52 protein-coding genes, 1 tRNA gene and 3 pseudogenes (1 of these 56 only partly in view) are annotated in these 55526 nt (G+C 71.6%); 31 read left to right on the top strand and 25 right to left on the bottom strand.

Annotated elements, in window-relative coordinates; translation table 11 throughout:
* A protein-coding gene (locus tag ACFWVP_RS23385) for a ThuA domain-containing protein (RefSeq protein ID WP_384499388.1) crosses the window boundary here: on the bottom strand, nt 1-1568 show its 5' portion. The gene continues 1498 nt to the left of window position 1, outside the view; 1568 of the gene's 3066 nt are visible here — the first part of the coding sequence; the start codon lies at nt 1566-1568; its stop codon lies beyond the left edge, outside the window.
* Nucleotides 1569-1768: 200 nt separating this feature from the next.
* Between ACFWVP_RS23385 and ACFWVP_RS23380 the strand changes: the two genes are divergently transcribed.
* A complete protein-coding gene (locus ACFWVP_RS23380) occupies nt 1769-2143 on the top strand; it encodes an MmcQ/YjbR family DNA-binding protein (protein WP_384499387.1) in 375 nt (124 codons plus the stop codon).
* 58 nt (nt 2144-2201) lie between these two features.
* Here ACFWVP_RS23380 and ACFWVP_RS23375 read toward each other — a convergent pair whose 3' ends face one another.
* Together ACFWVP_RS23375 and ACFWVP_RS23370 are read right to left on the bottom strand one after the other, a co-directional pair.
* Nucleotides 2202-3101 carry a transketolase family protein gene (locus tag ACFWVP_RS23375; protein WP_384499385.1) on the bottom strand — a complete coding sequence of 300 codons (900 nt, stop codon included), beginning with the start codon at nt 3099-3101 and terminating at the stop codon, nt 2202-2204.
* Between the two features lie 52 nt (nt 3102-3153).
* Nucleotides 3154-3855 carry a transketolase gene (locus ACFWVP_RS23370; protein WP_384499384.1) on the bottom strand — a complete coding sequence of 234 codons (702 nt, stop codon included), beginning with the start codon at nt 3853-3855 and terminating at the stop codon, nt 3154-3156.
* Nucleotides 3856-3979: 124 nt separating this feature from the next.
* Between ACFWVP_RS23370 and ACFWVP_RS23365 the strand changes: the two genes are divergently transcribed.
* Nucleotides 3980-4053, top strand: a tRNA-Pro gene (locus ACFWVP_RS23365).
* 366 nt (nt 4054-4419) lie between these two features.
* Here ACFWVP_RS23365 and ACFWVP_RS23360 read toward each other — a convergent pair.
* A pseudogene (locus ACFWVP_RS23360) lies at nt 4420-4885 on the bottom strand (transposase family protein); the annotation flags it as partial.
* A 912-nt stretch (nt 4886-5797) separates the two neighbouring features.
* Between ACFWVP_RS23360 and ACFWVP_RS23355 the strand changes: the two are divergent.
* The 9 genes from ACFWVP_RS23355 (at nt 5798) to ACFWVP_RS23315 (ending at nt 13646) form a co-directional block, all read left to right on the top strand.
* Nucleotides 5798-5986, top strand: coding sequence for a hypothetical protein (locus tag ACFWVP_RS23355; RefSeq protein WP_383795977.1), 189 nt, complete (start codon nt 5798-5800; stop codon nt 5984-5986).
* Entirely contained in the window at nt 5983-6195 is a 213-nt protein-coding gene (locus ACFWVP_RS23350) for a hypothetical protein (RefSeq protein ID WP_384499382.1), read from the top strand. Before ACFWVP_RS23355 ends, ACFWVP_RS23350 begins: the two co-directional genes overlap by 4 nt.
* Before the next feature lie 62 nt (nt 6196-6257).
* Nucleotides 6258-6440, top strand: coding sequence for a hypothetical protein (locus tag ACFWVP_RS23345; RefSeq protein ID WP_384499380.1), 183 nt, complete (start codon nt 6258-6260; stop codon nt 6438-6440).
* 52 nt (nt 6441-6492) lie between these two features.
* A complete protein-coding gene (locus tag ACFWVP_RS23340) occupies nt 6493-6711 on the top strand; it encodes a hypothetical protein (protein WP_384499378.1) in 219 nt (72 codons plus the stop codon).
* Nucleotides 6712-6871: 160 nt separating this feature from the next.
* A complete protein-coding gene (locus tag ACFWVP_RS23335; protein WP_384499376.1) occupies nt 6872-8785 on the top strand; it encodes an alpha/beta fold hydrolase in 1914 nt (637 codons plus the stop codon).
* Nucleotides 8782-9390 carry a hypothetical protein gene (locus ACFWVP_RS23330; RefSeq protein ID WP_384499374.1) on the top strand — a complete coding sequence of 203 codons (609 nt, stop codon included), beginning with the start codon at nt 8782-8784 and terminating at the stop codon, nt 9388-9390. Before ACFWVP_RS23335 ends, ACFWVP_RS23330 begins: the two co-directional genes overlap by 4 nt.
* Complete coding sequence (locus ACFWVP_RS23325; RefSeq protein WP_384499372.1) at nt 9387-10196, top strand: class I SAM-dependent methyltransferase; 810 nt, start codon at nt 9387-9389, stop codon at nt 10194-10196. Before ACFWVP_RS23330 ends, ACFWVP_RS23325 begins: the two co-directional genes overlap by 4 nt.
* On the top strand, nt 10193-12049 hold the full coding sequence (locus ACFWVP_RS23320; RefSeq protein ID WP_384499370.1) for an ABC transporter ATP-binding protein: 1857 nt from the start codon (nt 10193-10195) through the stop codon (nt 12047-12049). The genes ACFWVP_RS23325 and ACFWVP_RS23320 overlap by 4 nt, the downstream gene beginning before the upstream one ends.
* A gap of 106 nt (nt 12050-12155) precedes the next feature.
* On the top strand, nt 12156-13646 hold the full coding sequence (locus ACFWVP_RS23315; protein ID WP_384499368.1) for a phytoene desaturase family protein: 1491 nt from the start codon (nt 12156-12158) through the stop codon (nt 13644-13646).
* A gap of 154 nt (nt 13647-13800) precedes the next feature.
* Here ACFWVP_RS23315 and ACFWVP_RS23310 read toward each other — a convergent pair whose 3' ends face one another.
* On the bottom strand, nt 13801-14802 hold the full coding sequence (locus ACFWVP_RS23310) for a helix-turn-helix transcriptional regulator (RefSeq protein WP_384499367.1): 1002 nt from the start codon (nt 14800-14802) through the stop codon (nt 13801-13803).
* A 161-nt stretch (nt 14803-14963) separates the two neighbouring features.
* Between ACFWVP_RS23310 and ACFWVP_RS23305 the strand changes: the two genes are divergently transcribed.
* The 3 genes from ACFWVP_RS23305 to ACFWVP_RS23295 all read left to right on the top strand — a co-directional run bounded on the left by ACFWVP_RS23305 (nt 14964) and on the right by ACFWVP_RS23295 (nt 18263).
* Entirely contained in the window at nt 14964-16844 is a 1881-nt protein-coding gene (locus ACFWVP_RS23305; protein WP_384499365.1) for a hypothetical protein, read from the top strand.
* 457 nt (nt 16845-17301) lie between these two features.
* On the top strand, nt 17302-17655 hold the full coding sequence (locus ACFWVP_RS23300) for a hypothetical protein (RefSeq protein WP_384499363.1): 354 nt from the start codon (nt 17302-17304) through the stop codon (nt 17653-17655).
* Between the two features lie 110 nt (nt 17656-17765).
* Nucleotides 17766-18263, top strand: coding sequence for a hypothetical protein (locus tag ACFWVP_RS23295; RefSeq protein ID WP_384499362.1), 498 nt, complete (start codon nt 17766-17768; stop codon nt 18261-18263).
* On the opposite strand, the gene ACFWVP_RS23290 is transcribed toward ACFWVP_RS23295, so the two are convergent.
* From ACFWVP_RS23290 to ACFWVP_RS23275, 4 genes are all read right to left on the bottom strand, one after another.
* Nucleotides 18203-18772: a rhodanese-like domain-containing protein gene (locus ACFWVP_RS23290; RefSeq protein WP_384499360.1), complete on the bottom strand. Its 570-nt coding sequence runs from the start codon at nt 18770-18772 to the stop codon at nt 18203-18205. The two genes, ACFWVP_RS23295 and ACFWVP_RS23290, sit on opposite strands and share 61 nt — an antisense overlap.
* Before the next feature lie 37 nt (nt 18773-18809).
* Nucleotides 18810-19553: a sulfite exporter TauE/SafE family protein gene (locus ACFWVP_RS23285; RefSeq protein ID WP_384499358.1), complete on the bottom strand. Its 744-nt coding sequence runs from the start codon at nt 19551-19553 to the stop codon at nt 18810-18812.
* Nucleotides 19550-19855 (bottom strand): rhodanese-like domain-containing protein, encoded by a 306-nt coding sequence (locus ACFWVP_RS23280; protein ID WP_384499356.1) that lies wholly within the window; start codon nt 19853-19855, stop codon nt 19550-19552. The genes ACFWVP_RS23285 and ACFWVP_RS23280 overlap by 4 nt, the downstream gene beginning before the upstream one ends.
* A 101-nt stretch (nt 19856-19956) precedes the next feature.
* Nucleotides 19957-21327, bottom strand: coding sequence for a rhodanese-like domain-containing protein (locus tag ACFWVP_RS23275; protein WP_384499354.1), 1371 nt, complete (start codon nt 21325-21327; stop codon nt 19957-19959).
* A 119-nt stretch (nt 21328-21446) separates the two neighbouring features.
* Here ACFWVP_RS23275 and ACFWVP_RS23270 point away from each other — a divergent pair, with 119 nt between their 5' ends.
* From ACFWVP_RS23270 to ACFWVP_RS23260, 3 genes are all read left to right on the top strand, one after another.
* A complete protein-coding gene (locus ACFWVP_RS23270; protein WP_384499352.1) occupies nt 21447-21848 on the top strand; it encodes a DUF302 domain-containing protein in 402 nt (133 codons plus the stop codon).
* Nucleotides 21845-22165, top strand: coding sequence for a metal-sensitive transcriptional regulator (locus ACFWVP_RS23265; protein WP_384499350.1), 321 nt, complete (start codon nt 21845-21847; stop codon nt 22163-22165). Before ACFWVP_RS23270 ends, ACFWVP_RS23265 begins: the two co-directional genes overlap by 4 nt.
* 1128 nt (nt 22166-23293) lie before the next feature.
* Complete coding sequence (locus ACFWVP_RS23260) at nt 23294-24385, top strand: glutamate--cysteine ligase (RefSeq protein ID WP_384499402.1); 1092 nt, start codon at nt 23294-23296, stop codon at nt 24383-24385.
* Between the two features lie 622 nt (nt 24386-25007).
* On the opposite strand, the gene ACFWVP_RS23255 is transcribed toward ACFWVP_RS23260, so the two are convergent.
* On the bottom strand, nt 25008-25397 hold the full coding sequence (locus ACFWVP_RS23255) for a hypothetical protein (protein WP_384499400.1): 390 nt from the start codon (nt 25395-25397) through the stop codon (nt 25008-25010).
* Nucleotides 25398-25490: 93 nt separating this feature from the next.
* Here ACFWVP_RS23255 and ACFWVP_RS23250 point away from each other — a divergent pair, with 93 nt between their 5' ends.
* The 3 genes and pseudogenes from ACFWVP_RS23250 (at nt 25491) to ACFWVP_RS23240 (ending at nt 28396) form a co-directional block, all read left to right on the top strand.
* The gene (locus ACFWVP_RS23250; RefSeq protein WP_384499348.1) at nt 25491-25877 is read left to right on the top strand and encodes a VOC family protein; all 387 of its coding nucleotides are present in this window, start codon (nt 25491-25493) and stop codon (nt 25875-25877) included.
* A 222-nt stretch (nt 25878-26099) separates the two neighbouring features.
* Nucleotides 26100-26508 (top strand): annotated as a pseudogene (locus ACFWVP_RS23245) (transcriptional regulator); the annotation flags it as partial.
* Nucleotides 26509-26950: 442 nt separating this feature from the next.
* Complete coding sequence (locus ACFWVP_RS23240; protein ID WP_384499346.1) at nt 26951-28396, top strand: glyceraldehyde-3-phosphate dehydrogenase; 1446 nt, start codon at nt 26951-26953, stop codon at nt 28394-28396.
* A gap of 113 nt (nt 28397-28509) precedes the next feature.
* Here the strand turns inward: ACFWVP_RS23240 and ACFWVP_RS23235 are convergent, their stop codons facing one another.
* The 3 genes from ACFWVP_RS23235 to ACFWVP_RS23225 form a co-directional block, all read right to left on the bottom strand.
* On the bottom strand, nt 28510-29400 hold the full coding sequence (locus ACFWVP_RS23235; RefSeq protein WP_384499344.1) for a DUF2510 domain-containing protein: 891 nt from the start codon (nt 29398-29400) through the stop codon (nt 28510-28512).
* A gap of 126 nt (nt 29401-29526) precedes the next feature.
* The gene (locus ACFWVP_RS23230) at nt 29527-30219 is read right to left on the bottom strand and encodes a response regulator (RefSeq protein WP_384499342.1); all 693 of its coding nucleotides are present in this window, start codon (nt 30217-30219) and stop codon (nt 29527-29529) included.
* Entirely contained in the window at nt 30219-31172 is a 954-nt protein-coding gene (locus ACFWVP_RS23225; RefSeq protein WP_384499340.1) for a HAMP domain-containing sensor histidine kinase, read from the bottom strand. The genes ACFWVP_RS23230 and ACFWVP_RS23225 overlap by 1 nt, the downstream gene beginning before the upstream one ends.
* Nucleotides 31173-31386: 214 nt before the next feature.
* Here ACFWVP_RS23225 and ACFWVP_RS23220 point away from each other — a divergent pair, with 214 nt between their 5' ends.
* From ACFWVP_RS23220 to ACFWVP_RS23210, 3 genes and pseudogenes are all read left to right on the top strand, one after another.
* Entirely contained in the window at nt 31387-31680 is a 294-nt protein-coding gene (locus ACFWVP_RS23220) for a hypothetical protein (protein WP_384499339.1), read from the top strand.
* 136 nt (nt 31681-31816) lie between these two features.
* Nucleotides 31817-32539 (top strand): FadR/GntR family transcriptional regulator, encoded by a 723-nt coding sequence (locus ACFWVP_RS23215; RefSeq protein WP_384499337.1) that lies wholly within the window; start codon nt 31817-31819, stop codon nt 32537-32539.
* A 97-nt stretch (nt 32540-32636) separates the two neighbouring features.
* A pseudogene (locus tag ACFWVP_RS23210) lies at nt 32637-33350 on the top strand (helix-turn-helix domain-containing protein); the annotation flags it as partial.
* A gap of 36 nt (nt 33351-33386) precedes the next feature.
* Here ACFWVP_RS23210 and ACFWVP_RS23205 read toward each other — a convergent pair.
* Nucleotides 33387-33812, bottom strand: coding sequence for a MerR family transcriptional regulator (locus tag ACFWVP_RS23205; protein WP_384499399.1), 426 nt, complete (start codon nt 33810-33812; stop codon nt 33387-33389).
* Nucleotides 33813-33871: 59 nt separating this feature from the next.
* On the opposite strand from ACFWVP_RS23205, the gene ACFWVP_RS23200 reads away from it, so the two are divergent.
* The 4 genes from ACFWVP_RS23200 to ACFWVP_RS23185 all read left to right on the top strand — a co-directional run bounded on the left by ACFWVP_RS23200 (nt 33872) and on the right by ACFWVP_RS23185 (nt 38070).
* A complete protein-coding gene (locus ACFWVP_RS23200) occupies nt 33872-34780 on the top strand; it encodes an NAD(P)-dependent oxidoreductase (protein ID WP_384499336.1) in 909 nt (302 codons plus the stop codon).
* 310 nt (nt 34781-35090) lie between these two features.
* Complete coding sequence (locus tag ACFWVP_RS23195) at nt 35091-35858, top strand: (Fe-S)-binding protein (RefSeq protein WP_384499334.1); 768 nt, start codon at nt 35091-35093, stop codon at nt 35856-35858.
* On the top strand, nt 35855-37438 hold the full coding sequence (locus tag ACFWVP_RS23190; RefSeq protein ID WP_384499332.1) for a lactate utilization protein B: 1584 nt from the start codon (nt 35855-35857) through the stop codon (nt 37436-37438). Before ACFWVP_RS23195 ends, ACFWVP_RS23190 begins: the two co-directional genes overlap by 4 nt.
* Nucleotides 37435-38070 carry a lactate utilization protein C gene (locus tag ACFWVP_RS23185; RefSeq protein ID WP_384499330.1) on the top strand — a complete coding sequence of 212 codons (636 nt, stop codon included), beginning with the start codon at nt 37435-37437 and terminating at the stop codon, nt 38068-38070. The genes ACFWVP_RS23190 and ACFWVP_RS23185 overlap by 4 nt, the downstream gene beginning before the upstream one ends.
* 35 nt (nt 38071-38105) lie before the next feature.
* Here the strand turns inward: ACFWVP_RS23185 and ACFWVP_RS23180 are convergent, their stop codons facing one another.
* The 6 genes from ACFWVP_RS23180 to ACFWVP_RS23155 form a co-directional block, all read right to left on the bottom strand.
* A complete protein-coding gene (locus ACFWVP_RS23180) occupies nt 38106-39998 on the bottom strand; it encodes a DUF2264 domain-containing protein (RefSeq protein ID WP_384499328.1) in 1893 nt (630 codons plus the stop codon).
* Nucleotides 39995-41020: a hydroxyacid dehydrogenase gene (locus ACFWVP_RS23175; RefSeq protein WP_384499326.1), complete on the bottom strand. Its 1026-nt coding sequence runs from the start codon at nt 41018-41020 to the stop codon at nt 39995-39997. Before ACFWVP_RS23175 ends, ACFWVP_RS23180 begins: the two co-directional genes overlap by 4 nt.
* 62 nt (nt 41021-41082) lie before the next feature.
* A complete protein-coding gene (locus ACFWVP_RS23170; RefSeq protein WP_384499324.1) occupies nt 41083-41958 on the bottom strand; it encodes a carbohydrate ABC transporter permease in 876 nt (291 codons plus the stop codon).
* On the bottom strand, nt 41955-42956 hold the full coding sequence (locus ACFWVP_RS23165; protein ID WP_384499323.1) for a carbohydrate ABC transporter permease: 1002 nt from the start codon (nt 42954-42956) through the stop codon (nt 41955-41957). The genes ACFWVP_RS23170 and ACFWVP_RS23165 overlap by 4 nt, the downstream gene beginning before the upstream one ends.
* Before the next feature lie 42 nt (nt 42957-42998).
* On the bottom strand, nt 42999-44384 hold the full coding sequence (locus ACFWVP_RS23160) for an ABC transporter substrate-binding protein (protein WP_384499322.1): 1386 nt from the start codon (nt 44382-44384) through the stop codon (nt 42999-43001).
* A gap of 102 nt (nt 44385-44486) precedes the next feature.
* Entirely contained in the window at nt 44487-45623 is a 1137-nt protein-coding gene (locus ACFWVP_RS23155; RefSeq protein WP_384499320.1) for a substrate-binding domain-containing protein, read from the bottom strand.
* Nucleotides 45624-45772: 149 nt separating this feature from the next.
* On the opposite strand from ACFWVP_RS23155, the gene ACFWVP_RS23150 reads away from it, so the two are divergent.
* Entirely contained in the window at nt 45773-46603 is an 831-nt protein-coding gene (locus tag ACFWVP_RS23150) for a sulfite exporter TauE/SafE family protein (RefSeq protein WP_384499318.1), read from the top strand.
* 22 nt (nt 46604-46625) lie between these two features.
* On the opposite strand, the gene ACFWVP_RS23145 is transcribed toward ACFWVP_RS23150, so the two are convergent.
* Together ACFWVP_RS23145 and ACFWVP_RS23140 are read right to left on the bottom strand one after the other, a co-directional pair.
* A complete protein-coding gene (locus ACFWVP_RS23145) occupies nt 46626-48155 on the bottom strand; it encodes an amino acid permease (protein WP_384499316.1) in 1530 nt (509 codons plus the stop codon).
* 59 nt (nt 48156-48214) lie between these two features.
* Nucleotides 48215-49222, bottom strand: coding sequence for a hypothetical protein (locus ACFWVP_RS23140; RefSeq protein WP_384499314.1), 1008 nt, complete (start codon nt 49220-49222; stop codon nt 48215-48217).
* 369 nt (nt 49223-49591) lie between these two features.
* Between ACFWVP_RS23140 and ACFWVP_RS23135 the strand changes: the two genes are divergently transcribed.
* Genes ACFWVP_RS23135 through ACFWVP_RS23125 form a run of 3 tightly spaced genes read left to right on the top strand, consistent with a single transcriptional unit; the run spans nt 49592 to nt 53711 of the window.
* A complete protein-coding gene (locus ACFWVP_RS23135) occupies nt 49592-51025 on the top strand; it encodes an FGGY family carbohydrate kinase (protein ID WP_384499312.1) in 1434 nt (477 codons plus the stop codon).
* Nucleotides 51022-52452 carry an FAD-dependent oxidoreductase gene (locus ACFWVP_RS23130; protein WP_384499310.1) on the top strand — a complete coding sequence of 477 codons (1431 nt, stop codon included), beginning with the start codon at nt 51022-51024 and terminating at the stop codon, nt 52450-52452. The genes ACFWVP_RS23135 and ACFWVP_RS23130 overlap by 4 nt, the downstream gene beginning before the upstream one ends.
* Complete coding sequence (locus tag ACFWVP_RS23125) at nt 52449-53711, top strand: NAD(P)/FAD-dependent oxidoreductase (protein ID WP_384499309.1); 1263 nt, start codon at nt 52449-52451, stop codon at nt 53709-53711. The genes ACFWVP_RS23130 and ACFWVP_RS23125 overlap by 4 nt, the downstream gene beginning before the upstream one ends.
* An 18-nt stretch (nt 53712-53729) precedes the next feature.
* Here the strand turns inward: ACFWVP_RS23125 and ACFWVP_RS23120 are convergent, their stop codons facing one another.
* The 3 genes from ACFWVP_RS23120 to ACFWVP_RS23110 form a co-directional block, all read right to left on the bottom strand.
* Nucleotides 53730-54308, bottom strand: coding sequence for a hypothetical protein (locus ACFWVP_RS23120; RefSeq protein ID WP_384499308.1), 579 nt, complete (start codon nt 54306-54308; stop codon nt 53730-53732).
* A gap of 62 nt (nt 54309-54370) precedes the next feature.
* The gene (locus ACFWVP_RS23115) at nt 54371-54793 is read right to left on the bottom strand and encodes a DUF350 domain-containing protein (protein ID WP_380198163.1); all 423 of its coding nucleotides are present in this window, start codon (nt 54791-54793) and stop codon (nt 54371-54373) included.
* Between the two features lie 81 nt (nt 54794-54874).
* Nucleotides 54875-55426: a DUF309 domain-containing protein gene (locus ACFWVP_RS23110; RefSeq protein WP_384499306.1), complete on the bottom strand. Its 552-nt coding sequence runs from the start codon at nt 55424-55426 to the stop codon at nt 54875-54877.
* Nucleotides 55427-55526: the final 100 nt, after the last annotated feature.

The raw sequence follows: 55526 nt of genomic DNA, 5'->3' as shown, positions 1-55526 counted from the left end.
CCGCCGGCGCAGTACGGCCGGCCGGCCACGCCCGCCTCGGTGATCCGCCGATACCCGACGGTGCCGTCCGGGCCCTGGTCCGCGACCAGTAGTGCGCCGCTGCGTGGGTCCGCGGCGATGCGGTACGGATGACGCAGACCCGACGCGAGGATTTCCGGTCGGGTGTCCGCCGTGCCGGGCGCGTGGAGGTTCCCCTCCGGCACGGTGTACGTGCCGTCGTCCTGGGGGACGATCCGCAGGATCTTGCCCCGCAGATCGTTCGGATCGTCCGCGACCGTGAGATCCGCCGCAGCGGGCGTCGCCGTATAGAGAACTCCCTGTGCGTCGAAGGCGAGTGAAGCGGACAGGGGATGGCCCTCCCTGGAATTCTCATTTCCCGCACCGGCCGGAACGGTCAGAAGCTGTTTCTCGGAAGCGGGTTCGACCGTGTTTCCGGAAACCGTGAACCGTGAGAGGAGCAGCCGTTTTCCGGCCTTCTCGGAACGCAGTACATAAAGTCGGCCGTTCCGCGCGAAACCGGGGTCGAGAGCGAGTCCGACCAGTCCGCCCGACCGGTCGGCCGTCTCCGGCGCGTACGCGAAGTCGATCGCCGTGGACACCCTCATCGACCGCTGGTCGATGACCTTCACCTTCCCGGTGCGCTCGGCGAAGAACACCCGGAGGTCCGGGGCGACGGCCAGGTCGACGGGATCGGCGAGACCGTCCGTCGCGAGCGCCGTGCGCCGGAAGGAACCCGTGCGGGTGGCCGAGCAGTCGCCCGGCTTCGCGCCCGCGGCCCATTCGATACCGCCCAGCAGATGGTCGAGGAACCCCTCCTCCCGGAAGGATCGCGTCGCATGACCACCCGCGGTGAACCAGGAGCGCCCGCCGTCGTAGTTCTGGCACCAGGACCACGGACGGTCCCGGCCCTCGTCGAGACCGGTGAGGCCGTCACGCGCCTTGATCCGCGCGAGGATGTGCGCGTCGGGGGCCGGGTCGGCACGCCGGTCGTACCACTCCTCCGCACGCTCCCAGAGGTCCGGAAGGCCGCTGGTGGAGGGATGCGCGTGGTCGAGCACGTGGATCCGGCCGGTCCGCACCGGCGTGCTCCGGTCGAGGACCGCGCCCGTCAGGCCCGCGTACCAGTCCCAGTCGCTCCCGGCGCCGGCCGCCGCGTGCAGCCCGACCCAGCCGCCGCCCGCCCGGATGTACGACCGCAGAGCGGCGCGCTCATCGGTTTCCAGCAGTCGGCCCCCACCTGGGGTGGGCTCGGTGTTGTTGAAGACGACCGCCTGGAAACGTGCGAGATCGGCGTCGTTGAAGACCGCGGAACTGCTCGTGGCCTCGACATCGAATCCGTTCTCCGCACCCAACTCCCTGACCGCCTGGATTCCGGCGGCAACAGGACCGTGTGAGGCGTTCGTGGATTTCGAATACACCAGCACGCGGAAAGGCGCCGCATGGGTTCTCCGGTGAGTGGTGGCCAGCACGGATCCTAGGATCAGCGCCAGAATTGCGATGAGCGCGATCAAGGGCGGGGGGAATACCTGGGACGCGGGGCCGCTGCGTAAAGGGGGGCAACTGCTCATCGGGCGCTCCCTGGGCGGGTGATGCCGACTGTGGGGGGTAGAAAGCGCTTTCTGGGGAGTGCGTTGTCCAGCGTAGGTTCACTGCTTCGCCGGGGTCAATGGGGCGGCGGCGCCCGCTGTGGCATCCGCTGACTGTCGGTACGGGTCGCTACGGTCGAATCGACCGAAGCACGTGGGGCCGACCCGACCGGAGACCGCGGATGACCTCCCTCACCGCCGACGACGTCCGCGCGATCGCGCTGTCCCTGCCCGACACGACGGAGAAGCTCGCCGGGGGGCAGCCCACCTTCCGGGTCGGCGGGAAGATCTTCGCCTCGCTCGCCGACGACGACACGACCATGGGCGTCAAGTGTTCCGTCGACGAGCGGGCGGAGCTCATCGCGTCCGAGCCGGAGAAATTCTTCGTGCGCGAGGGCCACGGCGACAACTACGCCTGGCTGCGGGTGCGGATCGCCGCCCTGGAGGACGCGGCCGAACTGACCGCGGTCCTCACCGACTCCTGGCGGCAGGCCGCCCCGCGCGGACTCGTCGCCGCGCACCCCGAGCTGAGCCCGCCGCGGGCCGAGGGCGGCTGACAGGGCGGCGGCGCGCATCGGGCCGGGGCGCGGCGTCCGGCGGCGAGGGTGCCGGAGGTCAGAGGTGCAGGAAGCCGGTGATCCGCTGCCGCAGGCCCTGCGCGTCCAGACCGTGTGCCACGAGGTGCTCCTCCAGCTGCCCGTAGCGGCGCAGTTCCGCGCGGCCCACGCCGATCCCCATCACCCGGTGCGGCCGGTCCGCGAGCGCGTCGTTGGCCGCCGCCGTCGACGTTCCCGCCAGATACGGCTCGACGACCACCACGTCCGCCGACGGGCCCGCACCAGCCGCACGGCGCAGCCCCGCCGCGTCGAAGGGGCGCACGGTGGCCGCGTACAGCACGGTCACGTCGAGGCCCTCGGTCGCCGCGAGCACGTTGTCCAGCATCGGCCCTACGGCGATCACCACCCCGCCCGCGCCCCGGCGCACGGTGCCGAAACCGGTCCCCGTGACAGGGCGGCCCACGCTGTTCGACTGGAGGGAGAGGCGTACGTAGACACGGCCGTCCGACGCGACGGCCTGCCGCAGCAGTGCCTCGGCCTCGTCGGGGTGGCCCGGTACGTGCACCGTCCAGTCGTCGAGGGTGTCCAGCAGGGCGACATCGCCCGGCGACATATGGGTGAAGCCCCCGGCCGGCCAGTCGTACGAAGCCCCGGCGCTGACCAGCACACCGCTCACGCCCTGGTGCCCCAGGTCCAGCTTCACCTGCTCGAAGGGCCGCTCCACGAGGAAGCTCGCGAAGGTGTGCATGACCGGCCGCATGCCGGTCAGTGCCAGGCCGGCCCCCGCGCCGATGAGCAGCTGCTCCCTGATCCCGACGTTGATCACACGGTCGGGGTGGGCCCGCGCGGCCCCGTCGAAGCCGTCGCGGCTGATCTCGGCGAGTACGAGGGCGAGGCGCGGGTCCTCGTCAAGCAGTCGTGAGGTGGTGGCGATGAAACGGTCCCGCATGGTGTCCATGAGCAGTGTCCTCCGTCGTCCTGTTCGGTGTCGTTCCGTCCCCGGGCTGCGGTCAGCGTCCGGTCGCCACTCGGGCGATCACCGCGTGCGGCCGGCCGGGGTGCGGCGCGGTGAAGGCGGCATGCAGGGACTCGTGGTCCCGGCCGTCCACCGTCAGGGCCGACCAGCCGGCTGCCTCGAACCGTGCGGCGATGCCGCCCGGCCTGGCGTACGTCGCCGAGGCGTTGTCGATCACCACGGTGTGCAGCTGGTCCAGCCCGGCCGGTCCCGCGTAGGCGATCGCCTCGTGGTTGCTGCCCTCGTCCAGCTCGGCGTCCCCGGTCAGCACCCATACGCGCGGCTCGGTCAGCCCCTGCGCCCGCAGCCCGAGCGCGCTGCCCACCGCGAGCGGGAGCCCGTGGCCGAGGGACCCGCTGCCGATCTCGGCGCCCGGCACGAGGAGCCGGTCCGGATGGTGCCCGAGCGGTGAGTCGTACGCCCCGAAGCCGGCGAGCAGCTCCTCCCCGAAGAAGCCGCGTGCGGCCAGCACGGCGTAGTACGCCATGGGCCCGTGTCCCTTCGACAGCAGGAAACGGTCGCGGCCGGGGGAGTCGGCGGTGGCGGGAGTGACCCGCAGCACCCGGTCGTACAGCACCCAGAGGGCGTCGAGGGTGGAGGTGGCGGCGGGCCCGTGCTTCTCGTCGCCCGTCATCAGGCTCATCAGCCGGTTCAGATCGGCGTATCCGTACAGTGGCGCGTCGGTCGTGTTCGTCATGTGGCAAGCGTTGAACATCAACCTTGGTAGAGGTCAAGCGGAAACGGGTTCGTGACCACCCGTCCAAGTGCGGTATTGTTCTCATGCGCGTTCGGCCAGGGGAAACCCCAGGTCAGACGGGCATCGGGACGTGGCGCAGCTTGGTAGCGCACTTGACTGGGGGTCAAGGGGTCGCAGGTTCAAATCCTGTCGTCCCGACTGGAGACAGTCGTAGATCAAGGGCTGGTTTCGGAGCAATCCGAAACCAGCCCTTGATCATTTCTGGGGACCAGTTGGGGTCCGGCGTCCTTGACCGGGGAGAACCGTGGGGTTCTGCGTGCACAGACGCGGTGAGTCCCTTCTGATGGAACTGATCCGCAGTGGTGCTCTGGGTAAACGGTGGACAACAATCGTCTGCAGAAGCGCCGGTTTGGCTAACCGGCGATGTTCGGCTGTGTTGCCCTCATTTGCGACGCGGTGAGCATCGCGTACTGTGCCGATCAATGTTTCTCGATGACCTCGCATGTTGAGTGCGTGTCCATCTTGGAGCCCGCGACAAAGGGGCGTGTGGCAAGGCGTCGGGAGGTCGTTGCGATTGCCCGGCAGTGGTCGGCCGACCACCACGACCAGGCGGGTGTCGGCGTCGACTACCACCTGATGGTTGGTGAGATAGCGATAGTTCTTCGACTGCTCAGCGACCTTGTGGTCCCGGGTGGGCGCCAGGGTGCCGTCCACGATCAGAACCGCGTCCTTGGCGAACCGCCGGCGGGGATGCAGCGCGCCTCGGGCCAAGGTCATCGATCCCCCGGTCCGCAGCCGACTTCGACACACCGAACAGCGGGGCCAATTGCCTCATCGTGAGGTTCGTCCGCCAGTACGTGGCGACCAGCGGCACCCGGTCCTCCAACGAAAGTTTCCATGGCCGACCCCGGCCCGTGGAGCCAGCACCCTCACGACGCAGCGCGGTCAGCGACGTGCCGAAGGCGCGCGGGCTCAACCCGGTAAACGGGGCTATCCAGAACGACTCGGGAGCCGTGATCACACCTGACACGGGCGAGATCATCGCAGAGCAAGATGACTTACGGGACAGCCCTTAGCCTGCGAGGGCACAGCCGGCCTGGCGGCCGAAGCCGACCGGTTGGCCAAGTCGATGCCTTCCCGGGGCTCGCACTGCACCTACGGCAGCAGCCACGGAGTCCTGATGACCGTCGAGGCTGTGTGTCTGCCCCTCCTCAGTCGTAACGGGATCAAGCCCAGCGCGGAAGGCGAGACCGTCTGGCGCGAGCCCACGTTGAGCGGGGCCGATCACGCTCTCGGGTCGGCGGCCCTTCGCGGTCTGGAAGGTGCGGCGCACCGAGCCTGGGCGGCAAACGCGCCATACCGACGGCCCTTGACGGGCTGCTGCTCGTAGGACCAGGCGTGTCCGGTACGGCAGTACTCCGCCACCGGCAGCGGCTCCACGCCGGCACGCATGCGGCTGGTGTACAGCCGGCCTTCGAGGTGACCGATCTCGTGCTGGACCACCCCGCCACCGCCCGCGGCTCTCTCCACGGCTGCCCGCGACGGGGGCGATGCCGTCGGCCTCCGGTTCGCCGTCGCGGCTTCCGTCTGGCCGACGCCAACGGTGGCGGCCGGCCGAAAGGCCACCGACGCCCCGTGGTTCCGGTGGTCACCGGGGCGGCCGCCCCGGTCCGGCCGTACGCGGGCCGACCCCGGATCATGCGCCGTTCCCCGGCCCCTCAAACGGCCCCGGGGCCCCGCCGCCCCGAACTGCACCATCCTGCGGACGGTCCTGCAGCCTCGTGCCAGCCGACGGCCTTCCGTTCGACCGGCGGCCTCGCCATCGTTGACGGCACAGACGGAACGCCGCCCGGCCGGGCCCCTCGGGGCCCGGGGGGCCGCGCTGCCGTACGGACCTGGCGGGATGTTCCAGGTTCCCGTCCAGGCTGACAGAGGAGGGAACGTGCAGCAGGTCAGAACACCACGCTGGGCGGCCGTCGGGCCGCTCGACGAGGGCGCCGAGGGGCAGGTCTTCGGTGGTGCGGCACCGGTCGCCGCCACCCAGGTGGTCGTCACCATCGCCGCAGCCGTGGTCGTCGCCTACGCGGCCGGCGCCATCATCGGCAACACGGTCGCACCCGTACACGAGTGACCGGTTCCCGACGGGCGACGGTCGCGAGAGCCTCCTCATGCCCGGCCACCACGGCCACGACGCGCGCCCTGTCCGAGAACGACGCCGGACACACCGGCACGGCCGCCGCCCCGCTCGCCTCGGTCCACATCGCCGTCGCGGTTTCGGAGTTCTGCGGCGGGATGGCGATGGGCCACATCATCGCGGGCAGCCAGGACCCGCACCTCTGAGCGGGCTCCTGGGCCACGGCCCTCGCACTCTCCGCACCATCGAACGCACAAGGAGGAAGACCATGAACCTTTCCGGCTGCCCGGTCATCCCGGCCACGGCCCGCGAACTGTCCGAGAACGACCCCGGGTTCAACGCCACGGGGGCCGCCCCGGTCGCCGCCACGCCGGTGGTCCTGGCGGCGGGATTCGCGCTCGGCGTGATGGTCAGTCAGGCGATCGGCGACTCGAAGCCGATCGACGAGTGACCGCAAGCTTCATCTGGATCAGGACACGGACAAGGACGACAAGGAGATCGAGATGAACGACGTTTCCTTCCTGAAGAGACCCGGTGCCCTCACCGACATCAGGATCGACGACCCGGAGGGCCGCTACACCACCGCCCATGCGCCTGTCATGGCCACGCCACTGGGGATAGCGGCAGGCGTGGTCGTCGGCTACGCGCTGGTGAACGCGTTCGTGGCCGGGCGGGACGGTACGCCCATCAAGCCCGTGCCCATGGACACACCCTTCGGCTGACGCAGACGTCCGGTCCCGGCCGGCGCACCCGCCGACCGGGACCGGACCGGGACGGCCACCGGCCTCCCGCACCGGAACGCTTCCGTATCCGGGCAGTCCGCACGCCGAACACCCCGCCGGCTCCCGGCCGCCGCCCGACTTTCGTCCAGGAGTTCCTTCCATGCTCTCTTCCCTCGCCAAGCTCAGAGCCTCCCGGCCCACCGCCCGAGCGGCGCTGTCGGCTCTCACCGGCCCCCTGCCCGTCTCCCGCAGCCAGGCCCTCGGCACCTCCGAGCGGCTGGCGGCGGTCACCTCCCTGCTGTCCAGCCTGGAACACCTCACCATGCCGGATCAGAAACGACCGGGGGGACTGAACGACTGGGCGCTCGCGCGGCAGGGTCACGCCCACTACGGCAGGCCGCTGCGCAAGCTGCTCGACATCGTCGCCGACGAGCGGACGAGCCAGGTCCTGCACGCCGCCCGGGTAGCCGCGAGCGCCGCTCTCCTGCTGCCGGGCGACAGCCGCGGGCGTGGAGCGGCCAACCTCTTCCTGGGCCTCAGCGGCGCCCTGCTCTACCCCACCCACCGCTACGGCACGGACGGCTCCGACCAGGCGTCCACCATGGTGCAGACCGCGACCGGCCTGGCCCGGCTCGCCCCCTCGCCCGCAGCCCAGGACGCCCTGATGTGGTACGTGGCGTTCCAGTCCAACCTGTCGTACGTCGTCTCCGGCTGGGTCAAGCTGCTCGGCCAGGACTGGCGCAACGGCTCCGCCCTGACCGGCGTCATGCGCACCCGGACCTACGGGCACGAGAGGGTCTGGCGGCTGGCCCGTCGCCACCCCCGTTGCGCACGGGCCCTCGCACACGGCGTGCTGGCCATGGAGTGTCTCTTTCCGGTGCTGTACCTCAAGGGCGGCCTGCTGACCCGTCCGATGATCGGCGGCGTCGCCGTGTTCCACGTCGCCAACGGCTTCGTCATGGGGCTGGGCCGGTTCATACCGGCCTTCACCGCGATGCACCCGATGGTCGCCTACACCAGCACACCCCGCAGCCACCCCGCGGCCGCCGGACGGGACGACCGGATGCCGGCGACCGCGGGCCTGCTCCTGGCAGGCGCCGCGGCCACCGCCGCCGCGGTCGCGTTCCACCGCCGGCTACGGACCACCGACCACGTGTACGGCGGCACGGTCATCACCCGGCACGGCAACGAACTGGCCCACGACGGCACGGTCGGCGGGCACGACGACGGCCCGGTGTCCGTCCTCGTGCACGGACTGGGCGCCCTGCCCGCGCACTTCAGCTGGTACACCAGGGCCCTCAACGCCGGCGGACGCCAGTGGCTGGCCTACGGCCGGGCCGGTTACGGGGCGAGCAGGCGGCACGCCCGGACGCCGTACCACCTGGGCGAATCGGTCGACGACCTGCTCGACCTGATCGGGGCCGCCGTCCCGGAGGGACGCCAGGTGGTCCTGGTCGGGCACTCCCTGGGCGGTGAGATCGCCCGCCGGGCGGCGGCCCGGCTCGGCGAGCGGGCGCACTCCGTCGTCTACGTGGACAGCTCCCATCCCGAGCAGCTCGACCGGTCCGGCCAGCAGGGCAAGAACGCCCGGCACGTCGAGGAGATGATCCGCACCACCTCCGTCAGCCTGCGGATGGGACTCGGTATCCTCATGCAGACGCCCGACTGGGTACGCAACCTGCCCGTCCCCGTGCGGAGCAGGGCGATGTCCGAGTTCGCCGACGCCCGGGTGTGGACCGCGGCCCTGCGTGAATGGCGGGCCGCGGAACGGGACTTCCGGTCCTTCGAGGGCCCCCTGGCCCGGCTGGACACCCACGCCCTGGTGCTGTCGGCCCAGCACACGGTGGACCGCGACCCCGACCACCTGCTCATGCACCAGGACCTCGCCGACGCGCACCTGCCCGGCCGGACCGTCCGCAGCGTCGTCGTCGAGACCGCCGACCACGACGGCATCCTGACCGACCCGCGGCTCGCCGGGGAGGCGGCCCGCAGTCTCGTGGCCTTCCTCGACGAGACCACCGCCGGTGAAGCCGCCGGACAGCGCCCCGCCACGGCCGGACAGGAGGCCCGGTGAACACCACCTTTCTCGTAGGGCCCGCCCGCCGGGGGCTCGCCCGCCACTTCGGCGGTACGGACGGCACCGTCCGGCTGCTCGCCGGTCTCGCGCTGGTGGGCACCCTCTGCTCCCAGCATCCCCAGCCGTCGTTCAGCAGGCTCGTCCGGCTCGACGTGTTCTCCACGCTCTTCCCCAACTGGCGCTTCTTCGCCCCGACTCCGGCCCAGCACGACCTGCAGTTCTACTGCCGCACCCTCGACGAGTCCGGGGAGACCTCCGAGTGGGTCCCCGTGGAGGTCATCGCCGGGCGCAGGGCCCACCAGATCGTCTGGTTCCCCGGCCGCCGGGCCGAGAAGGCGGTCTTCGACCTGGGCGCCGAGGTGATGCGCCACCTCGACAAGGGATTCGCGACGGCCCGCGCGCTGCCCGGATACCGCATCCTGTGCGCCTACTTCCGGGCCGGCATCGAGCGTTCGGGCGCCACCGGCGTCAAGGGCTTCCAGTTCACGCTCGTCCGCAACGCCGGCTACGACGACACCGAAGAGCCCGAGATCATCTTCGTCTCCCCCTACACGCCGATGCGTACCCCGTCCGCTCCGGCGGCAGAAAGCGAGAAGGCATGAGCACCGCGACCGCACCGTCGGACGCCGCCGTCCCCGAGATCACGGACATCGGTTACGGCAGGGTCTTCGCCGGCTTCTACGACCGGCTCTTCCCGCAGGACGGCTCCGCCGACCGTACGGCCGCGACGCTGGCCGCCTGGCATCCCGGCGGGCCCGCACTCGAACTCGGCGTGGGCACGGGCCGTATCGCCGTACCGCTCGCCCGCCTCACCGGCCAGGTCGTCGGAGTGGACTCCTCCCCGGAGATGCTCGAACGGCTCCGCGCCGCCGTCGACGGCTCCGGGGCCGCCGTCACCCCCGTGCACGGCGACATCCGCACCTACGACGACGGTGACCGGTACGGACTCGTCTACTGCGTCTGCGGCACGATGTCACTGGTCCTCGACCCGGCGGGCCAGCGCGCAGCCGTCGCCCGGGCGGCCCGTCACCTCGCCCCCGGAGGAACCCTGGTGGTGGAGACCCACAACCCGGGCTTCGTCCGCACCCTGCACGAAGGGCTCAGCCGCACCTCCTTCTTCGCGCCCTACCCCGAACCCGGGACCGGGCTCCAGACCTACTCCACGCTGCTCGCCGAACAGAACCTCTGGCACACCTCCCACCTGCTGCACGAACCCGGCGGCACCCGGATCGGGACCGAGGTCACCCGGCTCACCACAGCGGAGGACATCGACGCCTACGCGACCGACGCCGGGCTCGAACGGGTCAGTCTCCACGGCGACTGGTCGGGCGCGCCGTTCGTCGCCGCCCAGAGCCCCGTCCACATCAGCCGGTTCGTCCGCGCCGCCGTCCGGCCGGAGCGGTCATGACCACCGCCGCCGCGCCGCGCGGCCTCGTCGCCGACCTGAGCCGCGCCCAGCGCAGGCTTCTGACCGGCGGGGTGCTGCTGGGGGTCGTCGGGGTGGCGTCCACCCTGGTCCAGCCCAAGCTCGTCGCCCACCTCATCGAGGCGGTCGGCCGACACGAACCGGTCGCCGCCCTCGTCACCGTGCTGGCCGTGCTGTTCGTGGCGGACGCCGCGCTCTCCGCGACCCAGGGCTGTCTCATCGGCCGGGCCGGCGAGAACATCGTCCGCGAGGCCCGGGTCCTGCTCTCGGGCAAGATCCTGCGCGCCGACCTCGCGCACCTGAACACCCAGCGGCAGGGCGATGTGCACACCCGGCTGGTGGGCGACACCGCGCTGATGAAGATCGCGCTCACCCAGAGCCTCGCGCAGATCCTTCTCAACGGACTGATCGTGGTCGGCGGGACCGTGATGATGGCCCTGATCGACGTCTGGCTGCTGCTGGTGACCGTCGGCTGCCTCGGTGTCGCGAGCGTCGCCTCCATCGGGGTGGCCCGCGGGCTGCGCAAGGCGGCCCTGGTGAACCGCGCCGACACCGGCGAGTTCGGCGCGGACCTGCAGCGGGTGCTGGCCGCCCTGCCCACCGTGAAGGCGGCCAACGCCGAGGGCCGCGAGGAGGACCGGCTCGCGGCACTCGCGGACAAGGTCCGCCGGTCCGGCAACCGGGTCACCGTCCTGAACGCGCTGTTCTCACCTGTCCTGAACGTCGGTCTGCAGGCCTCGCTGGCCGCCGTGATGGGCATCGGCATGGTACGGGTGGCGACCGGCTCCCTGGGCGTCGCCGACTTCACGGCCTTCACGATGTACCTCTTCTACCTCGTCTCCCCACTGGTCCTGGTGTTCCTCTCGATCGGCACCTACCAGCAGGGCCGGGCCGCCGTGCAACGCGTGGACGAACTGGCCGGCATCCCGCAGGAGGACACCCCCGGCCCCGGCGCCGCCTCACGTCCCGGTGGGGATCCGGGCCTCGGCGAGGCCCCCGCGCCTCCCGCGCCGACACCGGCGCCGCAGGACGGGCACCCGGCGGTCGAGTTCCGGGACGTCCGATTCGGCTACGGCGACCGGCCCGTCCTGGACGCGGTCTCCTTCACCGTCCCCCGACGAGGACTCACCGCCCTGGTCGGTGTCTCCGGCGCGGGCAAGACCACCGTCTTCCAGCTCATCGAGAGGTTCTACCGGCCCGGACAGGGAGCCGTCGTCCTGGACGGCAAGGACATCGCGCACCTGAAACCCGCCGAGATCCGCGGCCGTGTCGGCTACGTCCAGCAGGACAACGCCGCGATGCGCGGCACCCTCCGGGAGAACATCGTCTACGCCGCGCCCGACGCCACCGAGGCGGACATCGAGGAGGCCGTCGAACTCGCCGGACTCACCGACGTGGTCGCCGCCCTGCCCGACGGCCTGGACACCCACCTCGGCGACCAGGGCATCGGCCTCTCCGGCGGTCAGCGGCAGCGGCTCTGCGTGGCCCGCGCCCTGCTGCAGAAGCCCGCTGTGATCCTCCTCGACGAGGCCACCGCGCACCTCGACTCCGAGGCGGAGGCGGCCCTGCGCGACAGCCTGAGACGCATCGCCCGCCGCTGCGCCGTCGTCGCCATCGCGCACCGCATCTCCACCGTGGTCGAGGCCGACCGCATCGTGGTCCTCGACGGCGGCCGGGTCCGCGCCGTAGGCACGCATCCGGAGCTCATCCGGGACGACGCTCTCTACCGCCGGCTGGCCGCCGCCCAGTTCGCGGACGGCGCCCGCGCCGCCTCGGCGGCAGAGGCGGCCACCGGCGCACCGTCCGCGCAGCCCACCGCGGGAGTGGCCGGATGACCCCCGCCCCCGCCGGACGCGTGCCGCCGCGGGCCCGGCACCGGCAGCCCGCGCCCGGCGACGCCCGGACCGGCCTCCGGCACGCCGGGGGCCGGGGGTGCCCACGGTGAGCGAGGCGGACGCGGCCGTCGTCGGCAGCGGCCCCAACGGCCTCGCCGCCGCGGTCGCCCTGGCCCGGGCGGGCCTGCGTGTCGCGGTGTACGAGGCCGCCGACACCCTCGGAGGCGGACTGCGCGGAGCCGACCTGTTCGGCTCCGGCGTGATCCACGACATCTGCTCGGCGGTGCACCCGATGGGCATGTCCTCCCCGTTCTTCCGGGAGTTCGGCCTCGCCGAGCGGGTGGACATGCTCCGCCCGGAGATCAGCTACGCCCACCCCCTCCACGACGGGCGGGCGGCTCTGGCCTGGCACGACCTCGACGCGACCTGTGCCGGGCTCGGCCCGGACGGAACGCGCTGGCGCCGGCTGATGGAACCCCTCCTGGCGCACGGGGAGGACCTGGCCAGGCTGCTCCTGTCCGACCTGCGACGGCCGCCCGGACTCCGGGCCGCCCCGGCCCTGCTGAGCCGGGTCCTGCTCCATGGGACCCGCCTCGGCCCACTCTCCTTCCGCGGCGAGGAGGCACGGGCGCTGCTGGCCGGCGCCGCCGCACACCTGACCGGCCCGCTGCCGTCGCTGCCCGGCGCCGCCGTCGGGCTGCTGCTGGCCCAACTCGCCCACGGTCCCGGCTGGCCGGTACCGCGCGGCGGCAGCCGGAACATCGCCGGCGCCCTGGCCGCCGACATCCAGGCGCACGGCGGCGTCCTGCACACCGGGCGGGAGATCACCGACCTGCGGGAGCTGGACGGTGTCCGCACGGTGCTCCTGGACACCTCGCCCACCGCCCTGGCCGCCCTCGCGGGTGACCGGCTTCCCCCGGGCTACGCCCGCGCGCTGCGCCGCTACCGGTACGGTCCGGCCGCCGGCAAGGCCGACTTCCTCGTCTCGGAGCCGATCCCCTGGTCCGCCCCCGGCGTCGGCCGGGCGGTGACCGTCCACCTCGGCGGCACGGCGGCGGAGGTCTTCCGCCAGGAGACGGCCAACGCCCGCGGCACGGCGGGCGAACGACCCTTCGTGCTGGTGGTGGATCCGGCGGTCGCCGACCCGGGACGGGCCCTTGCCGGGCGCCGCCCGGTGTCGGCGTACGCGCACCTCCCGCACGGCTCCGCCCACGACCCGCTGCCGCTCGTCCGGGCGGCGATCGAGCGGTACGCCCCGGGCTTCACCGACACCGTGGTCGCCGAACGCGGCGTGTCCGGGGCGGACCTGGCCCGCTACAACCCCAACTACGTCGGCGGGGACATCGCGACGGGCGCCCTCGGCCTGCGGCAGTCCGTGTTCCGGCCCGTCGCCCGGTGGGACCCGTACCGCACCCCGCTGCCCGGCGTCTATCTGTGCTCGGCCGCCACACCGCCGGGCCCCGGCGTGCACGGGATGTGCGGCCTGCTGGCCGCCCGGAGCGCCCTGCGCCGGGAGTTCGGCCTGACGCTGCCGGCGCTGGGAGGGCCCGGCGCCAGGACAGGCGGCGACGACCGGGGCAGAGCAGCGGCAGGGTGAGGACGCCCGGCGGAGCCGTTGCGCGGCGGGCACGGTCGTACGGCGGTCACCGGGGGCCGGGCCGGGGATAAGGTCTCGCACGGCGACCGCCGTCCGGCAGGCCGGGTCCTGCGGCGGGCCGGGCAGGACGTTCACCCGGCCCGGGCCGGCAGGCTCACACCCAGCCGCGCTCACGCGCGAGCAACGCCGCCTGCGCCCGGTTGCAGGCGCCCAGCAGGCGCAGCACGTCGGAGATGTGCCGCCGGTAGGTGCGCAGGGACATCCGGGCCTCCCGGGCGCCCGTCTCGTCCTTGCTCGCGGCGCACATGACGGTCAGCACCAGACGCTGGGTGTCGGTGAGCCGGGCGAGCTGCCCCGTGTCGGCCGCCACCAGGCCGGCGAAGTCGGTCGCGGCGGCCCACAGCCGCTCGAAGAGGCCGACCAGGCTGCTCACCAGCCCGCTCTCCTCGGTGTACAGGGCGCCGCGCCCGGTGTCGCGGGCGTCGATGGGCACCAGGGCCGCGTGCCGGTCGTAGACGAGGATCAGCTCGGACAGCTCGTCCGCGACCCGGACGGCCGCCCCGCCGAGGTGCAGGTGCCGCAGACGGTCCAGGGTCCCGGGGTCCGCGAGTGCCGTCCCGCGCACGAGGACCCGGACCCGCACCCCCTTGCTCAGCCGGCCCAGGTCGAGGTGCTGGGCATAGGCGGCGTTCTCCGGCGACAGAGCGTCGTAGGGTTCGGTCGCAAGTACCTCCGACCTTGCGCCGAAAGCCAGTTGGGACACCCGGGCCCGCACCTGCCGCAGGTCCTCCAGCCGGCACAGGGCGGCTCCCTCCCCGGGAAAGCCGGTCCCGGACGCCGGTCCGTCGCTCCGCAGCGAACCCAGAATCGGTCGTACGTCGACGAGTTGGCGCATCGTCCGGTGCGCGGTGTCCAGCTGTTCCCCGGCCAGCCGGGGCACGGCGACGAGGGGATCCATGGCCCAGGTGCTCTGGTCGTCACCGTGCAGCAGCCAGAGCTCCCGCAGCCGCGCGATGGCCCTTACGCCGCTCTCCCGGTCGGGCGGGAACACCCCGTGGGCCTCGTGCTCAGGTGTTCCGGGGTTCCGCAGGAAGTGCCGGTAGATGTCCTCCTCGGTGCTGGTAAGGCCGAGTACGGACATGCTGTGGGTGTTCACGTGGCCCCCCGGGTGCTCAGTCCTGTCGCCTGGTGCGATCACGGACCGACGCTAGCCGGGCCCCCACGCGGCGGGGTCCCACAGCAGTCTCACAGGGGTCTCAGAAGCCCATCCGGTTCACAGCCTTCTCGCGGCGGCGCCCGGTCAATAGGGTGTTCGCCGTGATCGATGACGGGCCTGCGGGGAACGTGGCGGGGGGCCTCACGGCCGAGGCGACGACGGCCGGTGTTCCGGCGCGGGCGACGCCCGACGTCCTGCGGGATGCGGTGCGGAGCCACCGGCTGGTCAACCTGACGGGGCCGCTCGGCAGCGGCAAGTCCTGGCTCGTGTCACGACTGCCGTCGGCGCGTGTGCTGGACCTGTCCCGCGGCGACGCCCCGGACTCCGTACGGGCGGCGCTCGGCGAGCACACCGACCGGCCGCTGGTCCTGGACAGCGCCGACGGCCCGGAGGCCCTCGCGGTGCTGGAGCACGTGCGGCTCGCGCGCGACGCGTACCCCGGGCCCCTGCTCCTGGTGAGCCGGCGGTCCTTGCTGGCCCAGCCCGGATGGACCCTCTCGGGAGCCACGGTCATCGAGGCCGCCCCGTGGCCCGACGACCGGATCGCACGGCTGGCGGCCGACGCGCAACTGACCGACCCGGCGGCACGGGACCTGGTCGTCCGCCTGGCCGGGGGCAACCCGCTGATCGCCGGCGCGGCCTGCCGGGCCCTGCACGCGGGCGCCGCGCCGGACGCCCCCGGAGCCGTCGCCGACCAGGTCGCCCAGGAGATCACCGAGCGGCTCTCCCGCGAGCAGCCCGCCCACCGGTGGCAGCACGCCCTGGAGAAGCTCGCCACCATGTGGGGCGGGGACCGGGAACTCCTCGGAGCGGGCCAGGAGCTCTTCGACACCCTCGGCGGGCTCAGCCTCGTGACCCGTACGGAACTCGGGCTTTCCGTCCTCGAACCGTTCCGCGGCGTGATCGATCAGGCCCACCGGTGGCGGCGGCCCGCGGCCCACAGCGGTTCACGGTCCCGCGCGCTCACCCACCGGAGACGGCAACTGGCGGCGGAGACGACCGTCGCCCGCCGGAGCCGTCTCGCCGAGGGAACCATGGCCCTCAGCGACGACACCGTCATCCGCGAGACGCTGTTCCCGGCAAGCGCGACCGACGGCGCGATCCAGACCGCGGTCCCGGGCGACGCCGATGACATCGGCGGGCTGATGCACCGGTGGGCACGGCAAGGGGGCATGGACACCCGGCGCACGGAACGCCTGGTGGAGCAGTGGCTGCACGACGACCCAGCCGGCTTCCGGCTGGCCCGGAACGGCGACGGCCGGGCCGTGGGCGTCATGGGCCTGGTCCGCGTCGCCGACCGTACCGTCGGCAGCATGGAGCCCCTCCTCCAGCAGCACACCGACCGGCTGATGGGCGGGCGGCGGACGCAGTCCCTGGTCCTCGGAGCCGCGTACTGCCCGGAGCGCGGCCTGCACGCGCGGCTGTTGCGCGACCTGCTGCACCACGTCATGGCCAACGGCCTGCTGCTGACCGTCTCCACGCCGAACCCGCACTACCAGCAGCTCCTGACCGGCCTGCGCTTCCAGCAGCACGGCACCACCACCGACGACGTCTACCGGTGCGGCCGGAAACCCGAGATCTACAGCCAGGACTTCGGCCTCGACGCGATCACCGACTGGGTGGGACGGCTCGCCCTCGGACCGGGGCCCGGCGGCCCCCTGCATCCCACCGGCCCTGATGTGGGGCAGGCCCTCGCCCACATCACCGACGCCGACTGGCTGGCGCACAGCCCTCTGTTGCGCCCCCCGCGCACGGCGACGGCCGAGGACCTGCGGGAGGCGCTGAGGGACGGGGTGCGCGTGCTGGCGGACAGCGTCGTACCCGAGGACGCCGAGGCCGGCTGGATCCTGCTGCACTACTACCTCGGGCGACCGCAGACCCATCAGCAGCTGGCACGCAGGCTCCACATGAGCCGGGCCACCTACTTCCGCCGGCTCCGGCACGGACTGGACCTCCTGGGGCGACGGCTGACGGCGGACTGAGGCGAGAGCTGCCCGCAGCGCCTCCGGACAGCGCGCGGGAGGGACGAGGGTGTGCCGATAGCGATACCGGGGCGTGATGGGCGCGCCCACAGGGTGACTCCATGTCTGCTTCGTCGAGTTCCACCAGGACGGCCGGACGAGTTTTTCTGTCGCCGGGTGCGGAGCGGTGACGAACAGGGCGTCGACCGCCTTCGCGCTGATCCGGCGGAGATCGGCCAGATGCAGGTAGAAGCCGTGGATTGCCGCCAGGGCGGGGGCGAGCGTGGAGTCCTGTGCGAGCTGCCCCTGGCCGCGGCCGCTCGTCAGCCGGGGCGTAGTCCTCGGCTTCGTCAGGTAGCGCGAGAGTTCGGCGGCCGCTTGTTCCGCGACAGGTCGTACTCGCCGCACCAGGCGTGAAGCCGCTTGAGAGACCGGCTACACGCTGCCGGCCGGCTACTCCATGATGAACGGCACCTCCATGTCCGCCCCGCAGGCCACCGGTGCCGCAGCGCTCCTGCTGGGCGCCGCCAAGCAGGCGGGCGTCAGCGCCACCCCGGCCGAGCTGCGCAGGGCCATCTACTCCTCGGCCGACCACAACCGCGACGTGGACGCCATCGCCCAGGGCAACGGCCAGTTCAACGTCGAGAAGGCGTGGAGTCTCCTGTCCAGGGGCGTCCGCACCAGTGAGGACATCAGCGTCCCCGCGCCGGTCTGCACCGTGGTCTCCGAGAAGTTGATCACCCCCACGCGGGCAACGGCCTGTTCAACAGCTGCGCGCCGGGCAGCGGCGGCCAGGGCGTCGGCGAGTCCCGTACGTACGACGTCACCCTGACCCGCACCGGCGGCAGGGACGGCGCCCAGTCCTACGAGATCGACCTCCAGGGCGACGACGGCACCTTCTCCGCCCCCCGGCGCGTCACCCTGGACAAGGACGTCCCGACGGTGCTCAAGGTGACCGCCGAGCCGAAGGAGCAGGGCACCCACAGCGCCGTCCTGACCATCGACAACAACCGCACCCGCGGCGTCGAGCAGTCCACGCTCCTGACCGTCGAGGCAGCCACCCCGCTGACCGCGGACACCACATGGTCGGCCGGCGGCAGCGTGAACCGCAACGAGACCGTCCACTACACCGTGGCCGTACCGGCCGGCACAAAGAGCCTGACCGTGAACGTCTCGGGCCTCACCGACGGCAGTCAGACGCGCTGGTGGGCCTTCACCCCCGAGGGCCTCAGCGGCTCGCGGCACGGGCAGCCACGGCTCAGGCGTGAGGCTGGGCTTTCGGGCGGGCCGGCCCGTCGGGAAGTAGGCGATCCGGGACGGGGCCGGCTGGCGCCCGTTGGCGAGGGTGTCGCTGTGAGCTGCCCTCGCGCGTATCGCGGTCAGTTGCTTCGCAGGGTGGTGAGGGTGTTGTCGAGGTCGGTGCGGCTGGTGCGGTTGTAGGGGAGTTTCCCGAGCAGGGTGGCCATGGCGCAGCTGTTGGAGAGGGCGGAGTAGGCGAGGCCGGCGGCGATGCCTGCGGAGAGCAGCTGGAAGGCGGGGTGGATCACCTGGCCGAGGAGCAGCCCGAGCAGGACGACGGAGCCTGCGGTGAGACGGACTTGGCGGTCCATGGCCCATCTGGGCGCTGCGGTGGTGGCCGGGCGGTGCAGTTCTCCTCCCGCCGAGGCCCAGGCGGCGGTGCCGCCTTCGAGGCCGGCGGCGGGTATGCCGTTGCGGGACAGCGTGGTGCTGGCGTTCTGCGAGCGGGTGCCGGAGGCGCAGACCACGAGGAGGTCGCCGCGGTCGGCCACCTCGCGGAGGGCGGGCAGGGCGTGTTCGAGGTCGTCGAGGGGGATGTTGTGGGCGCCGGGCAGGTGTCCGCCGGCGTATTCACCGGGGGTGCGTACGTCGATGACGACCAGGGTGTGCAGGCGCTCACGGACGGCACTGGTGGTGAGAGTCGGGTTCATGGGGTCTGTTCTGTCCTTCGGTTCGGGTGGGGCTGGGTCAGATGAGGGTGTCGAGGAGCATGAAGGCGGCCACCGCGAGCAGGACGTAGGCGAAGACGTGCTGCAGGCGGTTGCCGGAGATCTTCGAGGCAAGGCGTTTGCCGTCCCATGCGCCGAGGATCGCGGCTCCTGTGAAGGGGGCGATGACGGCCCAGTCGAGGCCGTCGCCGGTGCCGGTGCGGGTGGCGAGCGCGGCGAGCGAATTGATGATGATGACCAAGAGGCTGGTGCCGACGGCAGCCTTCATGCGCAGGCCGAGGGCGCCGACAAGGGCGGGCACGGCGAGAAAGCCTCCGCCGACACCGAGCACGCCGGTGACGGCGCCCAGCCCGGCCCCGGCCCCTGCGGCTCTGGCCGGCCGCACGGAACGGTCTGGTGCGGGGCGGCTTGGGCGGAGCATCCGCCAGGCCGCGAGTGCGGCGATCACCGAGAATGCGACGGTCAGGACCGGGGCGGGGATGCGGCTGGCCGCGAGGCCGCCGAGCATGGCGGGACCGATGCCGGCAGCGGCGAACAGCAGCCCGGCCCGCCAACGGACGTTGCCGTCCCGGGCGTGGGCGGCCAGAGAACTGATGGATGTCGCGGCGACGATGATCAGGCTCGCGGTGGTGGCGGCGACGGGGCTGAAGCCGAGCAGGTAGATCAGCGCGGGCACAGCCAGCACGCTGCCGCCCCCGCCGAGCCCGCCCAGGGCCAGCCCGACCACCGCTCCCGCCACCAGGGCGAGGATGAGCACGCTCATATGACGGTCCCCGCTGCCCCGGCAGCGTCCTGGACCGGCAGCGCCTGCCGGACCCACTCCTCCATCCCGCCGGTGACGTCGACTGCGTTCATGCCCCGTTCACGTAGGAGGAGGGCGGCGTGTTGGGAGCGATGTCCGGAGCGGCAGATCAGCACGAGGCGCGAGTCGGCGTGCGTGCTCGGCACCTTCGCTCCGGCCGTCAGTCGGGACAGTGGCAGGTGCTGGGCGCCGGGGATGTGCCCAGCCCGCCATTCCTCGGTCTCGCGCACGTCCAGCAGGACGGCGGTGGCTTGCTGGAGCATGCGGTGGGCCTCCACGACGCCAAGGCGACCGGGACCGGGACCCGGACCGGGACCGGGACGGAAGACGGACATGGCGGGACTCCTCTCGGGGCGATAAGGGTTCAAGCGGCGGTGCGGACGGTCAGGCCGGCGTCTGCGGCCTGGTCGAAGCCGTCGTCGACGGCGACCACGTCGCGCCCGGCCGCGTCCAGCAAGGAGGCCGCGATCCCGGCCCGCATGCCGCCGGCGCAGTGCACCCACACTTCTCCGGAGGGCACCTCGTCGATCCGCTCGTGCAGCGTGTGCACGGGAATGTGGACCGAGCCCTCGATGTACCCGCCGGCGCGCTCGGAATCGCGGCGTACGTCCAGGACCACCGGCAAGACCTCTGCCCCGGAGAGCTCGGCTGCCAGGTCGGCGAAGACCGCGCGGCGGAACGAGGCCGGGACATCGCCGGGACGCAGCCAGTCGGACGGGCCGCCGGTCGCGGCGGCTGCGGGGCGGTCGATCCCGACCCGGACCAGTTCGCGCTGGGCTTCGGCGAGCTGCTGGGGTGTCTCAGCAAGCAGGGTGACGGGCTTGCCCCAGGGGATCATCCACGCCAGGTAGGTGGCGATCTTGCCGTCGGCCTCGAAGTTGTACGAGCCGGCGACGTGGCCCTGGGCGAACGCGACACGGTTGCGCAGGTCCACGACCCACTCACCGGCTGCGAGCCGGACAGTGATCTCCTCGGCGTCCGCGCGCCGCGGGGCGGTCAGGTCGACAGGAGCCGGGCCGGCGGAGTTGGCCGGGCCCATGTGCGCGTAGTAGGCAGGGACGTCCTCCAGACCGGCCAGCAGGTCGGCCACGAAGGAGTCGACGTCCTGGGCCAGGGCGGCGTTCACCGTCTTCTCCCGGCCGATGGTGCTCGCGTCACCCTCGGCCTGTCCGGAGGAGCAGAAGCTGCCGAACCCGTGGGTGGGCAGGACCGAGGTGTCGTCGGGCAGCTCCGTGGCGAGCCGGTGTGCGGAGGCGTGCTGGGCACGGGCGAGGTGTTCCGTGAGGCGGGGTTCGACCAGGTCGGGGCGGCCCACGGTGCCGATGAGCAGCGAACCGCCGGTGAACGCGGCGACCGGCGTCCCGCAGTCCTCCAGGACGTAGGCGGTGTGGTGCGGGGTGTGGCCGGGAGTGGCCAGAGCCCGTACGGACAGCTCCTGGTCGACCTCGATCACGTCGCCGTCACTCACCGGGACGCGTGCGAAGGAGACCTGGGCGGCGGCCGGCACCAGGTACGCGGCGCCGGTCAGCCGGGCCAGCTCCAGGCCACCAGTCACATAGTCGTTGTGGATGTGCGTCTCCACCACGTGTGTGATGCGCACCCCGCGCCGCGCGGCCGCCGCGATCACTTGGTCGATGTCACGCGGCGGGTCCACCGCCACCGCGGACCGGGTGCCCCCGGCCAGGTAGTGCCGATTGCCCAGGCCCTCGATCTCGATGGTGTCGACGAAGAACATGTGCCGCTCACTTCCTGAATGGATACCCCCCCGGGTATTAAATCCACCGTAACAGATTACCCCCGGGGGTATAGTCGGAGGGGAATTGCCCCGTTCATCCGGACTCAGGAAGGAAGATCATGGGATATGACCGGACCGTGCGCGTCCACGCCGGCTTCGCCCGCACCGTGGCCGCCGCCCGGCAAGCCCTCGCCGCGCAGGGTTTCGGAGTGCTCACCGAGATCGACATGGCGGCAACCCTCAAGGCCAAGCTCGGCCGGGAGATGGAGGACTACCTCATCCTGGGGGCCTGCAACCCGCGGCTGGCGGAACGGGCCCTCGACGCCGACCGGGGCATCGGGCTCCTTTTGCCCTGCAATGTGGTGATTCGCGCCGAGGGATCGCAGACGGTGGTGCAGGCGCTGGACCCCGCCGTCATGGTCACTCTGACCGGCCTCGACACCCTGACCTCGGTCACGAGCGAGGCCACCCACGGACTGGACAACGCGCTCGCCCGACTCACCAAGGAGCTCAACGGATGAACCCGGCCCTGTCGAACCCCGCCCCGGAAACCACACAGGCCGCCGCGACCGTCGAGGACGGAGCCTCCGCCCGCGCGGTACTCAACCGCCTGCGCCGCGCACAGGGCCAGCTGGCGGGAGTCATCACGATGGTCGAGGAAGGCCGCGACTGCCGGGACGTGGTGACCCAACTCGCCGCCGTCAGCCGCGCACTGGACCGTGCCGGCTTCAAAATCATCGCCGGCCGCATGCGCGAATGCCTGACCGCCCCCGAGGACGGCGGCACCCCCGCCATGAACGAGGCAGAACTGGAGAAGCTCTTCCTCACCCTGGCCTGATCGCTGTCGCCCGGACCCGCAGCAGGGGCAAAGCCATCCGTAAACCCCGCAACGGCACTGGCCCCGGTGAACGTCTCGTCCACCAGCGGCACGCCCACGCCCTGCGCGGCGCCGTCTGACCCGGCAGCCGCAGGACGGACGCCGCCAGCCCCAGCACACCGAGACCCGCGGCGGTCCACCGCCCACGTCTGTTCTGCCCGCGCCTCGCGGCCGGGCTGCCAAAGTGCTTCAGTCTCATATCGCGAAAGGTAAGGACTGACTCGAGCATCCGGGCGGAACGCGCCCCACCCCCGCCGCTCGCCCTCCCTCCCTCCGGCGTACGCATCCGGATGACGGCCGGGTGGCAAAGGGAACCCGGGGTACCACCTGCGCCACCGAAACCAGGAACACGTCAAGAGCGCTGTTCCCGTCTCCCCGACCCGCGGGGATCGTCCGCGTACTCGGCGGTCGAGTGCGAAGGGATACAAAAAAGTGCAGTTTGCTGTCACATAGTCGGTCCCGCCCCGCGTGCTGTCCGTGGCGGCGAGATCGCCCAAGGTCTGTCGAATGGCACGTGGGGGGCGGAATCAGTTGCGCACCCACGTGCCGATCTAATGACCCGAGTCGGGCATAGCGAGACAAAGAGATACAGCGATCCAATTGAGGCCGCTCCGTCGCTTTCGGATGCGGCGGGGGCTGTAGAAGCCGTCGATGTACTCGAAGAGCGCGAGGTTCGCTTTGCCCTGGTGGCGAAGACGCAGCCGCGGGTGCACTCCGCGTACAAGCCCGAGGTGCGGCCCAGGAGCACGATGCCCCTGCTGTCGACCTGCCGCGCCGCACGGGTGCCTTTCGTCGCTGCCGGAAACGGCCTCGCACATTCGTGCGCACCCGTGATCCCGCCGCGCGTGGCTTCCTGCCCTCTCCAGGCTGCCACACCTCGATCGGGCACACCGCCGGTGTGGGACCCGGCGAGAACGCGGGCATCCCGGGCGGGGGAGTGGCCTTGGCCCAGTCGCTTGGCCGAAAGCCGCAATTTGGTGCCCGATGAGTTTGACGGACGGTAAAGCGGAGAGGGCGGGGAAGCTGATGAATGACAGGACAGGCGCGCCCGACGGTGGCGAGCTTGTCGGACCAGACCGGGAGGACAAGATGGTGCGGACGGTGGGTGTCGAGGAGGAACTGCTCCTCGTCGACGAGGAGAGCGGGGAGCCCCGTGCGCTCTCCACGGCTGTGCTGGCCCTGGCGGAACGCCGAGCGGAGGCGGGCTCGGTCTTCGAGTCGGAGCTCCATGACCACCAGCTGGAATTCGCCACCGAACCGCGCGCCGACATGCGTGAACTCGCGGAGGAGATCCTTCGCTCGCGGGCCGAGGCGGCCAGGAACGCCGCGCAGGCCGGGGCTGCCGTGGTGGCCCTCGCGACCTCACCTCTGCCGGTCAGCCCTGCGATCGGGAGCGACGAGCGGTACCGGTGGCTGGCCGAGAGGTTCGGTCTGACGGCACAGGAGCAACTGACCTGCGGATGCCATGTGCACGTCTCGGTGGACTCGGACGAGGAGGGCGTCGGTGTGCTGGACCGTATCCGCCCCTGGCTGCCGGTGCTGCTTGCGCTCAGCGCCAACTCCCCCTACTGGCAGGGGCGCGACACCGCGTACGCCAGCTACCGGAGCAGGGTCTGGGGACGCTGGCCTTCCGCCGGTCCGGTCGAGGCCTTCGGCTCCGCGGACCGCTACCACGAACACGTTGACGCACTCGTCGACACAGGAGTCCTGCGCGACAAGGGAATGATCTACTTCGACGCACGGCTCTCGCACCGGTACCCGACGGTCGAGGTCCGAGTGGCGGACGTGTGCCTGGATCCCGCCGACGCCGCGATGCTCGCCACGCTCGTGCGCGGTCTGGTCGAAACAACGGCACGCAGCTGGGCCGCCGGGGAGCCGTCCGAACCGGTCGGGGTGGGCGTTCTGCGCCTGGCCGCTTGGCAGGCAGGCCGCTCAGGGCTGGACGGCCAGCTCCTCCACCCCCTGACCATGCGTCCCGAACCGGCGCCCGACGTCGTGGGCGCCCTGCTCGCGTACGTCCGCGACGCCCTGGAGGACAGCGGCGACCTCGCACGGGTCGAGACAGCGCTCAAAACGGTGCTGGAGCGCGGGACGGGGGCACGGGCCCAGCGGGAGGCCCTTGCCCGTGCGGGCAGCCTTCGGGCCGCCGTGACCGAATGCGTGGCCAGGACGCGCGGCTGACGGCGTGACCGCGGTGCCCCCGCCCGGTTGGTAACCGCGGTGCCCCGCCCGGTTGGGCGAGCAACTGGCTCCACGCCCAGCCCTCGACACGGGTATGTGTGGGTGCGGGGCACCGACAGGCTTGGATTCGGGGGAACCGTGCCGGGCGGAGCCAGACGGTGGGGATGGGCATGGAGGCGACCGCGAGGAGCTTGGACCGCCAGTTCTTGAGCTGCGGCTCCAGAAGTCCGCGGTTGCGACGTCCCGGATCCGGTCGCCGGGGGCCCGGAGTTGGCGCAGCTGCTCCTCGTCGTAGGCGGCGGCGATGGACCGGGCCGGCCCTGGGAGGGGGAACAGCCTGGCCGGCACCAGGCCGAGCGAATGGGAGGACACCGCCTGGCGTACCTTTCCCGCTCCGGCCCGGTACGGGAAGTCAGGGCGCGCGTGTTCGCCCACTCACTGCTCTCGTCCGATTGCGTTACGGCAGGCATCCGCCGCGCCCCATCGTGGCCGCAGCCCGCCTGAAACGCCGCCGGGCACGCCTGCCCGCGGCTCGATGACCGGGCAGGCAGACCGGGCTCAACCCGGCACAGCCGCTTCTCGCACGCCGCCCGGTTCGGAGCGGGTGCCTGCCCGGGGCGGCTTACCGCTGCCACGTCCACTCGGTGATCTCCGCAGGGTCGGTGCCGGTGCGCCGGATCTCCTCGCGCAGCCTGTCGCGGTGGCGTGCGTGCGCGGTGGCGAGATCGCCGGTGACCGAGGCGCGTCCGTACAGATGCCCCAACGCGGTGACGGCCAGGTCGTGCCGGGACACGCCGTCGCTCGCGAGGAGCTCGTAAGGGGTCGTAATGGTTCCTTCCTCGACGTATCCGCGGACCTGGAAGCGCTCCGGCCCCGGGCGGCCGTGAAGGAGCTGATGGACGGCCGGGGGGCAGCCGTGGAAGTCGAGCGTGCCCCTTGTCGAATCCGCGGTCGCGGATGCATTCCGCGTTGATGCTGCCTGCCGCCAAGCGGGTCGTGTGCCCCGGCGGATTGTGTGACCGGGCCTTGAGGTCCTTGTCCGCGAATGGTGAAAGCGGCTTCCCGATGTGTCGATGGCCCGTCAGGACGCCCTAGGCTCGCTCCCATGCTGCGTCTCGGAATCCCCGTCATCGGTGTCACGGACATGTCTCGCGCTGTGGCCTTCTGGTCGAAGGCTTTGAACCTCGTCGCCGCTCAGGAGTGGAAGAGCGACACATGGCAGACCCTCAACCACGCCGACGGCTCCGGTCGCGCCCTCGGTCTGCAACGCAGCGTGTCGCCCTCCGAGCCGCGACCCCGCCTTCACCTGGACCTCTTCACGGACACGGCGGAGGAGCAGCAGGCGGAGGTCCGGCGGCTGATCTCTCTCGGCGCCGCACCGGTGGACTGGCCCCTGTACCCGACAGATCCCGACTTCGTCGTCCTGGCCGACCCGGACGGCAACATCTTCTGCGTCGTGGACCTCAGCCATGCTCCCAGCGGAGACGAGTGAACGCCCTGACGACGCGCACCACGTCGGGGTGCTGATCGCCGGGCCATTGATCTGACCGTGCGCTTCGACGGCGCACGACCCGTTCCCACGGCGACGAGGTCGAGGAGCGCGCGCCGGAGCGGTGCGCGCCCATGTCGAGGCGGTTCACCGAGGTCGATCTCATACGGATCGGTGGTGCGCACCGGCAGCCTTCATCCGCTGGGCGAGGGGAAGATCCGGCCCTCCGATCCACTGCTCCTGCCGATGATCGTCAACTCCACGGCCTGGACCTACCGGAGACAGGGCCGTCTGGAGGATGCGCTGGGTATCGCCCTCCGCGCCGCGGACAACTTGGTGAACGCAGGCCGCGACGAGACTGCCGACGGCCTGAAGGTGTGGGGGCACTGACCATGAGTGCCGCTACGTCGGCCGCGCGGAGCGGCGGCTACGGGCGCGCGGCGGCGATGATGGAGATGGAGACATCGGGGACGCGGTCGATGCGGTGAAGACCCTGGAGTCCCTCCGTCGGGTCGCGCCGGTATGGATGAGGCACCACACGCCGGCCGTGGCCATCGTGCGTGACCTGTGGGAGCTCCCCGACAGGCCACCGGGACTACGCCCGTTGGCGGAGTTTCTGGGGGCCGGCGAATAGCGTGGAGAAAGTGGGACGCTGCGCCCCTGTCAGCCTCTCCGGCATCTCGCTCACATGAGTGGACAGCTCCCCGGCGGCCGTGCGACCTGCCCCGGGGCCCGGCCGGCCGGGAGAGCGGAACGACATGCCACAGCTTGCGACGCGGGCGCGTCCCACCGGCTGCCCAGGGTATAGCGAGACCCTGCCGCGCGAGCCGGGGAAGTGCCGCCCCAGCATGCCGCCTGGTCCGGGTCGTGCGGCCCGTCCGGGCTCTGGGCAACCCGGCCGACGACGTTCGGTCAGGCAGTCGTGTTCACGGGCTCTACCTGATGCGTCGATGGCGCCCTTCATCCCGGTTCGTCCATCTTCGGCAGTGCGGGCTCCGGCTCGGGCGGCACCGCCTGGATGCTGGAAATATGGGCGGGTTAACATATGAGCACCGCCTAGCTCGAAAGATGAACCTGTGACTGTCAATGACGACTCGTTCACCAACTGGAAGAACCGCGAGGAGATCGCGGAGTCGATGATCCCCGTCATCGGGAAGCTGCACCGGGAGCGGGACGTCACCGTCCTCCTCCACAGCCGCTCCCTGGTGAACAAGTCGGTGGTCAGCATCCTCAAGACCCACCGGTTCGCCCGGCAGATCGCAGGCGAGGAGCTCTCGGTCACCGAGACGCTGCCGTTCCTGCAGGCCCTCACCGCCCTCGATCTCGGCCCCTCCCAGATCGACATCGGGATGCTCGCCGCGACCTACAAGGCCGACGACCGCGGGCTCTCGGCGGAGGAGTTCACCGCCGAGGCCGTCGCCGACGCCACGGGTGCCAACAAGATCGAGCGCCGCGAGGGACGCGATGTCGTGCTCTACGGCTTCGGCCGCATCGGCCGTCTCGTCGCGCGGCTGCTCATCGAGAAGTCCGGATCCGGCAACGGCCTGCGGCTGCGTGCCGTCGTCGTCCGCCGGGCCGGTGACCAGGACATCGTCAAGCGTGCCTCACTGCTGCGCCGCGACTCGATCCACGGCCAGTTCCAGGGCACGATCACGGTCGACGAGGCGAACAACAGGATCATCGCCAACGGCAACGAGATCCAGGTGATCTACGCCGACGACCCGTCGGAGATCGACTACACGGCGTACGGCATCAAGGACGCCATCCTCATCGACAACACGGGCAAGTGGCGTGACCGCGAGGGGCTTTCGGAGCACCTCCGTCCCGGCGTCGACAAGGTCGTCCTGACCGCGCCGGGCAAGGGCGACGTCCCCAACATCGTGCACGGGGTCAACCACGACACGATCAAGCCGGACGAGCGGATCCTGTCCTGCGCGTCCTGCACCACCAACGCGATCGTCCCGCCGCTGAAGGCGATGGCCGACGAGTACGGCGTGCTGCGTGGCCACGTGGAGACCGTCCACTCGTTCACCAACGACCAGAACCTGCTTGACAACTACCACAAGGCCGACCGCCGAGGCCGTTCCGCGCCGCTCAACATGGTCATCACGGAGACGGGTGCCGCCTCCGCCGTGGCCAAGGCGCTGCCCGACCTCAAGGCGCCGATCACGGGCAGTTCGATCCGTGTCCCGGTCCCGGACGTGTCGATCGCGATCCTCAGCCTGCGGCTCGGGCGCGAGACCAACCGTGAAGACGTCCTCGACCACCTCCGCAACGTGTCGCTGACCTCGCCGCTCAAGCGCCAGATCGACTTCACGACCGCGCCCGACGCGGTGTCGAGCGACTTCATCGGCTCGCGTCACGCCTCGATCATCGACGCGGGCGCCACCAAGGTCGACGGTGACAACGCGATCCTCTACGTCTGGTACGACAACGAGTTCGGCTACTCCTGCCAGGTGATCCGCGTCGTCCAGCACGTCTCCGGCGTGGAGTACCCGACTTTCCCGGTCCCGGTCGCCTGACGAACGCCACGGGTGGGCGCGGGGCGGTGACCCGCGTTCGTCCGCCCCCCCCGCACGGCCGGAGGCCGTACCGGATGCTTCCGGTACGGCCTCCGAGGCGTCCGCGGTCGACGTCAGGCGGTCCGGCCGGTGCCTGAACCGGTTCCCTCCGCCGCCTTGATGCCCTTGGTGATGTCGTCCAGGACGGAGAGTTTCGGCGCCTTGGCGTTGATGTCGAAGCCGGAGCGTACGACGACCAGCATCCCCTCGATGTTGGGCGAGGGGAACGCGAGCGACTCGACGTACCCGTCGTCGCCGTCCTTCGTCACCACCTTCCAGCGCACCAGATAGCCCTTCTGGCCGGCCACGGTGACCGCCTCGGACTTGAGCTGCTGGTGCGAGGTGATCCCGCCGTAGATCTCCTCGCCGTACGACTCCTCGGCGTTGGTCTCGATGTCCGCCTCCGCCGCGGCCTTCGCCGTGGTCGCCGTGACCTTGAGGGCCTGGGCCGGGGCGGAGAACACCCCGCCGCGCACGCACTTCTGGGCCTCGTCACCGGGGCAGGTGTACGTGCCCGTGGTCACTCCCGCGCCCACAGGTCCGGACTGCCCGGTCCAGCCGTCCGGCACGGGGATGCTGATGCCGCTGGCCAGGTCGGTGGCGTACCCCTCCTCGGTCTGCGGCGTTCCCTGGCCGGGGTCCTGGCCCCCGCCGCCGTTCTCCTCGCCACCGTCCTGCCCGCCGCCGCCCGGGCCGCCGGGGTCCTGCGAAGGGGCGGTGGCCGACGTGTCGTTCGTGCCGGAGCCGCTGTCCCCCAGCAGGTACGCGCCGCCGCCCACGGCCGCGAGCAGTACGACGCCGGTGGCTATCCCGGCACCGATGCGTATCCGTCGGCGGCGGACGGCCGCCGGGGGTTCACGGAGCTGGTCGGTCCACCGGCTCCCGTCCCACCAGCGTTCCTGGGCGGGGCCGATTCCTGAGTACCCGGGGTCTGCGTGCCATCCGGGCGGGGTCGTCTGGGTCACGAGAGAAACCGTAGGCGCACTGGCTGAGAAACGTATGAAACGCACAGCGTGGCCGTAGTCACGTCTCAGGAACATCGTGCCGTCGCGCGAACGGGCGGGACGGGCAGGAGGGGCCGCCGCGCGGCCCTACGGTTCGATCAGACCGGCCCGGATCGCGTACCGCGTGAGCTCCAGTCGGTCGCGGAGGCCCAGCTTCTGCAGGATGTTCGCCCGGTGCCGCTCGACGGTCTTCGCGCTGATCACGAGGAGGTCGGCGATCTCCTTCGACGAGTGCCCCTCGGCGACCAGCTTCAGGACCTCCTCCTCGCGGTCGGTGATCGCCCGCGCCGGGACGTCACCCCCCTCCCTGACGCGGTCGAGGTAGTTCCGGATGAGGGCGGTGACCGCGCCCGGATAGAGGAACGGCTCGTCGCGCATGGCGGCCCGGCAGGCCTCCACCAGGTCCCGGTCGGCCACGGACTTCAGTACATACCCCGAGGCGCCGGACTTGAGCGCCTCGAAGAAGTACTGCTCGTTGTCGTACATGGTCAGCATCAGGATGCGCAGTCCGGGCATCACCCGGGACAGCTCCCGGGCCGCCTGAAGACCCGTCAGGCGGGGCATGGCGATGTCGAGGATGGCCAGGTCAGGCTGTTCGGCGCGGGCCAGTTCGACGGCCTCGGCGCCGTCGCCCGCCTCGGCGACGACCTGGAGATCCGGTTCGCCGTCGAGGATGAGCCGCACCCCCCTGCGGACCAGGGCGTGGTCGTCGGCCAGCAGGATCCGGGTCCTGGCGGGGCGGGAGTCCGAGGCGGCGGACGTGGTCGGGGAGTCGGGCATCAGGCGCTTCCGTTTCGTACAGGCACGTCGAGGCGTACGTCGGTGCCACCCGACGGGCCGTCGCCGAGGGTCAGTTCGGCACCGATCAGCAGCGCGCGTTCGCGCATGCCGCGCAGGCCCGCGCCCTCGGGGGCGCCCCCGAGGCCACGGCCGTCGTCACGGATGCGCAGCTCCACCCCCTGCGGGCTGTGGCACAGGGAGAGTTCGAGCAGGGTGGCCTGGGCGTGCCGGACCGTGTTGGTGAGGCACTCCTGGGCGATGCGGTAGACCACCAGCTCGGCCTCGTGGCCCAGTTCGGGCAGGTCCTTCTCCATCCGCCGCCTGATGACGAGGCCGTCCGGGGTCGGCGTCTCCGTGATCAGGGCCGTCAGCGCGCTGACCAGACCCAGCTCGTCCAGCACCCCGGGGCGCAGCCTGCGGGCGATCCGGCGGATCTCGTCCAGGCTGCCCCGGGTGATCTCCTGGACGTGGATCAGCTCCTCGCGCAGTGGCTCCGGGGCATGGCCCGCGACCCTCTTCAGTTCGAGCAGGACCGCGGTGAGGGTCTGGCCGACCTCGTCATGCAACTCCTGTGCGACCCGCCGCCGTTCGCCCTCCTGGGCGGAGAGCGCACGGGCGCTGCTGGTCGCTCGCTCAGCCTCCAGACGGTCCAGCATGCTGTTGAACGTCTCGATGAGATCGGCGATCTCGCCCTGCCCCGCGACCTCGGGACGCGGACTGGGGCTCAGCAGGTCGGTCGTCGTCATCGCGCGGGTGACCCGCTGCAACGGGGCCAGGCCCAGCCTGAGGAGCAGCGCGTTCGCTCCCAGCATCAAGGTCATGCCGCCGGCCAGGATCAGGGCCTCGGTCAGTACCACCGGGGCGGACACGGTGATCGGGCCGAGCAGCAGCAGGGCACCGGCCGCCACCAGTACCGCGGCGTTGAGCAGGAAGATGCGCCAGAACAGTGACAAGACCGCACGGCCTCCTTCGGGTGGTCGCGTCAGCGGTTGACAGTCTCCACTATGGCCGGTGCCGAGGTTCCCGGGCCGGTGGGGGACGGACGGCAGGGTGTCTGCATGGTGGGCACCCCCGAAGATGGGTGTCAGCCCCTATGGTCCAGGCCCCCTCCCCGGACGACGATGGAGCCAGGTGCTCAACGGGTTTCCGTACCGGGAGGGAGTCACCATGGCGCACTACGACGAGCGACTGAGCGGCCTCGACGACCGGAGCCGCCACGACAGACCCTGCTCCGCCGACGGCCACGGCGCACCCCGCGCTCCACGCGCGTACGGCCGCGGCCTCGCCTGGCTGTGGCTCGGTGCGGGGCTCGGCGCCCTGCTCACCGGCATCGTCATCGGGCACGGTCTGCTCATCGCCGCGGGACTCGTGGTGTCCGGGGTGGCCGGCCAGCTCTTCGATCCGCAACGAAGGAGCAGCCGGGGCCGGGTGCGACGCGGTGGGCTGCCGCGCACCCGCTGACCCCGACAGCCGGCCCCGGTGGCCGCCGAAGCCGTTGGGGCGGGCCCGGCTCGACGGCCCCTCCGGCTTTGGTCCGACCACACGTGCTGTGTGACATAGTCGGATCATGCGTATCGTCCGGAGCAGGGAGTAGCGGATGGCCGTCGAGTGGCAACCCGTACGGCAGTCCCGCACGCACGAACTCGTGCTCCAGAGCATCGAGGAGCGTGTCTTCGCCGGAGAGCTCAAGGCGGGCGACCGTCTGCCGCCCGAGCGTGAGCTCGCACCCGTCCTCGGAGTCAGCCGGTCCGCCCTGCGTGAGGCGCTGCGGGTGCTGGAGACCATCGGCGTCCTGGTCGCCCAGCCCGGCCGGGGCCCGGATTCGGGCGCGCGGATCGTGCGCAACCCGGACGACGCCCTGGGCCGGCTGCTGCGGCTGCACTTCGCGCTCGGCAGCTACAGCCTGCACGACGTGCTGGAGGCGCGGGTCGTGCTCGAGCGGTCGAGCTGCGAGGCCGCCGCGCGGCACGCGCCGGCCGAGGACCTCGACGAGGCCGAGGAACTGCTCCGGCGCATGGGCGAGCCGGATGTCGGTGTGGGCGGGTTCAACGACCTCGACACCCGCTTCCACGTACTGATCGCCGGGAGTTCGGGCAACGCGCTGACCTCCACCCTCACCTCCGCGGTGCGCGAGTCCGTACGCCCGCTCATCCTGCGGGCACTGGAGGAGACCGAGGACTGGCCCGCCACCGCGGCCGCGCTCAACGCCCAGCACGCGCGGCTGCTGCGGCTGGTGCGCGAGGGGCGGGGCGCGGAGGCGGCGGACCTGGTCGAGGAACACATCAGAGGGCTGCACGGGACGCTGGTCGACGAGAGCTAGTGCCGCATCAGGCAACGTTCGCCCCGTTGTGGAGTGACGCGCCATCCGGGTCCTGGTCCTGGGCGACCCACGGTCGCACGGTCGTCAGGAGGTGCGGGTGGCAGATCGAGTACACGTGCGTGAGATCGATGACGACGAGGGCAGGCGGCTGCTGGCGATCATCCGCCGCGGTACGGGTTCGGTGGTGACCTGGAGGCGGGCCCAGATGGTGCTGCTGTCCGCGCAGAGCATGCCGGTGGCGAAGGTCGCCGAGGTGTCGTTCACCAGCGACGACCGGGTCCGCGATGTGATCCATACTTTCAACACCGACGGTTTCGACTCCCTCTATCCCAAGTACAAGGGCGGCCGGCCGAAGACCTTCACCCTGCCCGAGCGCCGCGAGATCAAGAAGATCGCCAAGTCCCGGCCCACCGAGCACGGCCTGCCGTTCTCGGCCTGAAGTCTGACCAAGCTGGCGGACTTCCTGGTCGCCGAGGGGGTGGTCGACGACATCAGCCACGAGGGCCTACGCATTCTGCTCCGCGAGGAAGGCGTCTCTTTTCAACGCCTGAAGACCTGGAAGACCTCCCGTGATCCGGACTACGCGGCCAAGAAGGCCCGCGTCGAACACCTCTACGCGATCGCCGACGGCGAGGTTATACCTGAGGACAGCGAGCCTGAAGTCATCTTCTGCATGGACGAGTTTGGTCCACTCAATCTGATGCCGCATCCGGGTCGGCAGTGGGCCGAACGCGGAGGCAAGCACAAGAATCCCGTCCCTGAGCCCCGCCGACGGCGCCGGGCGAGCCACAACCGCCACGGCGGAGTGCGCGCTCAATCGCATCGAGGCTCAGTTCACCGCGCTGCGTTACTTCACAGTGGCGTCGCCGGGCCGCTTTGCGGCACCGGTCGCGTAGCAGGCTTCCGGATCGTCGCCTCCGGTCGGCGCCGTGGCGGCGATGACGGCGTCCAGCGTGTCCCGTGCGGCCAGCAGGCCGGCCACGGCCTCGTTGATGCGTTCACGTTCCCGGTTCAGGTCGGGCAGCATGCCAGAACAGGCTGGCGCAAGGGTCTGCCCGTCGTCGACCATGCAGGGCATCAGTTCGGCGATCGTGGCGGTGTTGAGACCGGCGCCGAGCAGCATGCGGATGCCCCGCACTGTGGCAATGTCCTCTTCCGTGAACTCGCGATATCCGCTTGGCCGCCGCGATGGCTTGAGCAGTCCCTGCTCCTCGTAATAGCGCAGCAGGCGTTGGCTGACCCCGGTCCGCCGGGAGAACTCTCCCATGCGCATGTGACGACCACCACGTTCAGTTGACTCTCACATCGATGTGAGACAGCAGTCTATTCCGCATGACGAACCAGCGATCAACAAGCCCGCAGCACACATCCGTTACCGTCATCGGCCTCGGCCCTATGGGCCTCGCCCTGGCCGAGACGCTTCTGGAACGCGGCCACCCCACGACCGTCTGGAACCGAACCCCGGAGAAAGCCAACAGCCTCGTCACCAAGGGCGTCCACCGCGCGGGGACCGTCGCCGAGGCGGTGTCCGCGAGCCCTGTCACGATCATGTGCCTGAAGGACTACGAGATTATGTACGCGGTTTTCGACTCCGCTGGTGACGCCCTGAAGGGCCGCGTACTGGTGAACCTCAACTCCGGCACCCCTAATGAAGCGCACGCTGCGGTCAGCTGGGCAACCGAGCGAGGCATCGGCTATCTGGACGGCGCGATCATGGTGCCGCCGCCGCTCGTCGGGCACCCCGACTCCGTCTTCCTTTATAGCGGTTCACAGGACGTCTTCGACGAGCACCGGGCGACCCTGGCGAGCATGGGCGACCCCCGGTACCTGGGCTCCGACCCCAGCCTGGCGGTGCTGTACAACGCGGCACTGCTCGACATGATGTACGCGACCATGAACGGCTTTCTGCACGCCACGGCGCTGGTCGGGTCGGCGAGCGTTTCGGCGGTCACGTTCGCCGATCTCGCACTCAACTGGTTCATGCCCTCGGTGGTGGACTCAACTCTCACCGAGCAGGCTCCCGACCTGGACAGGGGCAACTACCCCGGCGACGTGGGCACCATGGAGATGAACCTCAACGCGCTTGAACACATCACCCGCACCTGTGTGGAGCAGGGCATTCACTCCGACCAGCCGCGGCTGATGAAGGCGATCGCCGAGCAGGCGATCGCCGAGGGTTACAGCGGCAAGAACTACCTGGCCGTGTTCGAAGTCTTCAAGAAGGCGACGCACGCTTCATGACCTCATACGACGTTGAGGCGCACTACTGACAGGGCGGACGTTGCCTGATGCGGCACTAGCTAGGGCCTGTCGTCCGGTTCGGCCAGGCCCCGCGAGCCCGGCATGATCCGAACGAGAGGCCCGGCCCGCAGGGGCCGGTAACGGGAGTGGGGACGGTGCGCACAGGCGCCGTCCCACTCCCGTTCCTCGTGTCCGGACACTTCGCGGGCGACGCGCAGGCGTTCTCGGGGCGTTTCCCGGGCGCGCCCACGGTTCCGCATTCGGACGGAGGCTAGTATGGTCGGACCATAGAAACGACCGAGGAGGCCCCATGCGCATCGGACTCTTCGCCACCTGTCTGGGAGACACGCTTTTCCCCGAGGCGGTGAAATCCACCGCGGTGCTGCTCGCCCGCCTGGGCCACGACGTGGTGTTCCCACCGGGTCAGACATGCTGCGGGCAGATGCATGTCAACACCGGATACCAGCGCGAACCCGTCCCGCTGGTGCGCAACTTCGCCGAGCAGTTCGGGGACCCCTCGATCGACGCGGTCGTCATGCCGTCCGGCTCCTGCGCCGGATCGGTCCGGCATCAGCACGAGATCGTCGCCGAGCGGTACGGGGACGCCGCGCTCCGCGCGGGTGTGGCCACCGTCAAAGCCAAGACGTACGAGCTCTCCGAGCTCCTCGTCGACGTCCTCGGGGTCACCCGGGTCGGCGCGTACTTCCCGCACCGCGTCACCTACCACCCCACCTGTCACTCGCTGCGTATGCTCCGGGTGGGGGACAAGCCGCTGCGGCTCCTGCGCGCCGTCGAGGCGATCGACCTCGTCGAACTCCCCGAAGCCGAGTCCTGCTGCGGCTTCGGCGGCACCTTCGCCGTCAAGAACGCCGGGACGTCCACCGCGATGCTCCAGGACAAGATGCGCGACATCGCCACGACGGGGGCCGCGGTCTGCACCGCCGGCGACTCCTCCTGCCTGATGCACATCGGCGGCGGGCTCTCCCGCATCAGGTCCGGTACGCGCACCCTGCACCTGGCCCAGATCCTCGGCTCCACCCGTACCGCGCCGTACGCCCTGACGGAGGCCGCCCGATGAGCACCTTCCTCGGCATGCCCGCCACCCCGCCCCGTTCCCCGTACGGGACGGGAAACCTGCGCGGCGACCGTACGTTCCCGAAGGCCGCCCACGACGAGCTGGGCAACGAGCAGTTGCGCCGCAACCTCGGCAAGGCCACCCGTACCATCCGCACCAAGCGGCTCGCCGTCACCGGTGAACTCCCCGACTGGGAGGAGCTGCGCGACGCCGGATCGGCCATCAAGACCGACACCATGAACCGGCTCCCCGAACTCCTGGAGCAGCTGGAGCAGAAGGTCACCGAGCGCGGCGGCACCGTCCACTGGGCACGCGACGGCGGCGAGGCCAACGAGATCGTCGCCCGGCTGGTCAGGGCGACGGGCAGCAGCGACGTCATCAAGGTCAAGTCGATGGCCACCCAGGAGATCGGCCTCAACGAACACCTCGAATCGCTCGGCATCACCCCGTACGAGACCGACCTCGCCGAGCTCATCGTGCAGCTCGCCGACGACAAGCCGTCGCACATCCTGGTGCCCGCGATCCACCGCAACCGGGACGAGATCCGGCAGATCTTCCTCGACGAGATCCCCGGCGTCGACCCCGGCCTGGACAACGTGCCCGCGCACCTCGCCGCCGCGGCCCGCGCGTATCTGCGCGAGAAGTTCATGACGACCAAGGTGGCCGTCTCCGGCGCCAACTTCGGCATCGCCGAGACCGGCACCCTCTCCGTCGTCGAGTCCGAGGGCAACGGCCGGATGTGCCTGACGCTGCCCGACACCCTCATCACCGTCATGGGCATCGAGAAGGTCCTGCCGCGCTATCAGGACCTGGAGGTCTTCCTCCAGTTGCTGCCGCGGTCCTCGACCGGTGAGCGCATGAACCCGTACACCTCGATGTGGACCGGTGTGACCCCCGGCGACGGGCCGCAGGACTTCCACCTGGTGCTCCTCGACAACGGCCGCACCGCCGCGCTCGCCGACACCATCGGCCGCGAGGCCCTCAACTGCATCCGCTGCTCGGCCTGCCTCAACGTGTGCCCGGTGTACGAACGGACCGGCGGGCACGCCTACGGGTCGACCTACCCCGGTCCCATCGGCGCGGTCCTGACCCCGCAGCTCGCCGGGATGGACGCGGCGAAGGACGACCCCAACAGCTCGCTGCCGTACGCCTCCAGCCTCTGCGGCGCCTGCTTCGACGCCTGCCCCGTCAAGATCGACATCCCGTCGATGCTCGTCGAGCTGCGTCACCAGCACACCGAACAGTCCGGCACCACGGCGGAGAAGCTGGCCATGAAGGCCGCCGCCGCCGTGATGAAGAGGCCGAAGGTGTTCACGGCCGTGCAGAAGGCCGCTGCCCTCGGCCGGGTCGTCGGCGGACGCGACGGCACGATCACGCGCCTGCCCGCCCCGTTCGACGGCTGGAGCGACAGCCGCGACACCACCGCCCCGCCCAAGCAGTCCTTCCGCTCCTGGCTGGCGTCGGCGGAAGGCGCGGCGACGCTGCGCACCGCCGCCGAAGAGGGCGTCCCGCCCGCCACCGACGACCGCACGAAGGACCCGGTGACGAGGACCGCCACCGACGACCCCACGGAGGACCTGTGACGACGACCGCCCGTGACACGGTGCTCGGCCGGATCAGGGACGCCCTGGCCCTGGCGCCCGCGCCCGCCACGACCGTCCCCCGCGACTACCGGACCGGCCGCACCCTCCCCGACGGGGAACGCCTCGCCCTCCTCACCGACCGGCTCGTCGACTACAAGGCGCGGGTGTACCCCTGCACCGCCGACGACACGGCCCGGGTGATCGCGGAGGTGCTCGCGGCGCACGGCGCCCGGCGGATCGGGGTGCCCGCCGGGCTCGACGAAGGATGGCTCACCGCCTACGACGGCGAGGTGCGCCGGGATACCGCGGACATCCCGGCGCCGAGCCTGGACGCGCTCGACGGGGTGGTGACCGCCTCGGCCGTCAGCTGCGCGGAGACGGGCACGATCTTCCTGGACGGATCCCCGGACCAGGGCCGGCGGGCACTGTCCCTCGTCCCGGACCTGCACGTGTGCGTCGTCGGCCTGTCCTCCGTCGTCGTCGGCGTCCCGGAGGCGGTCGCACGGCTGGTGCCGGAGCGGCCGACGACCCTGATCAGCGGCCCGTCCGCCACCTCCGACATCGAGCTGGAGCGGGTGGAGGGCGTGCACGGCCCGCGCACACTCGCGGTGGTGATCCGCACCGACGCGTGAGCCGGAAGGGGCGCCGCCGGGGCGCCCCTTCCCGTTCAGCCGGCGTGCACGACCTCCAACGGGGCGAAGCCGACCCGGGTGACCGCACCGTCGTCCGCCCAGCGGACCTCCACCGTGTCCACGTCCACGTCCACCCCGCTGACCGCCACGCCGAGGCCCGCGGCCCCCGGCTCCGCGGTGAGCGAGGCAAGGGCCACCAGCACCGCCGTACCCTCGACCTCCGCCGCCAGCCGGGGCAGGACCGCCCACCCGGTGAACGCCGTGCCCTGCGGCGCCCGTACCTCCTCCCGCTCCGCCCAGCCGTGCAGCCCGTGCAGCGCCGAACGCACCTCACCACCGGGATCCGTCGCCCACCCCGTCTGCTCCGCCAGCGATCCCGCCGGAGCCCCCAGGATCCGGTGGACCCGCAGCTCGTACCTGCCCCGGACGACGGTGACGCTCTCCACCCGCAGCCCCGGCACCGTCGGCGCGCCCTCCGGGAAGACCGGGCGGTGCCAGGAGGCGGCCCAGCCCCAGCCGTCGCCGTGCCCGGCGCCCGTCGGGTGGATACGGAACCGGCTGCTGCGGATCCCCGCGACCCGCACCGACAGATGGTTGTCGGGCGTGTTCCCCACCGCGGTGGGACCGGTCGAGGTGGAGTACGCCAGGCGTGCGTAGTGCGGGTCGGACGCGGCGGCCGACTCGCCCTCGTGCGGCCGGGCGTGGTCGCTGCCGTGGTTGTGCAGCCGGACGATGCCGTCCGCCCGCGTCGACTGCACCAGCAGCCCCGCCGAAGGCAGGGACAGCACCCGGTCGGCGCTCTCGCTCGGAGCGGGCTCCTCCGCCGCCGTCCACAGCGGGTGGTCCTCCGGGGCGAGCAGGGCGACGAACGCCTTCGACGCCCAGTACGGGGACGAAGGGCCCGAGTACACCTGCAGCGTCGCGTCGTGCGGACCGTGCCAGCCCAGGCTCAGCAGACCGTCCTCACCGGTCGCCCCACGGTCCAGGAAATACCGCAGCGACCCGCTGATCAGCCGACGCGAGACACCCGGGGCCAGCGGGGTGTGCCCGGACACCGCGCCCATACCGACGGCCGCGCCCGCCGCGAAACGGTAGGTGAGGGAACGCCCGAAGTGCAGCGGAGCCCCGTCCGCGCCGAACATCAGCGAGAAGCTCTCCAGGTGCTCGCTCAGCCGGGGACCGTAGCGCGCGGCGAGTTCCGCGTCGCCCGAAAGATACGCGTCCAGCACCGGATACAGGTGCAGCGCCCAGCCGTTGTAGTGGTCGAAGGCCCGCCCGTCGCCGTCGGCGTACCAGCCCTCGCCGCGGTACCAGACCTCCAGCAGGTCCAGGGCCCGCTGCCGGGCCCGGGCCGTCTCCGGGTCGCCCCGGCCCACCGATTCCAGGAAACCGGCGACGGAGAAGGGGAACAGATACCAGTTGTTGGGCGCGGGCGAGTGCCGCAGGGCGCCGCGCAGCCACTCCTCGGCCCGGTCCTGGGTCCCCGGGTCCAGCCGGTCCCACAGCCACGGACGGGTCAGCCGCAGCCCGATCGCCACGGACGCCGACTCGACCATCGGCTGGCCGAAGACCGTGTGGTCCAGGATCAGCGGCCAGGACTCGGCGTCGTCACGGCCCGCCGTGCGCGTCCCGGCGGTGAGCCCGTCGGCGTACCGCTCCAGCCAGTTGTGCGGATCCCCGCCGCCCGCCCCGGCGACCCGGAACGCGGCGGCGAGGAACGTCCGGGCGTAGCCCTCCAGACCGTCGGAGCGGACACCGGAGCGTGAGGGGCGCCCCGGCAGGTCGAGCATGGCCCGGCCGGGCGTGGCCCACTTCCAGGCGGCGTGCAGCAGACCGTCCGCCGCCGCCTCCCAGTGCGCCCGGGTGAAGCCGGTGTGCGGGCTCGAAGCACGGTCCTCGGCGGGGAGCCGGAAGGGAGAAGACGTCATGCGAGGAATGCCAGCCTTTCGCGTCGTACGGGATGGGCGAAGCCGTCGCCCGCGGCCCAGCGGGCGACCTCGGCGACCGCGAGATCGGCCAGCCGGCGCAGTTCGTTGCCCTGGGAGCCCGCGAGGTGCGGGGTGATGGTCGCGTTCTCGCAGTCCCACAGCGGATGGCCGTCCGGCAGCGGGTCGGGGTCGGTGACGTCCAGGACCGCCCGGATCCGGCCCTGGCGCAGGACGTCGGTGAGGGCGTCCTGGTCGACGACCGCGCCCCGAGAGGTGTTGATGAGGACACCGTCGGGACGCATGGAGGTGAGGAGCCCACGGCCGACCAGCCCGGTGGTCGCGGGCAGCAGCGGGGTGTGGACGCTGACCACGTCGCTCTGCGTGAAGAGCTCGTCGAGCGCGACGGACCGGACCCCGAGCGCGGCGGCCTGCGTCCCGGAGACGTACGGGTCGTGGAGCAGCACCCGCAGGTCGTACGGGCGGAGCAGCTCGATCACCCGCCGGCCGATCAGGGAGGCCGACAGAACGCCCACCGTGCGGTGGTAGTTGCCCACATCGGGCGGGGTGGCGAGCCATGCGTCGCGGCGCCGGGACATCCGGAAGTCACGGGCCCGCTCCAGGACCCGCTTGCCGGACAGCAGGATCATCGCGACGGTGTACTCGGCTACCGGCAGCGCGTTGGCCGCCGCGGCCGACGAGACCTCGATGCCCCGGTCCCAGCAGGCCTCGGTGACATGGCCGCGTACGCTGCCCGCCGTGTGCACGACAGCCCGCAGCGCGGGCGCACCGGCCAGTACGCCGGCGTGGAGGGGTGGACAGCCCCAGCCGGTGATCAGCAGCTCCGCGTCCGCGAGGGCGGCACGGGCCGGTCCGGTCGTGAAGTCGTCGATCACCGGCCCCGGTACGAGCGCGCAGGACGCGGACAGTGCGGCCAGCGAGTCGGGGGAGAGCACCGCGGCCGCGGCCTCCTGGCTCATGGCGAGCGCGGCACGCGGCCGGCGGGCGGGGGGAGTGCTGGGCATGGTTCTCCTGTGCGGTGGTCCGGGGCGGTTCGGCTGTGTGACGGCGCGTCCGGGGGGTTCGGCTACTTGACGGCGCCCGCCGTCAGACCGGACCGCCAGAAGCGCTGGAGCAGGGCGAAGGCGAGGATCAGGGGCAGCACCGCGAGCAGCGAGCCCATGATGACGACGGGGTAGTACTCCGGTGAGACCGAGGCGGAACTGTTCCAGGAGTAGAGGCCCAGGCTGACCGGGTACAGGTCCTGGTCGGAGAGCATCACCATGGGCAGGAAGAAGTTGTTCCAGATGGCCGTGAGCTGGAAGAGGAAGACGGTGACCAGCCCCGGGCCGAGCATCCGCAGCGCCACCCGGAAATAGGCGGCCAGCTCACCCGCGCCGTCCATCCGGGCCGCTTCGAGGACCTCGTCGGGCACGTACCCCTGGCTGAAGATCCGGCCGAGGTAGACGCCGAAGGGATTGAAGAGGACCGGGATGAAGACCGCCCAGAAGGTGTTCACCAGTCCCGTGCCGGACGCCATCAGGTAGAGCGGCAGGGCGAGCACGGTCTGCGGCACCATGACCGCGGCCAGCACCAGACCGAACAGCTTCTCCTTGTGCGGGAAGCGGTACTTGTCGAAGGCGTAGCCGCAGGCGATGCTGATCAGCGCGCCGAGCGCCGCGCCCAGGACCGCGTACAGCAGGCTGTTGCCGTACCAGCGCCCGTACAGGCCGCCGTCCATGGCGAACAGGTCCTTCGTGTTCCGCAGGAAGGACAGGTCGCTCAGCGACAGGACGTCGCTGCTGAACAGCGCGTCCCGGTCCTTAGACGCGGCGAGGACCAGCCACAGCACCGGCAGCAGGGTGTACAGCACAGAGATGCCGACGACCAGGTTGACGACGGAGCGTCCGAGGAGCCTGGGCCGCAGGGGCGCGGCGGTGCGGGGTGCGGTCGACGCGCTCATCGGGCGTCCTCCTCGGCGGCGTTCGCGCGGTTGGTCCAGCGGGTGACGCCGTAGGAGAGGGCGATCGTGCAGAGCAGCAGGACGACCGAGGCCGCTGCCGCGAGGCCGTAGTTGTTGCGGGTGAAGGCGGCGTCGTAGATGTACATGCTGGGGGAGAAGCGCGAGTTGATCATCGGCGTCGACTGGCTGAGCAGCATCGGTTCGGTGAAGAGCTGGAGCGCGAAGATGAGGGTGAACATCGCCACCATCACGATCGAGGACCGGACCAGCGGGGTCTTGACCTGGAGCGCGGTACGGACCGGGCCTGCCCCGTCGACGACCGCGGCCTCGATCACCTCGCGGGGGACGGCCTGCAGGGCCGCGTAGAACACCACCATGTTGTAGCCGAGGTTGCTCCACAGCGCGATGTTGACGATGGACGGGAGCACGGTGTGCACCCCGAGGAAGTCGACGGTGATGTCGGCCTTGCCGAGCAGTTCGATGACCGGGCTGATCCCGGGGGTGTACAGGTACAGCCAGATCAGGGCGGCGATGATGCCGGGCACGGCGTGCGGCAGGAACAGCGCGAGCTGCGCCGTCCCGCGCAGCCGCACCACACCGGAGTCCAGCAGCAGTGCGAGCGCGAGGGCGCCGACCACCATGAGCGGGATGTAGATCAGGCAGTACAGGGCGACGATGCCCAGACCGCCGAGGAACGTCGGGTCGGTGAGCACGGCGCTGTAGTTGCGGAGCCCGGCGAAGACCGTGCGCTCCGGTCCGAACCCGAGCCCGGGCTGGTCGTCGCTGAAGAAGCTCAGGTACACGGCGGTGCCGACCGGGACCAGGAAGACGGTCACCAGAAGGACGAAGAACGGTGTCATCAGGATGCCGCAGGCGCCGAGTTCACGGCGTCGGGCGGACCTGCGGGCCGTGGGCGCCGGTGCGGCGGCGGCCGGACCCGCCGGCGTGGTCCGCGCGGGGGCGCCGGGCGCCGTGGATACGGGGGTGGCGCTGGTCATGGGTGTCACCTGCCTCTCTGCTGCTGGATACGGGATCGCGGATCAGGTGGAGCGCCGGGTGGTGGACAGGCCGAGCGCCCTGAGGTCGGGCATGGTGCCCCGCTGGGCCTCCCGGACCGCCTCGATGATCGAGCCCTGGCCGCCGCTCGCCCGCGCGAACCCGTCCTGCATGACCTTGCCGGTGGCCGTCATGCGCGGACCCCAGATCCAGCCGTCCCGGATCGTGCGGGCCTCCCGCTCGAACAGGGTGTAGATGTCCTGGCCGTCGTAGTAGGCGCGGTCGAAGGCCTCGCGGCCGACGTCCACGAGACCGGGGGCGGCCGGATACTGGCTGCTCGTACCGCTGGAGAGCCGGGCGCGCAACGCGTCCGGGTGCGTGACCTGCCACTCGATGAACTCCATGGCGGCCTCCGGATTCCGGCAGTCCTTGGTGATCGCGAAGGTCGAGCCGCCGTGGGTGCCGACACCCGGGTCGGACGCGTCCCACTGCGGCAGCGGTGCCAGGGCCCACCTGCCCTTCTGGCCGGGCCTGGCCTTCATCTGCGCCCCGGCGTCCCAGGCACCGCTCAGCCGGGTGAGCACCAGTCCGTTGCCGATCTGGGCGTCGCTCTGCCGGCTCTCCACCGCGTTCATGAACACGAGGTCCCGGTCGACGAGCCGCTGCCAGTACGCGGTGACGCGACGGGTCGGGGCGTCGGCGAGCGAGACGTTCCAGGCGCCGCCCGCCGTGTCGAACCACTGGGCGCCGGCCTGCCACGCGTACGCGGCGAGCTGTGTGGCACCGTCCGTGGGGAAGAGCACGAGCCGCCGCCCGCCGCCCCTGCGCCGCACGGTCGCGGCGGCCTCCTCGAAGTCGTCCCAGGTGCGCGGTACGGCGATGCCGTACCGCTCGAAGAGGTCGGTGCGGTAGTGCATCACCATGGGCTCTATGTCGAGCGGGACGCTGAACACCCGCTTCTCGAACGTGGTCAGGCCCAGCGCCTGCGGCAGCAGCGCGGCCCGCAGCCCGTCACCGACCAGATCCGTGATGTCACGGCAGACCCCGTCGATCGCGAAACCGGGCACCTGGGGGTACTCGATCGTGGCGATGTCCGGGGCGTTGCCCGCACGTGCCGCGTTGCTGAGCTTGGCGTAGCCGCCCTGGCCACCCGAGGGGACCTGCTGGAAATCCACCTGGATGGTGTCGTGCCCGCGGTTGAACGCGTCCACGACCTCCTGGCTGCCCCGCAGGGCGGACCAGAAGGTGACACGCGTCTTCCTTCCGGTCCCGCTGCTGCTGACGGTCTTTCCGGTACTGCTCGTGCTGTTACTGCTCGTGCTGCCCGATCGCTGGGCTCCGTCACCGCCGCCACAGGCGCTGAGCGCGCCTGTCAGGGGCAGTGCGGCGATCGTGGCGAGCACGGATCGACGGCTCTGTCGACCAGGCATGGGTGCCTCCCGCGGCTCCTGATTCGAGACACGGGGAATACTGATCGGCTGATCGATACCGGTCAATAGATCGATCAAAAGAAGCTTGAAGCGGTCAAACGCTCACTGCTCCGGGTGGCGCACCTCCTGCGCCGATCCGCGCACCTCGAGCGAGGGCAGCAACTCCACCCTGCGCACCGGGCCGGTCGCACCGGCCGGATGCCCCAGCCGGTGCAGCAGCAGCTCCGCCGCGGCCCGCCCGATGTCCGCCTTCGGCGGGGCGACCGCCGTCAGCGGGGTGCTGCCCAGGGCGGCGACCACATCGTCGTACGCCACCACCGAGCAGTCCTCCGGCACCCGCACCCCGCTCTCCGTCAGCCGCTGGACCAGCATCAACGCGTCCTCGTCGCCGTGCAGGACGGCCCCCGTCGCCCCGCGCCCGCGCAGCAGGGCGGCGAGATCCGGCGCGGTGTCCTCCGGCGCCGGGGACCGTCCAGGGCCCGCGTTCGCGGCACTGAGCACCACCGCCCAGTCCTCCACCTCCGGCCGCGCGGCGGCGATCTCCGCGAACGCGGCCCGGATGGACCGGGCCGTGGGGCTGTCGTTCCGGGCGGCCAGCACGATGCGCCGATGCCCCAGCGAGACCAGGTGGTCCACCGCCAGATGCGTCCCGTACCAGTGGTCGGAACAGACCGAGTCCAGGGCGTGCAGCGCGCTGCCGGCCCGTGGCCGCCGCTCCATCAGGACCGTCGGCACCCCCAGCCCGGCGAGCCAGCCGTAGTCCGCCTCCTCCTCGACCGCGCTGCGCCACCGGGGAGCGATCAGCACACCGCGCGCACCGCCCGCCAGGGCCCGCTCCACCTGCGGGCGTTCGGCCCCGGCGGACTGGGGGAAGATGTGCAGGGCGATGCGCATCCCCGCCGCCTCCAGGGTGGTCCGGGCGCCGTGCAGCGTCTCGTACAGATACGAATGCCGCTCCGGAACGACCAGGGCGATCGCGCCGCCGTCCGCCGCCGGGTCCACATGGTGCCCGCCGGCCCGCGGAGCGGGTACCGGAGTCGTCCGCTCGGCGTCCCCCACCGGCCGGACCACCCCGTGCCCCCGCCGTAGCCTGCCCGCCCGGGACAGTTCCTCGACGTCCCGCCGGAGCGTGACCACGGAGACGTCCAACTCGGCCGCGAGCGCGCTCACATTGACCGCACCGCGTGCGTGTACCACCGCGAGAATGCGCTTGCGCCTCAGTTCCACCGGCTCCCGCATGGTGCTGGCCCCCTTGCCGCACTGCTGTGCTGTGTTCGTTTGAACGTTTCTGTGAGCGGTCGCAGCATAGCGAGGGACCGCGCAGGGGGTTGCCGTGGAATGGAACGATCAAGCGCCGAAAAGCAGGTGTGCCTACCATCTGATCCGGAATGGACACCATCACACTCTGGCAACTGGCCGCGCTCGCGGCGGCATCCACGCTCGTCGGCTTCTCCAAGACAGCCGTCAGCGGTGCCAATACGATCAGCCTCGCGGTCTTCGCGGCCGTACTCCCGGCCCGCGAATCGACCGGAGTGCTGCTCCCGATCCTGATAGCCGGCGACATCCTCGCCGTACTCGTCTACCGCCGCCACGCGCACTGGCCGACGCTGCTGCGGCTCTTCCCCGCCGTCGCCGTGGGAGTGGTGGCGGGCACCGTCTTCCTGATGTGGGCCGACGACGGCGCCGTGCGCACCTCGATCGGAGCGATCCTGCTCCTCATGTCGGGCGTCACCCTCTGGCGCCGTCGCGCCACCACGAAGGCCGGGGCCGCGACACCCGCGAAGGCCGATGCGGAGACACCGGAGGAAACACCGGCAGGGGCAGGAACCGGGGCGGGGGCACCGGCGGAGGGGCCGCCGCGCGTCGGACGGCTCAAGGCACGCTCGTACGGTGCACTCGGCGGCTTCACCACCATGGTCGCCAACGCCGGCGGCCCGGTGATGTCGCTCTACCTGCTCTCCGCGGGATTCCAGAAGCTCGGCTTCCTGGGGACGTCCGCGTGGTTCTTCCTGATCGTCAACACGTCCAAGGTGCCGTTCAGCGTGGGCCTCGGCCTCATCGACGCCCGCTCACTGCTCCTGGACGCCGCCCTGGTGGCGTTCGTCATCCCCGGGGCGTACCTCGGCCGGGCCTGCGTGGGCCGCATCAACCAGAAGCTCTTCGAACAGATCGTGATCGGAGCCACCGTCCTGGGCGGCCTCCAGTTGCTGCTGCGTTGAAGGCCACCCGGAAGGTGACGGGTCAGACGATGCCCTCGGCGATCTCCGCCTGCTCACGGGCGTTCCCGTACGCCGCCGGGGTGCCGTACGAGCGACGCGCGACGAACCACCACACGGTGGCCAGGACCAGCACGGCGACCAGCGCGATCGAGGCGTAGTTCATCGAGTCGACGGTCACCGGCGACGACTGGGGCAGCAGGAAGATCACGGTCACGATGGCGACCCAGACCACGGCGATCCAGCCGATCGGCTTGGACCAGCGGCCCAGATGCCAGGGGCCGCGCTCGAACCGGTCACCCGCGCGCAGCTTCAGGTAGATCGGGATGGCGTACGCCGGGGTGATGCCGATGACGTTGATCGCCGTCACCGCGCCGTACGCGGTGGCGGAGTACAGCGAGGGGACGGCCAGCAGCGCGGCGACACAGACCGAGAGCCACACGGCGGGCACCGGCGTCTGGGTGCGCGCGCTCACCTTGCGCCACAGCGCGGAACCCGGCAGCGCGTTGTCGCGGCTGAACGCGAAGACCATGCGGCTCGCCGCGGCCACCTCGGCGTTGCCGCAGAACAGCTGGGCCGCGATGACGATCAGCAGCATCGCGGTGGCGCCCGCCGTGCCCAGCGCGTCGATCAGGATCTGGGCGGGCGGCACGCCGGTGGCGCTGTTCTGGGTGCCCGCGTAGTCCTGGATGGCGAAGGTCAGGCCGGCGAGCAGGACGAAACCGGCCACCCAGGACACCCAGATCGCCCGGACGATGCCCTTGGCCGCCGTCACCGACGCGTTGGAGGTCTCCTCCGACAGGTGGGCGGAGGCGTCGTAGCCGCAGAAGGTGTACTGGGCCAGGAGCAGGCCGATCGCCGCCACGTAGAGCGGGTTCTCCCAGCCGGTGTCGTTGACGAACTCGGTGAAGACGAACGACGGCGACTGGTGGTTCGAGGGCACGATCGCCAGCACCGAGACGATCACCGCGACACCGCCGAGATGCCACCAGACGCTGATCGAGTTGAGCACGCTGACCAGGCGGACACCGAAGAGGTTCAGCACGGCGTGCAGCAGCAGGATGCAGAGGAAGATGACCATCGTGGCGCCGGGAGTGGGATCGAATCCCCACTGCAGATTGAGCAGCGCACCCGTGAACAGCGCGGCGCCGTAGTCGATGCCGGCGATCGCGCCCAGCAGACCGAGCAGATTCAGCCACCCCGTGTACCAGCCCCACTTGCGGCCGCCGAGCCGGTCAGCCATGTAGTACAGGGCCCCCGACGTCGGGTACGCGCTGGTGACCTCGGCCAGGGCCATGCCCACACAGAGGACGAACAGGCCGACACCGGCCCAGCCCCAGAGCATCACCGACGGGCCGCCGGTCGACATGCCGAAGCCGTACAGCGTCATGCAGCCGGAGAGGATCGAGATGACGGAGAAGCTGATCGCGAAGTTGCCGAAGCCACCCATGCGGCGGGCCAGCACCGGCTGGTAGCCGAGCTCGCGCAGCCGCTCCTCCTCGTCCTTCGGCGGGGCGGGGTCCGGGCTCGACGCGGGTGGTGCGGATATGGACATGGCGAAACCTCCGGAAGGGAGTGGGGGACGGTGCGGTGGGAGAAGAAGAAGTGGTGCGGTCAGTCGCGAGGACCCCTGCTCGGCCGGTCCTCGGCCGCCAGGCATCGGCTACGGGCCCGCAGGAACACGTCCTCGGCCCCGGCCGGATCACTGGGGTGACGGGTCCGGTACGCCCACGGGGCCGAGGTGTAGTACGGCCCCAGGGCGCGGAACACCGGTGCGGCGTCGGCGAACTGGAGCGATCCCCACAGGGCGTGCGCCAGATGGTTGAGATCGAGCAGCGACTGCGCGGCCGGGTCGGACCTGGTGAACCAGGTGTGCAGCGCACGCTGGGCGTCGCGCTCGCCGTCCTCGGTGACCCAGTGCAGGTCCAGGGCCTTCTCGTTGCCCTGGCCGAGCCGGTAGCGCTCCACCCGCACGTACAGCGGGAGCGCATGGAGCGGGGAACCCTCCGGAGCCGAGGAAGCGGCCCACTGGACGAAGTTGACCGCCTCGGAGAGGGCTTTGCCCGTCTGCCGCGCGTAGACGAACTGCAGCATCCGGTGATAGGCCTCGCGGTTGAACGGATCGCGCCGGTCGGCCTCGGCCAGCAGCCCCCACGGTCCGGGAAACAGCATGGGCCCCGGCGGAAGCAGCCGGTGCTCCTCCAGCCGCTGACCTTCGTCGAGCTGGGACAGGGCCAGCAGACAGACCCAGGGCACCGGGTCGGCGGGGGAGGCGTGCGCGGCGGACCGGCAGCCCTCCCAGGCCTGCTGCCACAACTCCTGTGCGCGTGCGTGCTTCTCGCGATGGGCGCGCACCGCGCGCTCCACGATCACCCGGGCGTGCATCACGGTCGCCGCCACACTCCGCGGTTCCTCGGCCAGCCAGGCCCGGACCGCGTCGGAGCCCGCCGCCACGGTGGCGAGGACCTGCGTGCGCCGCGTCCACGTCGCCCAGTCGGGCGTGCCCTCCAGGAGATCGCGCATGGAGAGCCAGCGTCCGGTGCGCAGATCCTGCAGGGCCGTGCGTAAGTCGTGGTCGTGCCCCGCAGGGTGGTAGACCGGCTTGAAGTCGCTGGGAGTCATGCGCGCCCCGCCCCTGGGCGGCCTGCGAGGGCGGTGCGGTGCGCCGGGCACCGAGGCACGGTGCATGGTCTGCTCGTCATGAATCCTCGAGGACGTGGGGGGGCTGGGCGGGTCCGGTCACGAATCCACCGTCGAGCGTCCGGTTGACCGCTCGGCGGTGAGTGTAGAACGCACCGCGCCCCGCGTCGGACGACTTTGCGGATCTTACTCAAGTAGCGGTTACATACAGGACGTTGATCTCCATCGGACCTCGTCCACGGGATGTTCCGGCCAGGGTTGACGCACGGCGTGGTCTGCACGACTGTGGGCACAAGGACCAGATGATCACGATTCCGCCCGCCCTGGGCGGCCCGTACGGCTGGAGTGGCGATGACAGACCCGGTGCTCGCCATCGACCAGGGAACCTCCGGCACGAAAGCCCTGGTGATCTGCCCCGAGCGCGGTGTGATCGGCTCCGGTTCCGCCCCGGTCCGCCCCCGGTACGCGTCCGGGGGAGTCGTCGAGACCGACCCCGCCGAACTTCTCGGCTCGGTCCTCGACGCGGGCCGGCAGGCGCTGGCCGAGGCGGGCGAACCCGTCGCGGCGGTCGGACTGGCGAACCAGGGCGAGACGGTCCTGGCCTGGGACCCCGCCACCGGCCTGCCGCTCACCGACGCCGTGGTCTGGCAGGACCGGCGGGCCGAAGCCCTCTGTGCCGGACTGGCCCCGTACGCCGAGGAGTTGAAACAGCTCACCGGCCTGCCCCTCGATCCGTACTTCGCCGCGCCCAAAATGGCCTGGATTCGCCGCGAGCTGACCCGCGAGGGCGTGGTGACCACCAGCGACTCCTGGCTGGTGCACCGGCTGACCGGAGCCTTCGTCACCGACGCGGCCACCGCCGGACGCACCCAGCTGCTCGACCTCCACGACACCGACTGGTCACCGCGGGCCCTGGAGATCTTCGGCCTGTCCGACGAGCGGCTGCCCGCCGTCGTCGACTGCGCCGGACCGGTCGGCACCACCACCGCGTTCGGCGGCGACATCCCCCTCACCGGACTCCTCGTCGACCAGCAGGCCGCCCTGCTCGCCCAGAACGCCCTGGATCCGGGCAGCGCCAAGTGCACGTACGGCACCGGGGCGTTCCTCCTGGCGCAGACCGGTAGCCGCCCCAGCACCGGTTCGTCCGGACTCGTCAGCTGTGTCGCCTGGCGGCTCGGCGGGCGTACGAACTACTGCCTCGACGGACAGGTCTACACGGCGGCCTCCGCCGTGCGCTGGCTCACCGACCTCGGGGTGATCTCCGGCGCGGCCGACCTCGACCCGGTCGGCTCCGGGGTCCCCGACAGCGGCGGCGTCACCTTCGTACCCGCGCTCGCCGGACTCGCCGCACCCTGGTGGCGCGGCGACCTGCGCGGCTCCGTGACGGGCCTCGGGCTCGACACCACCGCCGGCCACCTGGTGCGCGCCCTGTGCGAGGGCATCGCCGCCCAGGTAGTCGCCCTCGCCGAAGCCGCCGCGGCCGACCTGGGCTCACCCCTGACCGCACTGCGCGTCGACGGCGGCCTCACCCGCTCCGCGCTCCTCATGCAGACCCAGGCCGACCTGCTGCAACGGCCCGTCGAGGTGTCGGCACTGCCCGACGTCACCGCGCTCGGCGCCGGTGCCGTGGCCCGGCTCGGGCTCGACCCGGGGCTGGACGTGCGGCACGCGACACCGGAATGGGAACCCTCCGCCGTCTACGAGCCACGGATCGGCCCGGCCGAGGCCGCGGCACGCCTCGACGGATTCCGCATCGCGGTGGACACCCTGCTGGAGCGCGCATGACGGTCACGGTCACCACGGCCGGCAGCCTGCCCGGAGCCACCGGTCCGGGCGGTCCGGACGGGGTGTACGACGTCACCGTCGTCGGAGCGGGCGTCGTCGGCTCGGCCATCGCCCGCGAACTGGCCCGCCACCGCCTGCGCATCGCCCTCCTCGACGCCTCCGACGACATCGGCAACGGCACATCGAAGGCCAACACCGCCATCCTGCACACCGGTTTCGACGCCGTCCCCGGCTCCCTGGAGGCCCGCCTCGTCCGCGAGGGCCAGGCACTGCTCGCCGCCTACGCGACGGAGACCGGCATCCCCGTCGAGCGCACCGGAGCCCTGCTCGTGGCCTGGGACGCCGACCAGCTCGCCGTACTGCCGGAGCTGCTCGCCAAGGCCGGACGCAACGGCTACGGAGCGGCCCGCGTCATCGGCGCCGACGAACTGCGTGCCCGCGAACCCCACCTGGGCCCAGGCGCGCTCGGCGCCCTGGAGATCCCCGACGAGAGCGTCATCTGCCCCTGGACGACCCCGCTCGCCTTCGCCACCCAGGCCGTACGCGCCGGAGTCCACCTGCACCTCAACTGCCGCGTGACCGACCTCGCCGACGACGGCGAAGCCCACACGGTGAGCACCTCGCGCGGCCCGCTGCGCACCCGGTACCTGGTCAACGCGGCCGGACTGTACGCCGACGAGATCGACCGGCTCCTCGGCCACGACGTGTTCACCGTGACCCCGCGCCGCGGCCAGCTGATCGTCTACGACAAACTCGCCCGCGGCCTCGTCAGTCACATCCTCCTGCCGGTGCCCACCTCGGCCGGCAAGGGCGTACTCGTCGCCCCCACCGTCTTCGGCAACGTGCTCCTCGGCCCCACCGCAGAGGACCTCGACGACAAGACCGCCACCGGATCCACCGCCGACGGCCTGCACCTCCTGCGCGAGCAGGGCCGCCGCATCGTGCCCGCGCTCGTCGACGAGGAGATCACCGCCGTCTACGCGGGACTGCGCGCCGCCACCGGACAGGAGGACTACCGGATCCAGGAATACCCCGGCCTGCGGTACGTCGCCGTCGGCGGCATCCGGTCCACCGGCCTGACCGCGTCCATGGCCATCGCCGGACACGTCACCGGACTCCTCGCCGGAACCGGCCTGGAGCTCGGCGCCCCGCGCGACCTCCCGCCCGTCACGATGCCCAACCTCGGCGAAGCCTTCCCCCGGCCCTACCTGCGGGCCGACCTGATCGCGAAGGACCCCGCGTACGGCACGCTCGTCTGCCACTGCGAGTACGTCACCCTCGGCGAGATCCGCGACGCGCTCGACTCCACCGTCCCGCCGCAGTCCCTGGACGGCCTGCGGCGCCGCACCCGCGCCCGGGGCGGCCGGTGCCAGGGCTTCCACTGCGGCGCCGCCGTCCGCGCCCTGTTCGAGGAGGCACGACCATGACCGGGAGCGGGCGGGCCGACCGGAGCGTCGACGTACTGATCGTCGGCGCGGGCCCCGCAGGCCTCGCCGCCGGGGCCGAACTGGCCGCCGCCGGCGCGGGCCGGGTCGAGATCCTGGAACGGGAACAGGAGGCGGGCGGCATCCCCCGCCACTGCCACCACGGCGGATTCGGCGCGCACTTCCCCCGGGGCGGATTCGCCGGACACTTCATCGCGGGCGGCGCGACCGGACCCGCGTACGCCCGGCAGTGCGTGGCCGCCGCCGTACGCGCGGGCGCCGACCTGCGCACCGGAGTCGCCGTCACCGGCTGGGCCGGCCCCCTCACCGTGGAGACCACCGGGCCCACCGGGCTCGAACGGATCACCGCCCGGGCCGTCGTCCTCGCCACCGGCGCCCGCGAACGACCACGCAGCGCCCGCCTGGTCCCCGGCACCCGCCCGCCCGGCGTCTACACCACGGGCGAACTCCAGCAGGCCGTCCACCGGTACGGGCAGCGGATCGGCACCCGGGCCGTAGTCGTCGGCGACGAGCCGATCGCGGACGCGGCCGTCGCCACCCTGCGCGCCGCCGGGGTCCGGATCGTCGCCATGGTCACGGACCGGCCGGCCGCGCCCCTGCGCGTACGGCAGCGGGTTCCGCTGCTCACCGGTGCGACCGTCACCGGGATCGAGGGCCGGACACGGCTGACCGGCGTGACCCTGCGCCGCACGGACGGCCGCACCACGACCCTGCGCTGCGACACCGTCGTCCTCACCGGCGACTTCGTCCCCGAGCACGAGCTCGCCCGGCGCGCCGGGATCGTCCTCGACCCGGGCACCCGCGGACCCGCCCACGACGCCGCGTACCGCACCTCGCGGCCCGGTGTCTTCGCCGCCGGGAACCTCCTGCACGCGGTGGAGCGCGCGGGCGTCGCGGCCGAGGAGGGACGCGCCGTGGCGGTATCCGTCCTGCACCGCCTGTCCGGTACCGACCGACCCGCCTTCGTGGGACGGCCCGTGGTGGTCGACGCCCCCCTGCGGTGGATCGCGCCCAACATGACGGGCCCGGACGCGATCACGCGTCCGGCGGGGGACCGGTTCGTGCTGCGCACCGCGCGGAGGCTGTCCCTGCCGCTGCTCGTGGTCAGCCAGGGCGGACGTGAACTCCACCGGCAGCGGCTGCTGTTGCCCGCCGTCCCGGGGCGGCCCCTCCACCTGGCTGCGGGCTGGACGGACCGGGTCGATCCGGAGGGTCCTGCCGTACGCGTCTTCGCGTCGTAGTCCCGGGGGGCGTCCGGGTCAGGGAATGAGCAGCTGGTCCGCGCAGACGGCCGCCACCAGGCCGATGCCCAGCAGCCAGCTCCCGAGGCGGGTGCGACCGTTCCGGCTGAGCTCGATCACCACGCCGCAGAGGATGAGCGCGAGCCCGTACACGCCGACTACCAGCACGGACGAACGGCTCGCGATGCGCAGTGCCAGGACGACTGCCATCGCGGCCATGCCCACGGAGGAGAGGGCGATCCGCAGACGTCTCGCCTGACGAGGCGTCAGTCTTTGCCTCTCGGGGGCTTCGGGGGCAATCCCGGCCGTCTCGGAGGTCCCGTCGACATCATCCGTCACGGGGGTCACGGGGGTCACGGGGGTCACGGTCGGCCGGACGGGCTCGGGTGCCTCATCCGTATCGTCCGGCTCGCTCGGCTCGTTCTGCACGACCGCCTTGCGGGGCGCGGGCGTTCCGGTGCGTCCGGTGGTCCCGTCGGGGCCCGTGGCCCGGTCGGGCCCGGCTGTGTCGCCGGGCCCGGCTATCCCCTCGGGGCGTCGGTCCGTTTCCCGCTCCCGGGTCCGGTCCTGCTGCTGATCCTGGTCGGAAGTGCTCATGACGCCGGATCGTAATGGCTGCGCAGGCCGGTGTTCGCCGGTCGGGCGGATCACCCGTTCGATCAGGCGATCGACGCCGACACGATCGCCGACACCGCCAGATTGCAGGACGCCGTCACCCACACCGCCGGGTGCGGCTCCCGCTCGACGAGCGTGGCGCCCAGCTTCCCGGGCGTCACCAGGTCCACCACCAGGAAGGCCGCGGCCATCATCACCAGACCGAGCAGCCCGAACGCGGCGGTGGACGCGAGGCCCTTCCCGAAGTCCTCGTACGTCGTCCAGATCGAGGTGAACACGATGCCGCCGATGCCCAGCAGGGCGGAGCTGAGCAGCAGCGCCGCGTTGCGGTTGCGCTCCTCCCATATCTGGCGGCCCAGCTTGCCCGGGGTGAGCGCGTCGATCAGAAATATGCCGAGAACGAGCAGTACGACGCCGAGGGCCCCGTAAGCAGTGGCACGGCCGAGGCCGTTGATGATGTCGGTCATCGGGGCGTCCATCTCCTGAGCAGTGGTCGAGGCTTGGGACGAGACGTGCGCGATCAACACGCCGTCAAGAAAGGGCAAAACCTATCGCACGCCCGTACTCACTCCCCGGCCCGGCCCCCCGGGTCGCAACCGCGGCGCCTCCGTGGAGGCGTCCACGACCCGCGCACCCCCGCCGGCTTCTCCCGCGCTCCCGTCTCCCGGCGGATCCACCCGCCCGGCCAGCTCCTGCGCCCAGGAGATCAGGGAGCCCACCCCGATCCCGTACGGATCCGCCCCCCGGAACCCCTCCACCGCCGCCGCCCCCCGTCTCAACAGCCGAGCTCCGCCCGCGCTGTTGCCCCGCGCCGCGTGTGTCAGTCCCACCGCCATCTGCGCGAGGCCCCGCCACAACTCCCGCTCCGCATCGGGCCCCGACTTCCAGGCGTCCTCGAACACCTCGTGCGCATGGAACGGCATACCCGCGTCCAGCAGCCGCTGGGCCTCGCGCACCGTCCCGTCGGGGGAGCGCACGACCCCCTCGGGCTGGCGCTCCACACCCGGAGTCCCGTACGGCAGCGGGCGCCCCAGCCCGTCACGGGGGCGCGCATTGCGCGCCCGCCCTTCTTCGTCGCGGTCCCTGCGAGATTCGTCCACCCCCCGATTGTGCCCCGCACCTGCGGCGAACCGCGTGAACCCTGTCCGTGGCCCCCCGCGCACGACTAGGCTCGGAGTCCTCCGCAACCACCTTGGGAAG

Source organism: Streptomyces sp. NPDC058637, from assembly GCF_042717325.1.
In the GTDB taxonomy this organism is placed as follows: Bacteria; Actinomycetota; Actinomycetes; order Streptomycetales; family Streptomycetaceae; genus Streptomyces.
Note: the sequence above shows the minus strand (reverse complement) of the source record. Positions and strands in the feature narration are given on the sequence as shown.

Coding starts and splice junctions, on each gene's coding strand:
- ACFWVP_RS23380 (WP_384499387.1), top strand. CDS start 1,769: ATGACCTCCCTCACCGCCGACGACGTCCGCGCGATCGCGCTGTCCCTG.
- ACFWVP_RS23375 (WP_384499385.1), bottom strand. CDS start 3,101: ATGGACACCATGCGGGACCGTTTCATCGCCACCACCTCACGACTGCTT.
- ACFWVP_RS23370 (WP_384499384.1), bottom strand. CDS start 3,855: ATGACGAACACGACCGACGCGCCACTGTACGGATACGCCGATCTGAAC.
- ACFWVP_RS23345 (WP_384499380.1), top strand. CDS start 6,258: ATGAACCTTTCCGGCTGCCCGGTCATCCCGGCCACGGCCCGCGAACTG.
- ACFWVP_RS23340 (WP_384499378.1), top strand. CDS start 6,493: ATGAACGACGTTTCCTTCCTGAAGAGACCCGGTGCCCTCACCGACATC.
- ACFWVP_RS23335 (WP_384499376.1), top strand. CDS start 6,872: ATGCTCTCTTCCCTCGCCAAGCTCAGAGCCTCCCGGCCCACCGCCCGA.
- ACFWVP_RS23325 (WP_384499372.1), top strand. CDS start 9,387: ATGAGCACCGCGACCGCACCGTCGGACGCCGCCGTCCCCGAGATCACG.
- ACFWVP_RS23320 (WP_384499370.1), top strand. CDS start 10,193: ATGACCACCGCCGCCGCGCCGCGCGGCCTCGTCGCCGACCTGAGCCGC.
- ACFWVP_RS23300 (WP_384499363.1), top strand. CDS start 17,302: ATGTCCGCCCCGCAGGCCACCGGTGCCGCAGCGCTCCTGCTGGGCGCC.
- ACFWVP_RS23290 (WP_384499360.1), bottom strand. CDS start 18,772: ATGAACCCGACTCTCACCACCAGTGCCGTCCGTGAGCGCCTGCACACC.
- ACFWVP_RS23285 (WP_384499358.1), bottom strand. CDS start 19,553: ATGAGCGTGCTCATCCTCGCCCTGGTGGCGGGAGCGGTGGTCGGGCTG.
- ACFWVP_RS23280 (WP_384499356.1), bottom strand. CDS start 19,855: ATGCTCCAGCAAGCCACCGCCGTCCTGCTGGACGTGCGCGAGACCGAG.
- ACFWVP_RS23275 (WP_384499354.1), bottom strand. CDS start 21,327: ATGTTCTTCGTCGACACCATCGAGATCGAGGGCCTGGGCAATCGGCAC.
- ACFWVP_RS23270 (WP_384499352.1), top strand. CDS start 21,447: ATGGGATATGACCGGACCGTGCGCGTCCACGCCGGCTTCGCCCGCACC.
- ACFWVP_RS23265 (WP_384499350.1), top strand. CDS start 21,845: ATGAACCCGGCCCTGTCGAACCCCGCCCCGGAAACCACACAGGCCGCC.
- ACFWVP_RS23260 (WP_384499402.1), top strand. CDS start 23,294: ATGGTGCGGACGGTGGGTGTCGAGGAGGAACTGCTCCTCGTCGACGAG.
- ACFWVP_RS23250 (WP_384499348.1), top strand. CDS start 25,491: ATGCTGCGTCTCGGAATCCCCGTCATCGGTGTCACGGACATGTCTCGC.
- ACFWVP_RS23230 (WP_384499342.1), bottom strand. CDS start 30,219: ATGCCCGACTCCCCGACCACGTCCGCCGCCTCGGACTCCCGCCCCGCC.
- ACFWVP_RS23220 (WP_384499339.1), top strand. CDS start 31,387: ATGGCGCACTACGACGAGCGACTGAGCGGCCTCGACGACCGGAGCCGC.
- ACFWVP_RS23215 (WP_384499337.1), top strand. CDS start 31,817: ATGGCCGTCGAGTGGCAACCCGTACGGCAGTCCCGCACGCACGAACTC.
- ACFWVP_RS23205 (WP_384499399.1), bottom strand. CDS start 33,812: ATGCGCATGGGAGAGTTCTCCCGGCGGACCGGGGTCAGCCAACGCCTG.
- ACFWVP_RS23200 (WP_384499336.1), top strand. CDS start 33,872: ATGACGAACCAGCGATCAACAAGCCCGCAGCACACATCCGTTACCGTC.
- ACFWVP_RS23195 (WP_384499334.1), top strand. CDS start 35,091: ATGCGCATCGGACTCTTCGCCACCTGTCTGGGAGACACGCTTTTCCCC.
- ACFWVP_RS23190 (WP_384499332.1), top strand. CDS start 35,855: ATGAGCACCTTCCTCGGCATGCCCGCCACCCCGCCCCGTTCCCCGTAC.
- ACFWVP_RS23180 (WP_384499328.1), bottom strand. CDS start 39,998: ATGACGTCTTCTCCCTTCCGGCTCCCCGCCGAGGACCGTGCTTCGAGC.
- ACFWVP_RS23175 (WP_384499326.1), bottom strand. CDS start 41,020: ATGCCCAGCACTCCCCCCGCCCGCCGGCCGCGTGCCGCGCTCGCCATG.
- ACFWVP_RS23170 (WP_384499324.1), bottom strand. CDS start 41,958: ATGAGCGCGTCGACCGCACCCCGCACCGCCGCGCCCCTGCGGCCCAGG.
- ACFWVP_RS23165 (WP_384499323.1), bottom strand. CDS start 42,956: ATGACCAGCGCCACCCCCGTATCCACGGCGCCCGGCGCCCCCGCGCGG.
- ACFWVP_RS23160 (WP_384499322.1), bottom strand. CDS start 44,384: ATGCCTGGTCGACAGAGCCGTCGATCCGTGCTCGCCACGATCGCCGCA.
- ACFWVP_RS23155 (WP_384499320.1), bottom strand. CDS start 45,623: ATGCGGGAGCCGGTGGAACTGAGGCGCAAGCGCATTCTCGCGGTGGTA.
- ACFWVP_RS23150 (WP_384499318.1), top strand. CDS start 45,773: ATGGACACCATCACACTCTGGCAACTGGCCGCGCTCGCGGCGGCATCC.
- ACFWVP_RS23145 (WP_384499316.1), bottom strand. CDS start 48,155: ATGTCCATATCCGCACCACCCGCGTCGAGCCCGGACCCCGCCCCGCCG.
- ACFWVP_RS23140 (WP_384499314.1), bottom strand. CDS start 49,222: ATGACTCCCAGCGACTTCAAGCCGGTCTACCACCCTGCGGGGCACGAC.
- ACFWVP_RS23135 (WP_384499312.1), top strand. CDS start 49,592: ATGACAGACCCGGTGCTCGCCATCGACCAGGGAACCTCCGGCACGAAA.
- ACFWVP_RS23130 (WP_384499310.1), top strand. CDS start 51,022: ATGACGGTCACGGTCACCACGGCCGGCAGCCTGCCCGGAGCCACCGGT.
- ACFWVP_RS23125 (WP_384499309.1), top strand. CDS start 52,449: ATGACCGGGAGCGGGCGGGCCGACCGGAGCGTCGACGTACTGATCGTC.
- ACFWVP_RS23120 (WP_384499308.1), bottom strand. CDS start 54,308: ATGAGCACTTCCGACCAGGATCAGCAGCAGGACCGGACCCGGGAGCGG.
- ACFWVP_RS23115 (WP_380198163.1), bottom strand. CDS start 54,793: ATGACCGACATCATCAACGGCCTCGGCCGTGCCACTGCTTACGGGGCC.